Here is a 57,671-nt window from a genome sequence, read left to right as displayed (position 1 = left end):
GCCCAAAAATGGCACTTTATCTACCACTTTGCTTTGAGTATTGGAGAAAACCCCGCCGATCACGATGGTCTCCCCGTCCTTGACCAGCACCTTGGCATTGACCTCGTTTTTCTTGATCGGCGGCACATCGTTGAGCCTGTTCAGGTAGTCGGGCTCGTCCTTGGTGACCTTGACCTCCATGATCACCCAGCCGTCCGGGGTGATTTGCGGGGTCACTTCCAATGACAAGGAGGCCTCCTTGAACGACACCGAGGTCGCGCCGGTGGAGCTGGACTCCTGATAGGGAATCTCGGTGCCCTTGAGGATTCGCGCGGTTTCCTTGTCGGAGGTGACGACCTTGGGCTGCGAAACGATTTCACCATTGCCGGTTTTTTCCATGGCGGTCAGTTCCAGGTCCAGCAGCAGGTTGTCGGTGATAAACGCGACACCCAGGCCGGCGCTGCCGTTGACCGCCCCCAGGTCCACAAACGGCGAGCTGGGCGGGGTTTCAGGCGGCTCGGCCCCCTCCGCCAACGGCTTCCTGATCCCGCCAGCCCCCCAGTTACCCCGATTCAGTTGCCCGCCCCAGCGCACGCCAAGGCTTTTGTCGTAATCCACATTGGCCTCGACGATCCGCGCCTCGATCATCACCTGCCTTACCGGAATATCCAGTTGCGCCACAATCTTGCGCAGCTCCTCCAGCCGCTCCCGGGTCTGGTAGGCGATGATGTTGTTGGTGCGGTCATCCACCGCCACCGAGCCGCGCTCATCGGTTGCACCTTCCAGGCCCACGGCCGACTGGAAGAGCTTGGCCAGGTCCGACGCCTTGGCGTAATTGACTTGCAGCAACTCGCGGCGCAGCGGTGCCAACTCAGTCATTTGCTTGCGCGACTCCATCGCCAGCAACTCGCGGGCGGCCAACTCCTCGGCCGGCGCGACCAGCAGCACATTGGCCGTCACACGCTTGTCCAGCCCCTTGGTTTGCAGCACCAGGTCCAGGGCCTGGTCCCAGGGCACGTCCTTGAGGCGCAGGGTGATCGAACCCTGCACGTCGTCACTGGTCACCAGATTGAGGCCGGCAACGTCAGCAATCTGTTGCAGCACCGCGCGCAACTCGATGTTCTGGAAGTTGAGGGACAGCTTGTCCCCGGTAAATGCCACGCGTCCGGTACTCAGGGGCGCATTGCCAGGTGGCGGCAGGTGAATCAAGTCGATTCGATTGGGCACAGCCATGACCATCGGTGCCGTGAACGCTATCCATAGCGCCACACCGAAGGACGAAAAAGTCCTTTTCATTGTTTGTTTCCGTTATGAGTTCACGTTCAGGGCAAGGGTTTGCGAGCGTTCCAGCCACGCGCCCTGGCCATCCGGGAAAAGCTCGGCCAGTTCGACATGGGAGTCATGAATCGCCGTGATGCGCCCGTGGTCCGGGCCCAGGTAATCGCCGATTGCCAGCCGATGGACAGACGACGCTCCGCGCAGCAGGGCGAAGGTTTGAGCCCCCAGGGACAAGGTCCCGACCATTTCGAACTGCTCCACGGCGAAGCCTTCGAGGATTCCGCGAGGCCTGGCGAGATCAGGTCCGGCAGCCGGTCGCCCGGCGGGTCGAACCAGTTGGCGAGAGGGCGGCTGGAAAGGGTCGCGCAAGGCTGCAAAATCGTAGGCCACTTGCTGCAGCCCGGGCTCGGCGGCAGCCTGTGCCGGCGGGTGCAAATCAACCTCCAGGTCATCGCCCGCCTGGCGGTTGTGACGATAAGTCCTGGCTACCAGACTGAGATGCAACACCGAGGGATCGACAGGACTGAATGCCAAGTCATGCACCGTGACAATTCCCGGCAAGCTGGCCATGCCGTTGATGAACGCCGCCAGGTCGTGAAAAGTCCCGGTGACGCCAATCTGCATGGGCGATTCGATGTACAGGGCACGAGACTGGTCATCCCGAAGTTCGATGGCCTCCAGCACCAAGCCATTGGCGGCACTCAGGCGGCCAATATCTTCAAGCAGGCCGGGTACCTGGGGGTCGGCAGGCAGCCACCGTAACAGGTTGGCGAAATGGCCTCGCATTGTTTCGAGTTCGCGGGCCAGGGACTCCAGGCCGGCAGCCTGGCTGGTTTTCAGCGCGACCTGCTGTTCAAGCGCCACTTCCTGCGACTCAAGCTGGCGCAGTTGCTCCCGCGCCCCACTCAAGTAGAAGGTATTGCCCACCGCCCACAGCAGGCAAACCACCGCGCCAGCCAGCAACGCCTTGCCCGGCAAGGGCCAGTTGGCGGCGTTCTGGCAGAGCTGGGTTATATCGGATTCCGTCAGCCCTGGCAGGCCTGACGCCCCTCTCATTGGCGCACCTCATCCGAGTGTCCATGGCGAACCGTCAACTGGAAGCCATTGTCGTCGCCCTCCTGCGCGCCGCGAACCCGTTGAAGCCGGGGCGCTTCCAAGTCTTCGGCAGCTTCGAGGCCTCGCATGAACTGAGCAATGTCCCGGTTCGATCCGGCCGTGCCGCTGATGGAAACAGAACCGCCGTCGACGCTCACTTCGCGCAACTGCACCCCCTCCGGCACGGCGCGGGCCAACTGGTCCAGCAACTGAGCACCCGCCGCACGATCGTCCTGCAAACCCTGCACAACTTTCATCCGTTCCATCAACTGCTGGCGCTGCTCATGCAGTTCGTCGATGGCCTTGATCCGCGAGTCGAGCCCGGTGACACCCTGGCTCAACTGGTTATTGCGGGCCAACTGCCGATCGATTGCACGGTCGATCACCTGGTCTGCCAGCCAAACCGCAGCCAGCGCCACCGCTGCAGCCCCCGCCAAAAACACCAGAAAATATTTGCGCCGCCGCTCATTCCGTTCTGCGCGCCACGGCAACAGGTTGATTCGTGTCATCAGTCGAAACTCCTCAGGGCCAGCCCGCAGGCCACTCCCATTCCCTGGGCATCCACGGCCCATTGCGCGCCATCGACACGACGGCCCGGCGTGATGCTGTCCGAAGCCTGCCTGCCCGCGCGAGCCAATGCAAATGCTTCGACATCCACTATCCGCGTCGCCAGCCCCGCAAGGGCCAAAACCGCCTCACGGGCCTCCACCTGTTCCTTGAGGCAGGCAACCAGCAGCACATCGACGCTTTGCGGGTCATGGGCCGACGGGCCCTGCACCTGGAAGTCGATAGCCACATCCTCCAGCGGATAAGGAATGTACTGGTCTGCTTCCCCATGGATTCGACGCACCATTTCAGCATCCGTCAGCCCCGTGTCCATCTCCAGCACGCGGGTAATCACCGAGGGCCCTGCCACGGCCACGGCGGCATGCCTGAGTGATGTATGCGCCTGTACCAGCGCCCGGGAAAGTGCCTGCGCGACGGCATCGAAATCAACCACGCTGCTGTCGACCACCGCATGGGCCGGCAACTGCTGCATGGCGTAGCCCCGCACGCTGTAGCCAGTGCCTGAAGCCTCCAGCTCCACCAGCCTGACGCCGGTGTCATTGATGTCGATACCCAGGACGGCATCGGCTTTTCGCCTGAAAAATCCCTTTCTCATAAAACTCCCCAAAACTTTCCCTGTCTTACGGACTGATTGCTGCCAGGCTTCCTGCATTCGGTCGGCTTGTATGAGCGGCGCGAATGACGCCCGAAGCCGAAAAATGCTTTAATGCCCAGCGTTTTTTCCCGCGTTTATCTGCTGGCCGGGTCGATCCACCACTTGCCGTGCATGCCCCGACGCCTAACCCATTCTTTTCCTTGGAAATCCAAAAGCCTTGATTCGTCTGCTGAAGTTTTTCGGGTACTCCATTGTCGCGATCGTCTGCGGGCTGATGCTCGTGCTCAGCGGGGCCTATCTCTACCTTAGTCCGGGTTTGCCCTCCGTAGAGGCCCTGAGAAGTATCCAGTTGCAGATTCCTTTGCGGGTCTACAGCAGCGATGAAAAACTGATCGCGGAGTTCGGCGAAATGCGCCGCACACCGATCCGTTTCGCCGACATTCCACCCAATTTCATCAACGCCCTGCTGTCGGCTGAAGACGATAACTTCGCCAATCACTATGGCGTCGACCCAAGCAGCCTGGTGCGGGCGGCCACGCAATTGGTCAAAAGCGGACACATTCAATCCGGTGGCAGCACCATCACCATGCAGGTGGCGAAGAACTTCTTCCTGACCAGCGAACGCAGCTTTTCCCGCAAAGCCACGGAAATCCTCCTGGCGTTGCAGATCGAACGTCAGCTGACCAAGGACGAGATCCTTGAGCTGTACGTCAACAAGATCTATCTGGGCAACCGCGCCTACGGCATCGAGGCGGCTTCGCAGGTTTACTACGGCAAGTCGATTCGTGACGCCAGCCTGGCGCAGATGGCGATGATTGCCGGCCTGCCCAAGGCGCCTTCACGCTTTAACCCGCTGGCCAACCCGGCGCGCAGCAAAGAGCGCCGCGACTGGATCCTGGGCCGCATGTACAAGCTGGGCAAGATCGACCAGGCCGCGTACGAAAGTGCGGTGGCCGAGCCGCTGAACGCCAGCTATCACGTGCCGACCCCGGAAGTGAATGCCCCGTATATCGCCGAAATGGCCCGTGCCGAGATGGTCGGCCGCTATGGCAGCGAGGCGTACACCGAAGGTTTCCGCGTGACCACGACGATTCCGAGCAACCTGCAGGAAATCGCCAACAAGTCGGTACACGATGGCCTGGTCGCCTATGACCAGCGCCATGGCTACCGCGGCCCTGAATCACGCCTGCCGGGCAAGACCCTGAGCGCCTGGACCGTCGAGCTGGGCAAACAGCGCCCGATCAGCGGCCTTGAACCCGCCATCGTCACCCAGGTGAAGAAAGATGGCGTGCAGGTACTGACCCGCACCGGCGAAGAGCATGTGTCGTGGGACAGCATGAAATGGGCCCGCCCTTTCCTGAACACCAACAGCATGGGCCCGATGCCCAAGCAGCCGTCGGACGTGGCGCAGGTCGGCGACCTGATTCGTGTGCAGCGCCAGAAGGACGACAGCCTGAAATTCAGCCAGGTGCCCGTGGCACAGGGCGCGCTGGTGTCGCTTGACCCGCAGAACGGTGCAATCCGTGCCCTGGTCGGCGGCTTTGCCTTCGAGCAGAGCAACTACAACCGCGCCACCCAGGCCAAGCGCCAGCCGGGTTCCAGCTTCAAGCCGTTCATCTACAGCGCTGCACTGGATAACGGCTACACCGCCGCCAGCCTGGTCAACGATGCACCGATCGTGTTCGTCGACGAGTACCTGGACAAAGTCTGGCGCCCGAAGAACGACACCAACACCTTCCTCGGCCCGATCCGCGTCCGCGAGGCGCTGTACAAGTCGCGTAACCTGGTGTCGATCCGCCTGCTGCAGGCGATGGGCGTAGGCAAGACCATCGACTACATCACCCGCTTCGGCTTCAACAAGTCGGACCTGCCGCCCAACCTGTCCCTGGCACTGGGTACCGCCACGCTGACACCGATGGAAATCGCCACCGGCTGGAGCACCTTTGCCAACGGCGGCTACAAGATCACCCCGTACCTGATCGACAAGATCGAAAGCCGTAGCGGCGAAACCCTGTTCACCGCCAACCCGCCACGGGTACCGGGCGACGTGGTCAATGGCGTCGCGGCCACTGACGGCCAGGCAGCACCGGCCAACGGCGGCATCACCATCGAGCCGACGCCAGGCGAAGCCCCGGCAGCTGGTGCACCCGCCGCACCACAAGCGCCGGCGGTAGCCGAACGCGTTGTGGATGGCCGTACCACCTACATCCTCAACAGCATCCTGGAAGACGTGATCAAGAAAGGTACGGGGCGTCGTGCCCTGGCCCTGGGCCGTGCCGATATCGCCGGCAAGACCGGTACCACCAACGATTCCAAGGATGCCTGGTTCTCAGGCTACAACGCCGACTACGTGACCACCGTATGGACCGGTTACGACCAGCCGGAAAGCCTCGGTCGCCGGGAGTTCGGCGGCACTGTCGCGCTGCCGATCTGGATGAGCTACATGGGCGCCGCGCTGAAGGATATGCCGCTGCATACCCAGCCGGAACCGGAAGGCATCCTGAGCCTGCGGATCGACCCGGTCAGCGGCCGTGCAGCAGCGCCGAGCACGCCGAATGCGTACTTCGAGCTGTTCAAGAGCGAGGACACGCCGCCGTCGCTCAACGAGCTGGGCAATGGTGTTGCACCGGGCAGCCCGCTGCCGGCGGACGAGGCGGCGCCGATCGATTTGTTCTGACGCAAGTCCCCTGTGGGAGCCGGGCTTGCCCGCGATAGCGGAGGGTCAGTCACAGTTGTGTTAACTGTCCTGCCCTCATCGCGGGCAAGCCCGGCTCCCACATTTGGATCGTCGCAAGCCTTGAACTGATCAACAGGCAATAAAAAAGCCCCGACTCGCAAGAGCCGGGGCTTTTTGGTGGTGCGCTACAACGGCTTAGCCGTTGAACACATCATCCACGCTTTGCAGCGGGTAGTTCTTCGGATACGGCAGGGTGGCCACACCCGTCTCGATTGCGGCTTTGGCCACGGCATCGGAGATCAGGGTGATCAGGCGTTTGTCCATTGGTTTCGGGATGATGTACTCACGACCGAATTCCAGCTTGATGCCGCCGTAGGCGTCGCACACTTCCTGAGGAACCGGCAGCTTGGCCAGTTCGCGCAGGGCGTTGGCGGCCGCGACTTTCATCTCTTCGTTGATGCGCTTGGCGCGAACGTCCAGGGCACCACGGAAGATGAACGGGAAGCCCAGTACGTTGTTGACCTGGTTCGGGTAGTCCGAACGGCCGGTGGCCATGATCACGTCGTTACGGGTGGCATGGGCCAGTTCCGGGGAGATTTCCGGATCCGGGTTGGAGCACGCGAACACGATCGGGTTGGCGGCCATGGACTTGAGGCCTTCGGCGCTCAGCAGGTTCGGGCCGGACAGGCCAACGAACACGTCTGCACCGTCCAGGGCGTCAGCCAGGGTACGCTTGGAGGACGGATGCGCGAACATCGCCTTGTACTGGTTCAGGTCGGTACGCTCGGACTGCACAACGCCCTTGCTGTCGACCATGTAGATGTTTTCCAGCTTGGCGCCCATGCTCACCAGCAACTTCATGCAAGAGATGGCCGCAGCGCCGGCGCCCAGGCAAACGATCTTGGCTTCGCCAAGGGTTTTGCCGGCGATTTCCAGGGCATTGATCATGCCGGCCGCGGTAACGATCGCGGTGCCGTGCTGGTCATCGTGGAATACCGGGATGTCGCACTGTTCGATCAGGGCCTTTTCGATCTCGAAGCACTCAGGTGCCTTGATGTCTTCCAGGTTGATGCCACCGAAGGTGATGGAGATGCGCTTGACGGTGTCGATGAAAGCCTGCGGGCTTTCGGAGTCCACTTCGATATCGAATACGTCAATGCCGGCGAAGCGCTTGAACAGCACGCCTTTACCTTCCATGACTGGCTTGGAAGCCAATGGGCCGAGGTTACCCAGGCCGAGGATCGCGGTGCCATCAGAGATCACTGCAACCAGGTTGCCTTTGCCGGTGTACTTGTAGGCCAGTTCAGGATCGCGGGCGATTTCACGTACGGGCTCGGCAACGCCAGGGCTGTAGGCCAGCGACAGGTCGCGGGCGGTGGCAGTGGCTTTGGTGAGCTCTACACTCAGCTTTCCTGGACGAGGATGGGCATGATATTCGAGAGCGGCAGTTTTCAAATCAGACATATCGGCATTCCGCTTTTACTGTTGGTCGACGGACCGCCGAGGATACGCGTGTCGCAAAGTCCCCACAAGACTGGGCAGTCACAGGTGTCAAGGGCCCTGCCCTACGACTTTTGGCCAAGAGCCACGGGATACAAGGGCTCAACTGTTCACAATCGACCTGAAAAATGTCTACAATTTTTTCTTACGGCGCCTGCTCGAGCATGCCGGGATCGGTCAGTGGCAACAGCCAGCGTGCCTGGCCCTTTTCCAGGCCGCCGCGTCGGTAGCGGTCCAGCACCCAGCCGCGGGCTTCGATGGACTGGCCCTGCAAACCCTTCAACAGCACACTGTCGAACGTGGCCACCTGATTGGGCGCAATGCGTAATACCAGTGAGCCCTGCAACTCGATCCAGACTCCGCCGCGATTGCGTTCGATTTTGCTCACTCGGCCGCTGACCACCGCAAAGCCCGAGCGCCGGATCTTCGCCGCATCGACCACCGGTGACCGGCGCCACACCCCCAGCCGGGCCTGCCGGGCGCTGCGTTCGGCGGCTTGCTGGCAGGCCACCAGTTCCACGTTCGGCGCGACGGCCACCTGGAAGCCAAGGCCTTCGGCGAGCAACTGTGCCTCCAGATTTGCTCCATTGGCACCGTAGAGATGGGCCAGGGTGCGGCCGTAACGGTCCTTGCTCTCCCGTCCGGGCACCACGCCAACGCGCCCACCGCTCGCGTCCACAAGACTTTGCAGGCGCTCGCGAGCAGCCACGGCGAAGGGCTCATCAGTGCGCCCCTGCTTGCCGGTTTCCGGGGCATTGACGCCGATCATGCGTATGCTGCGGCCGTCCTTGAGGCGCACGGTGTCACCATCCACTACCCGCTGCACGTCGAAGGTCGCGACATCGCCGGGCGCCGGGCAGAACACCTCGGCCTGGGCGGGCGCCAGCCAAATCGCAGACACAAAAAAGGCGCCCACGAGGGACGCCTTTTTCATCAGCGAGGACAAGCCATACAGGCCATCCAAGCGAACCAGCCTTACTCGGCTTTAGGAGCAGCTTTAGCGCCGAAAGCACCGAAGCGGGTCTTGAAGCGGTCAACACGGCCGCCAACATCCAGAGTCTTCTGCTTACCGGTGTAGAACGGGTGGCACTCGTTGCACACGTCGATTGGCAGAGCTTTGCCGAAAGTCGAACGGGTTTCGAACTTGTTACCGCAGCTGCAGGTAACGTCGATGGCAACATAGTTTGGATGGATATCGGCTTTCATGGTGTATTCCTCAGGCTAGCGTGCCGCCAATCAACACTATTGTTGAATACCGCACGTAATTAGGCCGCGGATTCTACCAGACCTTTTTAAACGCGCAAGAAGCACTACGGCCCCTTTCATCAGAAAAGCACGGCATACACAAGGTCCTGTGGGAGCCGGGCTTGCCCGCGATGCAGGCGCCGCGGTGCCTCAGGTGCACCGTGTCGATACTATCGCGGGCAAGCCCGGCTCCCACATCCACCGCTGGTCTGCTAGGCTCCCGCCCTTCTTCGCCGCCCGTCATATGAGAACCCCCGCGTGCCCGACGCCATTTTGCGCCTCGCCCTGCCCTCGCCCCTGCGCCGCCTGTTCGATTATCGGGCCCCTGCCGGCGTATTGCGGTCGCAGTTGCAGCCCGGCATGCGCGTACGGGTACCGTTTGGCCGGCGGGAGATGATCGGCATCCTGGTGGAGGTCGCCGATCACAGCGAAGTGCCCGCCGAGAAGCTCAAGCCCGCCGTGGCCATCCTCGACAGCACGCCGCCGCTGCCGCCCGCACTGTTCAAACTGTGCCTGTGGACCTCGCAGTATTACCAGCACAGCCTCGGCGACACCTTGAGCTGGGCGCTGCCGGTGCTGTTGCGCCAGGGCGAACTGGCCGAGGCGCGTCAGGAGCGTTTCTGGTCGATGGTCCCGGGGGCGCGCATGGACGACCCGCGCATCGCCCGCGCCCCGCGCCAGCGTGAAGCCCTGGCAACCCTGGCCCAGCATCCCCACGGCGTCGCCCATCAGCTGTTAAGCAAGTTGATGCTGAGCAAGGACAGCCTGGATTTGCTACTCGCCAAAGGCCTGGTGCAAGTGGAAATCCGCAAGCACGCCCCCGGCGAGCGCCACGAACACTGGCTGGCCCAGCCGGAACTGCCGCTCAACCCCGAACAACGCGCCGCCTATGAAGCGATTCGCGCCGGTTTCGACAGTTTCCACGCGTTCCTGCTGGCGGGCGTCACCGGCAGCGGCAAGACCGAAGTCTATTTGCAACTGATCCGCGAAACCCTCGAAGCCGGCAAACAGGCACTGGTGCTGATCCCCGAGATCAACCTCGGCCCGCAAACCCTGGCGCGTTTCGAGCAGCGTTTCAACGCGCGCATCGCCCTGGTGCACTCGGCGGTCAACGACCGCGAGCGCCTGGAATCCTGGCTCGCCGCCCGGGACGGTGAGGCCGACATTATTATCGGCACCCGTTCGGCGCTGTTCACCCCGATGAAAAATCCCGGGCTGATCATCATCGACGAAGAACACGACGGCTCCTATAAACAGCAGGAAGGCCTGCGCTACCACGCCCGCGACCTGGCGCTGGTGCGCGCCCGCCAGGAAAACATCCCGATTGTGCTGGGCTCGGCCACGCCTTCCCTGGAAAGCCTGCACAACGCCTACACCGGGCGCTACGGCCTGCTGCGCCTGAACGAGCGGGCCGGCGGCGCCAAGCAGCCACGCTTCCTGCGCCTGGACGTGAAAAGTCGCCCGCTGGACAGCGGCATTTCCGGGCCGATGCAACAAGCCATCGGGCAAACCCTCGCGGCGGGCCAGCAAGTGCTGGTGTTCCTCAACCGCCGGGGTTTTGCGCCGACGCTGCTGTGCCACGACTGCGGCTGGATGTCCGAGTGCAATCGCTGCGATGCGCGAATGACCGTGCACCAGCGCTCCGGCGAGTTGCGCTGCCATCACTGCGGCCATGTGGAACGGGTGCCGCGGCACTGCCCGCAGTGCGGCAAAGTCGACTTGCGACCGGTGGGTGCGGGCACCGAGCGCGCCGAAGAACGACTGGGCATCCTGTTCCCGGATTACCCGGTGCTGCGGGTCGACCGCGACAGCACCTCGCGCAAGGACGCGATGAATCAGTTGTTCGCAACGATCCAGAAGGGCCAGCCGTGCATTCTGGTGGGCACGCAGATGCTTGCCAAAGGGCATCACTTCCCACGGGTGACCCTGGTGTCGATCCTGGATGCCGACGGCGGGCTGTTCTCCGGGGATTTTCGCGCCAGCGAGCGCATGGCGCAGTTGATCGTGCAGGTCGCAGGCCGGGCCGGGCGGGCCGAAGAGCCGGGCAAGGTGATCATCCAGACGCACCTGGCCGACCACCCGCTGCTGATTCAACTGACAGAACAAGGCTACTTTGCCTTCGCCGAACAGGCCTTGAGCGAGCGACGCTCGGCAGGTCTGCCACCGTTTGCGCATCTGGCGCTGCTGCGGGCCGAAGCGCACAAGCCGGGGCAGGCCGAAGGTTTCCTGGATGAAGCGTGCAGCGAGGCTGAACGTTTGCTGGGGGAACTGGGTCTGACCGGCATCGAGCTATTGGGCCCGGTGCCAGCACCGATGGAACGCCGCGCCGGGCGTTACCGCGCCCAGCTACTCTTGCAAGCCAGCGCCCGCGCGCCGCTGCATCGTTTATTAAGCAGCTGGTTACTTGCGCTGGAGCAAATGCCCAGTGGTCGCCAGGTGAGATGGTCGCTGGACGTAGACCCGGTAGATTTGTACTAACCCCCTGTGGCGAGGGAGCTTGCTCCCGCTGGGCTGCGTAGCAGCCCCAAAAAAGCCGGGAGCGCTACGCACTCCAGCGGGAGCAAGCTCCCTCGCCAGAGCAAGCTCCCTCGCCACAGGTTAATCGTCCGTCAAGGTCCCGCGAAGGTTGGCAAGCCCGCCCTCGCCACGGATAATGCCCAGTTTTTCCACCTGCGCATCGCGCGCCACCGCTTGCGGTCGAAAGAGAACACCATGAAAGACACCATTCGCCAGCTGATCCAACAAGCCCTCACCCAACTCGTCAACGAAGGTGTGTTGCCTGAAGGCCTGACGCCGGCGATCCAGGTGGAAAATACCCGCGACAAGACCCACGGTGATTTCGCCAGCAACATCGCGATGATGCTGGCCAAGCCGGCCGGCCTGAAGCCGCGCGACCTGGCGGAAAAAATCATCGCCGCGCTGCCGGCCGACCCGCAGGTGACCAAGGCTGAAATCGCCGGCCCAGGCTTCATCAACTTCTTCCAGAACACCCAGGCCCTGGCTTCGCGCCTGGACGCGGCCCTGGCCGACGCGAAAATCGGCGTGCGCAAGGCCGGCCCGGCACAGCGCGTGGCCATCGACCTGTCGGCACCGAACCTGGCCAAGGAAATGCACGTGGGCCACCTGCGCTCCACCATCATCGGTGACGGCGTGGCGCGGGTCCTGGAGTTCCTCGGCGATGACGTGATCCGCCAGAACCACGTGGGCGATTGGGGTACCCAGTTCGGCATGTTGATGGCCTATCTGCAGGAAAACCCGATCACCAGCAACGAGCTGTCGGACCTGGAGAACTTCTACCGCGCCGCCAAGAAGCGTTTCGACGAATCCGAAGAATTCGCCGACCGCGCCCGTGGCCTGGTGGTCAAGCTGCAAGCCGGCGATGCCGAATGCCTGGAACTGTGGGGCCGCTTCCGCGAGATCTCGCTGTCCCACTGCCAGGAAATCTACGAGCTGCTCAACGTCAAATTGACCATGGCCGACGTGATGGGCGAAAGCGCCTACAACGACGACCTGATCAACGTGGTCAACGACCTCAAGGCCAAGGGCCTGCTGGTTGAAAGCAACGGCGCGCAGTGCGTGTTCCTCGAAGAATTCAAGACCGCCGATGGCGACCCGCTGCCGGTGATCATCGTCAAGGCCGATGGCGGCTACCTCTACGCCACCACCGACCTGGCCGCCGTGCGCTACCGCAGCGGCGTGCTGAAAGCCGACCGTGCCCTGTATTTCGTTGACCAGCGCCAGGCCCTGCACTTCCAGCAAGTGTTTGAAGTGGCGCGCCGCGCCGGTTTCGTGACCCACCCGATGCAGATGGAACACATGGGCTTCGGCACCATGAACGGCGCCGATGGCCGCCCGTTCAAGACCCGTGACGGCGGCACCGTGAAGCTGATCGACCTGCTGAACGAAGCCCAGGACCGCGCCTACAACCTGGTGAAGGAAAAGAACCCGGAGCTGGCCGAAGCCGACCTGCGCAACATCGCCCGCGTGGTGGGGATTGGCGCGGTGAAATACGCCGACCTGTCCAAGCACCGCACCAGCGACTACAGCTTCAACTTCGAACTGATGCTCAACTTCGAAGGCAACACTGCGCCGTACCTGCTGTATGCCTACACGCGGGTGGCCGGTGTGTTCCGCAAGCTGGGCAAGGACTTCAGCGAAGTCGAAGGCCAGATCAACCTTGAGGCGCCACACGAGCAGGAACTGGCCGCCAAGCTCGCGCAATTCGGCGAAGTGCTGAACAGCGTCGGCGAAAAAGGCACACCGCACATCCTCTGCACCTATTTGTACGAAGTCGCCGGTTTGTTCTCCAGCTTCTACGAGAACTGCCCGATCCTGACCGCAGACGACGAAGCCCAAAAGCAGAGCCGCCTGCGCCTCGCCGCACTGGCAGGACGGACCCTCAAGCAAGGCCTGGAATTGTTGGGCCTGGAAACTCTGGAGCGTATGTAAGTTGGCTGCCAAGAAAAAACCTGCACCCAAGCGCGGCGCCAGCCGCTACCAGGCACCGGCGAAGAAACCTATTCCGGGCTGGTTGTGGATGGCCATCGGCCTGACGGTCGGCGCGTTTGTGGTATTCCTGATGAAGCTCGACCCGGGCAAGGGCGATGACGTCAAACGGGTCAAGCAAGAACAGCAGAAGGCCACGAAAATGGCCGAGGCGAACAAGACACCGCCTAGCCCGACTGCGCCGGTGAAGCCGAAATACGACTTCTACACGCTGCTGCCGGAATCGGAAGTGATCGTGCCGCCGGACGCCGTGCCGGAGAAAACCCTGCCGACGCCGCAGCCGGTGCCGACTACGCCGGTTACCCCGGCGGAAGCAGCGAAGATCGACACGGCCCGGGCCCAGGCTGCGCTGGCCGGGATTACCCCGCCGCCACCGCCGCCGGTTGCCACCACCAAGGCCGCGCCGGTGACCAAGTTCTTCCTGCAGGCGGGCTCGTTCCCGAAACAGGCGGATGCGGACCGTGTGCGCGCGCAGATTATTTTGCTGGGACAGGCGGTGACGGTGGAGTCCGGGACGGTTAAGGATGCGACCTGGTATCGCGTGCTGGTGGGGCCGTTCAGCAACCGTGAACAGCTGACCGTGGCGCAGAAGCAACTGGCCGGCGCCGGGTTTAGCAACCTGTTGTTACAACAACGCCAGAGCCGCTGATTCCGGAAACAGCATCGGGTTAATGTGGGAGCGGGCTTGCTCGCGAATGCGGTAGATCAGTCAATATTTTAGGTGACTGACACACCGCATTCGCGAGCAAGCCCGCTCCCACATTTGATTTTCATCGGCCTCAGGACCGAGTCCGACACATAAACACCACTCGTCCGCCCTCCCGTCCTACAGTTGAAATCCCCCCCGCCACCCCCATATGAGTTCCATCAGGGCATTTTCGCCCCGCAGCGTGGAGACTCTCCCCTTGACCACCATCGTTTCAGTTCGCCGCCACGGCAAAGTCGTCATGGGCGGCGACGGCCAGGTTTCACTTGGCAATACCGTGATGAAAGGCAACGCGAAAAAAGTCCGTCGCCTGTACCACGGCCAGGTCCTCGCCGGTTTTGCCGGCGCCACCGCTGACGCCTTTACCCTGTTCGAGCGCTTTGAAGGCCAACTTGAGAAGCACCAGGGCCACCTGGTCCGTGCCGCCGTCGAGCTCGCCAAAGAATGGCGCACCGACCGCTCCCTCAGCCGCCTGGAAGCCATGCTGGCCGTCGCCAACAAAGACGCCTCGCTGATCATCACCGGCAACGGCGACGTGGTTGAACCCGAAGAAGGCCTGATCGCCATGGGCTCCGGTGGCGGCTACGCACAAGCGGCGGCCAGCGCCCTGCTGAAGAAAACCGACCTGTCGGCCCGGGAAATCGTCGAGACTGCCCTGGGTATCGCTGGCGACATCTGTGTCTTCACCAACCACAACCTGACCATTGAGGAGCAGGACCTCGCCGAATAAGCCGCAGGCTTATTCCCGCTTGAGGACCGCCAATTACTATGTCCATGACTCCCCGCGAAATCGTCCATGAACTCAATCGCCATATCATCGGCCAGGACGATGCCAAGCGCGCCGTTGCCATCGCCCTGCGTAACCGCTGGCGCCGGATGCAACTGCCCGAAGAATTGCGCGTTGAAGTAACCCCCAAGAACATCCTGATGATCGGCCCGACCGGTGTCGGTAAAACCGAGATCGCCCGGCGCCTGGCCAAGTTGGCCAATGCTCCGTTCATCAAGGTCGAAGCCACCAAGTTCACCGAAGTGGGCTATGTGGGCCGTGACGTCGAGTCGATCATTCGTGACCTGGCCGACGCTGCCCTGAAGCTGCTGCGCGAACAGGAAATGACCAAGGTCAGCCATCGCGCCGAAGACGCCGCTGAAGAACGCATCCTCGACGCCTTGCTGCCACCGGCACGCATGGGCTTCAACGAAGACGCCGCGCCAAGCTCGGATTCCAATACCCGCCAGCTGTTCCGCAAGCGCCTGCGTGAAGGTCAGCTGGACGACAAGGAAATCGAGATCGAAGTCGCCGAAGTGTCCGGTGTCGACATCTCCGCACCGCCTGGCATGGAAGAAATGACCAGCCAGTTGCAGAACCTGTTCGCCAACATGGGCAAGGGCAAGAAGAAAAGCCGCAAGCTCAAGGTGAAGGAAGCGCTGAAACTGGTGCGCGACGAAGAAGCCGGGCGCCTGGTCAATGAGGAAGAACTCAAGGCCAAGGCCCTGGAAGCGGTCGAGCAGCACGGCATCGTGTTCATCGACGAGATCGACAAGGTGGCCAAGCGCGGCAATTCCGGCGGCGTCGACGTGTCCCGCGAAGGCGTGCAGCGCGACCTGCTGCCGCTGATCGAAGGCTGCACCGTCAACACCAAGCTGGGCATGGTCAAGACCGACCACATCCTGTTTATCGCATCCGGTGCGTTCCACCTGAGCAAGCCGAGCGACCTGGTGCCGGAGCTGCAAGGCCGCCTGCCGATTCGCGTTGAGCTGAAAGCCCTGACGCCAGGCGACTTCGAACGCATCCTCAGCGAGCCGCATGCGTCGCTGACCGAGCAATACCGCGAATTGCTTAAAACCGAAGGCTTGGGCATTGAGTTCCTGCCGGACGGTATCAAGCGTCTGGCGGAGATTGCCTGGCAGGTCAACGAGAAGACCGAGAACATCGGTGCCCGTCGCTTGCACACCCTGCTTGAGCGCCTGCTGGAGGAAGTGTCCTTCAGTGCCGGCGACATGGCGGGCGCGCAGAATGGCGAAGCAATCAAGATCGACGCCGACTACGTCAACAGCCACCTGGGCGAATTGGCGCAGAACGAAGATCTGTCTCGTTATATCCTGTAAGCCTCACGCAGGAACCGCTCTGCTTTAATGTGGGAGCGGGCTTGCTCGCGAATGCGGTGGGTCAGTTTATGCAACGGTGACTGACCCACCGCATTCGCGAGCAAGCCCGCTCCCACAGTTTAAAGCCGGTTCCTTCAGGATCATCTCTGAGCGGTTCCCCAAATGACCAAACTGCCTACCGCCATCAACCTGCACAAAGCCTCCAGGACCCTGGGCCTCACCTACGGTCCCGACGAGGTGTATCAACTGCCCGCCGAATTCCTTCGCGTGCACTCCCCCTCCGCCGAGGTCCAGGGCCACGGCAAACCGATCCTGCAATTCGGCAAGCTCAATGTCGGCTTGACCAAGATCGAACCCGCCGGCCAATACGCACTGAAATTGACCTTCGACGATGGCCATGACAGCGGATTGTTCACCTGGGACTACCTCTATCAACTTGCCGTGCGTCAGGACGCGCTGTGGGCTGACTATCTTGCCGAGCTGAAAGCCGCCGGAAAAACCCGCGACCCGAGCCAGTCGGTCGTACGGCTGATGCTCTAGCCCAGGCCTCTTGCTCATTAGTGGGCATTTTCTAATTCCATCTGCTTGAATGCCCCTCTGTCGTGGCCAACGATTGGCCCGCTTGCGAAAAAAATTAAACTCGGGTAACCAATGGAACTGGCAAGTTCCCTGCATTTGACGATGCGGTATTAACGGTCACCCGAGCAGTAGTACCAGGCTGTGCTGTGTGGCAAGTAGTGGTACACAGCGGTACCCGGTACTCGTCTGTCGGACAATGGAGCGTCGTAGATGAGTAACAAGAACAACGATGACTTGAAACGCCAGGCCTCGGAAAACACCCTGGGGCTGAACCCGATCATCGCGTTACGGAAAAAGGATTTACTGGCATCCGCTCGGATGGTGCTGACCCAGGCCATCAAACAACCGTTGCACAGCGTCAAGCATGTCGCCCATTTCGGCGTCGAATTGAAGAACGTGGTGTTCGGCAAATCACAGCTGACACCCGAGGCCGACGACCGTCGTTTCAACGACCCGGCGTGGACCCAGAACCCGCTCTACAAACGTTACCTGCAAACCTACCTGGCGTGGCGCAAGGAGCTGCACGACTGGATCGGTGACAGCAACCTGTCGGAACACGACATCAGCCGCGGCCACTTCGTCATCAACCTGATGACCGAGGCCATGGCGCCCACCAACAGCGCAGCCAACCCGGCGGCGGTCAAACGCTTCTTTGAAACCGGCGGCAAGAGCCTGCTGGATGGCCTGTCCCACCTGGCCAAGGACATGGTGCACAATGGCGGCATGCCGAGCCAGGTCAACATGGGCGCCTTTGAAGTGGGCAAGAGCCTGGGCACCACCGAAGGCGCCGTGGTGTTTCGCAACGATGTGCTGGAGCTGATCCAATACCGGCCGATCACCGAGCAGGTGCACGAACGTCCGCTGCTGGTGGTGCCGCCGCAGATCAACAAGTTCTATGTATTCGACCTGAGCCCGGACAAGAGCCTGGCGCGCTTCTGCCTGCGCAATAACCAGCAGACGTTTATCGTCAGTTGGCGCAACCCGACCAAGGCCCAGCGCGAGTGGGGCCTGTCGACCTACATCGAGGCGCTGAAAGAAGCGGTCGATGTGGTGAGCGCGATCACCGGCAGCAAAGACATCAACATGCTCGGCGCCTGCTCCGGCGGCATCACCTGCACCGCCCTGCTGGGCCACTACGCGGCGCTGGGCGAGAAGAAGGTCAACGCCCTGACCCTGCTGGTGAGCGTGCTGGACACGACCCTGGACACCCAGGTGGCGTTGTTCGTCGACGAACAGACCCTGGAAGCAGCCAAGCGCCATTCCTACCAGGCCGGTGTGCTGGAAGGCCGCGACATGGCCAAGGTGTTTGCCTGGATGCGCCCCAATGACCTGATCTGGAACTACTGGGTCAACAACTACCTGCTGGGCAACGAGCCACCGGTGTTCGACATCCTGTTCTGGAACAACGACACCACCCGCTTGCCGGCCGCGTTCCATGGCGACCTGATCGAACTGTTCAAGAACAATCCCTTGGTGCGGGCCAATGCCCTGGAAGTGTGCGGCACGCCGATCGACCTGAAGCAGGTCACTGCCGATATTTATTCTTTGGCCGGCACCAACGACCACATCACACCGTGGCAGTCCTGCTACAAGTCGGCGCAGCTGTTTGGCGGCAAGGTGGAGTTTGTGCTGTCCAGCAGCGGGCATATCCAGAGCATTCTGAACCCGCCGGGCAATCCCAAATCGCGTTACCAGACCAGCGATACGATGCCGGGCAAGGCCCTGGACTGGCAGGAGAACGCCACCAAGCACACCGATTCGTGGTGGTTGCATTGGCAGGCGTGGCAGGCGGAGCGGTCGGGCAAATTGAAGAAGGCGCCTGCGAACCTGGGCAACAAGACTTATGCAGCGGCGGAAGCGGCGCCGGGCACTTATGTACATGAACGATAAAGCACACACACTTTTGTGACTGGAACGGTATCAACTGTGGGAGCGGGCTTGCTCGCGAAGGGGGTGTGTCAGTTGATGCATCTAGAGACGGATTCACCGCCTTCGCGAGCAAGCCCGCTCCCACACTGACCGAGTTCCGACAGGGAATAGCGCGCCACTTTGCAGGGTAAGCCCATGCCGCAACCGTTCATCTTCCGTACCATCGACCTGGATGGCCAAGCCATCCGCACGGCGGTACGCCCGGGCAAGCCTCACTTGACGCCGCTGCTGATTTTCAATGGCATCGGCGCCAACCTTGAGCTGGTGTTTCCGTTCGTCCAGGCCCTGGACCCGGACCTGGAAGTGATTGCCTTTGATGTGCCAGGCGTCGGCGGATCGTCGACCCCCAGCCGCCCTTATCGCTTTCCCGGCCTGGCCAAACTCACCGCGCGCATGCTCGACTACCTGGACTATGGCCAGGTCAACGCGGTGGGCGTTTCCTGGGGCGGCGCGCTGGCGCAGCAGTTCGCCTATGACTATCCGGAACGCTGCAAGAAGCTGATTCTGGCCGCCACCGCCGCCGGTGCCTTCATGGTGCCGGGCAAGCCGAAGGTCTTGTGGCTGATGGCCAGCCCCCGGCGTTATATCCAACCGTCCCACGTGGTGCGCATTGCACCGATGATCTACGGCGGCTCCTTCCGTCGGGATTCGAAACTGGCCGCCGAACACGCGAGCAAAGTGCGTTCGGCGGGCAAGCTGGGTTACTACTGGCAACTGTTCGCCGGGCTTGGCTGGACCAGCATCCACTGGCTGCACAAGATCAAGCAGCCGACCCTGGTGCTGGCCGGCGACGACGACCCACTGATCCCGCTGATCAACATGCGCATGCTGGCCTGGCGCATTCCCAACGCCCAACTGCACATCATCGACGACGGCCATCTGTTCCTGATTACCCGGGCCGAGGCCGTGGCGCCGATCATCATGAAGTTTCTCCAGGAAGAACGCCTGAGGGCGGTGATTCACCCGCAACCCGCACTTTAGACGGCGGCGGTCAGGACGACCGCGCCGCGCAACTTGGCCAGAACCGACTATGGTTCTGAATTGGCGTGCTTGTTGATGGCTTGACGAAGGAGTGTTGGCGCATGCGAGAAAGACCCGTATCGAACCCGGTGCCCACACCCGCCGCGTTCATCAATATTGAAAGTGCGATCACCGGCCTGCGCGGCCGGGATTTGCTCTCGACCCTGCGCAGCGTCGCCGCACACGGCTTGCGCAATCCGGTGCACACCGCCCGCCACGCCTTGAAGTTGGGCGGGCAATTGGGCCGCGTGCTGCTCGGGGAAACGGTGCACGAGCCGAACCCGAAGGACAGCCGCTTCGCCGACCCGACCTGGCAGCTCAACCCGTTTTATCGGCGCAGCCTGCAAGCCTACCTGAGCTGGCAAAAACAGACCCGCCACTGGATCGACGACAGCAACCTCAGCGCCGACGACCGGGCGCGGGCGCACTTTGCCTTTGCCCTGCTCAACGATGCGGTGTCGCCATCCAACACCCTGCTCAACCCGCTGGCGATCAAGGAGCTGCTCAACTCCGGCGGCAACAGCGTGGTGCGTGGCGTCAGCAACCTGTTCGACGACCTGCTGCACAACAACGGCTTGCCGCGCCAGGTCACCAAGCAGGCCTTTGAAGTCGGCAAGACGGTGGCCACCACACCCGGTTCGGTGGTGTTTCGCAATGAACTGCTGGAGCTGATCCAGTACAAGCCCATGAGCGAAAAACAGTACGCCAAGCCGCTGCTGGTGGTGCCGCCGCAAATCAACAAGTACTACATTTTCGACCTGAGCCCGAACAACAGCTTCGTCCAGTTCGCCCTGAAAAATGGCCTGCAAGTGTTTATGGTCAGCTGGCGCAACCCGGATGTACGCCACCGGGAATGGGGCTTGTCCACCTACGTTGCGGCTTTGGAAGAAGCGCTGAACGTAACCCGCGCAATCACCGGCGCCCGTGAGGTCAACCTGATGGGCGCCTGCGCCGGTGGCCTGACCATCGCCGCGCTGCAAGGCCATCTGCAGGCCAAGCGCCAGCTGCGCCGAATCTCCAGCGCCAGCTACCTGGTGAGCCTGCTGGACAGCCAGATCGACAGCCCCGCCACCCTGTTCGCCGACGAACAGACGCTGGAAGCCGCCAAGCGCCGCTCTTACCAGCAAGGCGTACTCGACGGCCGGGACATGGCCAAGGTATTCGCCTGGATGCGTCCCAACGACCTGATCTGGAACTACTGGATCAACAATTACCTGCTGGGCAAGGAACCGCCGGCCTTCGACATCCTGTACTGGAACAACGACAACACCCGCCTGCCCGCCGCGCTGCATGGCGACTTGCTGGACTTCTTCAAGCACAACCCGCTGAGCCACCCCGGCGGCCTGGAGGTATGCGGCACGCCTGTCGACTTGCAGAAGGTGACGGTGGACAGTTTCAGCGTAGGCGGCATCAACGACCACATCACGCCGTGGGACGCGGTGTACCGCGCCACCCAGCTGCTGGGCGGCGACAAGCGCTTCATTCTGTCCAACAGCGGGCATGTCCAGAGCATCCTCAACCCGCCGGGCAACCCCAAGGCCAACTACGTCGAGAACCTCAAGCTGAGCAGCGACCCGCGCGCCTGGTACTACGACGCCAATCATGTCGAGGGCAGCTGGTGGCCCAACTGGCTGGCGTGGATCCAGCAGCGCTCCGGTGTGCAGCGCGAAACACTGACCGCCCTGGGCAACCAGAATTACCCACCGATGGAAGCGGCGCCGGGCACCTATGTGCGAGTCCGCTGAGCCCCACGACGACTTTAAGAAGACTGGATGAAGACCCGCGACCGTATCCTTGAATGTGCCTTGCAGTTGTTCAACCACAAGGGCGAGCCGAACGTGTCGACCATGGAGGTGGCCAATGAAATGGGGATCAGCCCCGGCAATCTCTATTACCACTTCCATGGCAAGGAACCGTTGGTGCTCGGGCTGTTCGAGCGCTTTCAAAACGAATTGGCGCCGTTGCTCGATCCGCCGGAAGACGCACAACTGGCGGCCGAGGATTACTGGCTGTTCCTGCACCTGATCGTGGAGCGCATGGCGCACTATCGGTTTCTGTTCCAGGACCTGTCGAACCTGGCGGGCCGCTTGCCGAAACTGGCCAAGGGCATCCGCAACCTGCTGACGGCGCTCAAGCGCACGCTGGCCTCGTTGCTGGCCCGCCTCAAGACGGATGGGCAACTGGTCAGTGAAACCCAGGCGCTGGGGCAGTTGGTGGAACAGATCACCATGACCTTGCTGTTTTCCCTGGACTACCAGCGGATTCTCGACCGAGAAGGTGAGGTGCGGGTGGTGGTGTACCAGATCATGATGCTGGTGGCCCCGCATCTGCTGATGCCGGCGAGGCTGGCGACAGAGAGGTTGGCGCTGCGTTACCTGGACGACGCGGACTAAAATGTGGGAGCGGGCTTGCTCGCGAAAGCGGAGTGTCAGTCAATACATGTGTGACTGATCCACCGCTTTCGCGAGCAAGCCCGCTCCCACATTGGATTTGTGTTGTCCTGTAGATTCCATAAAAAACGCCCGACCTTCGCAGGCCGGGCGTTTTTATGTGTCCCGTAAAAATCAGGACTGACTGGTAGGCGTCGGGCTTGCCGGCGTTGCAGTCGGGGTAGCAGCAGGCGTCGGTGGCGTGACCGAGTTGGTCGCCGGCGCTGCAGTTGCAGGCTTGGCCGCTACCGCTGGCTTCGGCGCTGCTGGCTTTTTGGCTACGGCCGGCTTCTTCGCCGCAGCCGGTTTTGCAGCTGGCTTGGCCGCTGCAGGTTTTGCAGCCGCAGGCTTGGCGGCGGGTTTGGCAGCAACCGGCTTGGCTGCAGGTTTCGCAGCGGCTGGCTTGGCAGCAGGCTTCGCTGCAGCAGGTTTGGCGGCAGCGGTTTTCGCCGCTGGCTTGGCTGCTGCTTTTGCTGCCGGCTTGGCTGCAGGTTTCGCCGCAGGTTTTGCAGCTGCTTTAGCGGCCACTGGTTTAGCGGCAGGCTTGGCGGCCGGTTTAGCCGCTGCGGTTTTCGCCGCAGGCTTGGCAGCCGATTTTGCAGCAGCTTTGGCCGGCGCCTTGGCGGCGGGCTTGGCTGCCGGTTTGGCGGCGGCCTTGACCAGCGGTTTAGCGGCGGTTTTAGCAGCAGGCTTGGCCGCTGCAGTTTTTGCGGCAGGCTTGGCAGCCGGTTTAGCCGCTGCAGTTTTAGCCGCAACTGGCGCAGCTTTAAGGCCAGTGAGTTTTTCGATTTGCCTGGTCAAGGTATCGACCTTGCTGTGCAGCGCTTTCACTTCAGTACGGCTAGGTACGCCGAGTCGCGAAATGGCACTGTTCAGTCGCTTGTCAAAAGCCCCTTCCAGTTCGCCCCACTTGTCGCTGATACGTGATTTGGCAGAACCGGCGGAAGCCTTTGCCGCATCGACTTGTTTACCCACTGTGCTCTTGGTCAACTTCTCGGCCTTCTCGCCGTCCTTAACCAAAGTCTCGAAGTATTTACCGCCGTCACTGCTCACCTTCGAGTACACGCCTAAACCGGCCAGCCAGATCTTGCGGGAGTATTTTTCAACTTCCCCGATCCACGAGCTGCCTTCTTTATCAGTAGTCTTTTTACCAGCCATCCCGTTGTCTCCTTAGTGTTTACGCGCGACACGTTCGAGCAATGCCGTCAGCTCATCGAGCTTAGCAGAGAGTGTCTCCACGTCATGTTTAGACGGAATGCCGATCCGATTCAAGGCACTTCCAACACGACTATCAAAAGCGCTTTCAACTTTATCCAGTTGCACTTCGACTCGACCTTTGACACCGAAGACTTCGCTCTTGACTTGATCAATCTGACTGTTGGCTGCATCAAGTTGTTCAATCACAACTTTTTTGCCTTTAGTTTCAACATGTTGACCAGTCTTAACCAGCTCTTTGAAGTACTCGGCGCCCTCGCTTCCGACCTTGGCGTAAGCCCCCAAACCGGCCAGCCAGATCTTGCGGGCATAGGATTTAACGTCAGTCAGGGCGTTAGTTCCGGTAGCAATTTTTTTCTTCAAAATAACTTTGGCCATGGTGCACCTCACGCATAAAGGGGGGAGGAACTGCCCACAGAAGTTGGGGGCTTGGGCACAAAGTAGGCAGAAAAATTAGAATCGGCACCCTAAGAAGGTCGCAAATCAGGCCAGGGCTTTATCCAGTGCCTTCTCGATTTCGGACTTGATGGTGCCACTCATGGCCGACATCAACAGACCCAGCTCGACTTCAATCCGCAGGGAATCTTCCGCCACTTTCACGGTGCCTTTAACGCCCGAACGTTTGAGGTTCAGTGTGTCGCCGGCCCACGAAGACTCCAGGCCATATTGCTCCTTGAGTTTGCTCGCCAACTTGTCGGCTTTTTCTCGGGCAGCGTCTTTGCCCAGTGTGTGGGCACGTTCAACCTGTATACGGGCCATTTGAATGACTCCTCGTTATAGAGACTTGTCGACCCGCCATGCGGCAAAAGGTCTCGGTGACCACCTATCTTACCTTCAGCCTTGCCAAGACAAAGCATGCCTTGGGGATTAGAATGCCCCCATTCTCTTTTGGTGACAGCGATATGACTGATCAGCGCAAAGGCAGCGATGCCGAACCCACCACTCACTTCGGCTTCAAGAACGTCCCGGAAAGCCAGAAAGCGGAAAAAGTCGCCGAGGTGTTTCACTCGGTCGCCGCCAAGTACGACTTGATGAACGACGTGCTCTCCGGCGGCATGCACCGCCTGTGGAAGCGCTTCACCATTGAGTTGTCGGGTGTACGCACCGGCAACCGTGTGCTGGATATCGCAGGCGGCACGGGCGACCTGGCCGCCAAGTTCTCCAAGCTGGTGGGCCCCACCGGGCAGGTGGTACTGGCCGACATCAACGGCTCGATGCTCAAGGTCGGTCGTGATCGCCTGCTGGACAAAGGTGTGGCGGGCAATATCGAGTTCGTCCAGGCCGACGCTGAAAAGCTGCCGTTCCCGGACAACCACTTCGACTGCGTGACCATCGCCTTCGGCCTGCGTAACGTGACCCACAAGGAAGACGCACTGCGCTCGATGCTGCGCGTACTCAAGCCCGGCGGTCGCCTGCTGGTGCTGGAGTTCTCCAAGCCGACCAACGCACTGATGTCCAAGGTCTACGACACCTACTCGTTCGCCTTCATGCCGTTGATGGGCAAGCTGATCACCAATGACGCCGAAAGCTACCGCTACCTGGCCGAATCGATCCGCATGCACCCGAACCAGGAAACCCTGAAGTCGATGATGGTAGAGGCCGGTTTCGACCGCGTGACCTACCACAACATGACCTCGGGCATCGTCGCCCTGCACCGCGGCATCAAGCCCTGATGCTGTTCGCAGGCCTTCTCGCCAGCGTCGAACACGGCCTCAACCGTGTACTGCGCCTGGACAGCACCGCCCTGGCACGGCTGGCGCACCTGAACGGCAGGATCATCGCCGTCGACTGCACCAGCCCCGCCTTGCAGCTGTTTATCCTGCCCAGCGATGAAGGCCTGTTGCTGGCGTCCCACTGGGCCGCCGACGCCGACTGCACCCTGCGTGCTTCCGGCTCAAGCCTGCTGCGCCTGGCCCTGAGCCGGGACAAGACGGCGATCCTCCACGGCCCGGACGTGGAACTTGAAGGCGACAGCGCGGTGCTGATGGACCTGGCCGCCGTGCTGCAAGACCTGGAACTGGACTGGGAATACGAGCTGTCACGTTGGCTCGGCCCGGTGGCCACCCAACTGATCAGCGGTCATCTGCGCAGCCGCACGCGCTGGTACCAGCAGGGTTTCGCCAGCCTGAACCAGAACCTCGCCGAATACCTGAGCGAAGAATCGCGCACCCTGGTCGGACAACGGGAAGCGGAAGCGCGCTTTCGCGAACTCGACCAGGCCAAACTCGACCTGGAACGACTTGAGGCGCGCTTCGAGCGCCTGAGCCGCTCCCTTGATTCAAGCGATAACGCATGAAGCTGCTCGCCGTCCGCCGTTTGTTTCGTATCCAGCGCGTCGTAATCCGCTACCGCCTCGATGACCTGCTGTTCGCCCTGCCGCTGCCGTGGTTTCTGCTGGCGGTGCGCTATGTGCTGCCGTGGCGCTGGTTCCCGCGCAAGACCCTCGAGCTGAGCCGTGGCGCGCGCCTGCGCCTGGCGTTGCAGGACCTGGGGCCGATCTTCATCAAGTTCGGGCAGATCCTCTCCACCCGCCGCGACCTGTTGCCCGAAGACATCGCCGACGAACTGATGCTGTTGCAGGACCGCGTGCCGCCGTTCGACTCGCAACTGGCAGTCACGCTGATTGAAGAGCAACTGGGCAAGAAGATCAGCGAAGTCTTCAGCCGCTTCGACATCGCGCCATTGGCCTCGGCCTCGGTGGCCCAGGTGCATGCCGCGCAACTGAAAAGCGGCGAAGAAGTGGTGGTGAAGGTGATCCGCCCGGGCCTCAAGCCGATCATCGGCCAGGACCTGGCGTGGCTGTTCATCCTTGCCCGCGCCGCCGAGCGCTTTTCTGCCGATGCACGCCTGCTGCACCCGGTAGACGTGGTGCTGGACTACGAAAAAACCATCTACGACGAACTCGACCTGCTGCGCGAAGCGGCCAACGCCAGCCAGCTCAAGCGAAACTTCGAAGGCTCGCAGCTGCTGTACGTGCCGCAAGTCTATTGGGACTGGTGCCGCCCGAAAGTGCTGGTCATGGAGCGCATCTACGGCGTGCAGGTCACCGACCTCGCGACCCTGGCCGACCAGCGCACCGACATGAAGATGCTTGCCGAGCGCGGCGTGGAGATTTTTTTCACCCAGGTGTTCCGCGACAGCTTCTTCCACGCCGACATGCACCCCGGCAACATTTTCGTCAGCACCGTGAACCCGTGGAGCCCGCAGTACATTGCGATCGACTGCGGCATCGTCGGCAGCCTGACCCCGGAAGACCAGGATTACCTGGCGCGCAACCTGTTCGCTTTCTTCAAGCGTGACTACCGCCGCGTGGCGCAGTTGCACATCGATTCGGGCTGGGTGCCGGCCGAAACCAAGCTCAACGAATTCGAAGCGGCGATCCGCACTGTGTGCGAGCCGATCTTTGAAAAACCGTTAAAGGATATTTCCTTCGGTCAAGTGCTGATGCGTCTGTTCCAGACGGCGCGGCGCTTCAATATGGAAGTGCAGCCGCAGTTGGTACTGTTGCAAAAGACCCTGCTGAACATCGAAGGCCTGGGCCGTCAGCTGTACCCGGACCTCGACCTGTGGAACACCGCCCAGCCGTTCCTCGAGCGCTGGATGCGGGACCGTATCAGCCCGAAAACCCTGCTGGGCAACCTGCAAAGCCAGGTCGAGCAACTGCCGCACCTGGCCAACATGACCCGCGACCTGCTGGAGCGCATGTCCCAGCCCCACGCCAAGGACCCCGCACCGCCGTGGCACAAGCGCAAGGACGACTGGTTCCTGCGCCTGCTGGGCGCCGCGCACCTGGTGGGCGGTACGATACTGGCCGCCGGCGGGCCGCTGAATGAACTGGGCCACTGGCCGGCCGGCATCATGGTCGCGGTGGGCGTGTATCTGATCGTGCGTCGATAGCCAATCCGGTTATACACTGTCGCAAATTGCCGGAGCCGAAAATGAAAGACTGGCTGGACGAGATCAAGTGGGACAGTGACGGCCTGGTGCCGGCCATTGCCCAGGACTACAAGACCGGGCGCGTGCTGATGATGGCCTGGATGAACCGCGAGGCCCTGAGCCTGACCGCCGCCGAGAACCGCGCCATCTACTGGTCACGTTCCCGTGGCAAACTGTGGCGCAAGGGCGAAGAGTCCGGGCACGTGCAAACCCTGCATGAGATGCGCATCGACTGCGATGCCGATGTGGTGATCCTCAAGGTCGAGCAGATCGGCGATATCGCCTGTCACACCGGCCGTCACAGCTGCTTCTACCGCGTGTTCCAGGACGGCGAGTGGAAGACCGTCGAGCCCGTGCTCAAAGACCCGCACGCTATCTATTCGGCAGGACACTGAACATGAGCGATACCCTCAACCGTGTGGCCCAGGTGCTGGAAGACCGCAAAGGCGCGGACGCCGACAGCTCCTACGTCGCCAGCCTGTACCACAAGGGTCTGAACAAGATCCTGGAAAAACTCGGCGAAGAATCCGTCGAGACGATTATTGCGGCCAAGGACGCGCAAATCAGCGGCGACTGCAGCGACGTGATCTACGAAACTGCCGACTTGTGGTTCCACAGTCTGGTCATGCTCGCCCAACTGGGGCAGCATCCACAGGCAGTGCTTGATGAACTGGACCGTCGCTTCGGCTTGTCCGGGCATGCCGAAAAGGCCTCGCGCCCGTCCGTCTGACCAACTTTTACAGAGGAATTGCAGCATGGGCATTTTTGACTGGAAACACTGGATCGTCATTCTTGTGGTCGTTGTGCTGGTGTTCGGCACCAAGAAACTGAAAAACCTCGGCACCGACGTCGGTGAATCGATCAAGGGCTTTCGCAAGGCCATGAACGACGACGAAAAGCCTGCCGACCCGGCCGTCAATCCGGTGCCACCGGCGCAGCCTGTACATCCGCAGGCCACTCAGCCGATCACTGAACGTCGCACCTTCGACGTGCAGGCCGAGCACGTCAAAGAGCAGAACCAAAAAGACTCGTGAGTACTGAATAATGTTTGGTATCAGCTTCTCTGAACTGCTGCTCGTCGGCCTCGTGGCCCTGCTGGTACTGGGGCCGGAACGCCTGCCCGGTGCCGCGCGCACGGCCGGCCTGTGGATCGGGCGCCTGAAACGCAGTTTCAACGCCATCAAACAGGAAGTTGAACGGGAAATCGGCGCCGACGAGATTCGCCGGCAACTGCACAACGAACACATTCTGTCGTTGGAGCAGGAGGCACGGAAGATTCTCTCGCCGGTGCAGGAAACGCCCAAGCCGGTCGAGCCTGTGGCCGAGCATTCGATTGCTCCGCCCGCCGCACCCGCGCCTGCACCGGTCGCTGAACCCGTGCACGCCGTCGAGCCTGCGCCCACTGCGCCCGTGACCCCGACCGAACCCGCGCCGACACCTGCCGTGTCGCCCGCGCCCCACGACCCTACATTGCCGCCGCGAGCCCCATGAGCGCTGATAAACCGGAAACCGACCAGCACATGCCACTGGTCTCGCACCTCACCGAGTTGCGCACCCGCCTGCTGCGCTGTGTCGCGGCGATCTTCATCATCTTTGCCGGGCTGTTTGCCTTCACCCAGCAGATCTACACCTTCGTCTCAACGCCGCTGCGCGACTACTTGCCGGCTGGCGCGACGATGATCGCCACCGACGTGTCGTCACCGTTCCTCACGCCGTTGAAGCTGACGATGATGGTTTCGCTGTTCCTGGCGATCCCGGTGATCCTGCATCAGATCTGGGGCTTTATCGCGCCGGGCCTGTACAAGCATGAAAAACGCATCGCCGTGCCGCTGCTGGTGTCGAGCATCCTGCTGTTCTACACCGGGATGGCTTTTGCCTACTTCCTGGTGTTCCCGCTGATCTTCAAGTTCTTCGCCGCCGCTACGCCGGCCGGTGTGGAAATGATGACCGACATCACCAGCTACCTCGACTTCGTGATGACGCTGTTCTTCGCCTTCGGCGTGGCGTTCGAAATCCCGGTGGCCGTGGTGCTGCTGGTATGGATCGGCGTGGTCGACGTCAAATACCTGAAGAAAATCCGCCCGTACGTGATCATCGGCTGCTTCGTGGTCGGCATGATCCTGACCCCGCCGGACATCTTCTCCCAGACCCTGCTGGCCGTACCCATGTGGATGCTGTTCGAGATTGGCATCCTGTTTGGCAGCCTGGTGAGCAAGCGTGGCGATCACCCCGATGACCAACCCGCCGACGACGACCAGCCGCCAGCGACCCAGCCGTGAACCTGCTGCTGCTTGAGGAGGCCGACTTTATCGCGGCCGACCGGGTGGTGCTGCGTGATCGGCGCCTGGTGCATATGCAGGAAGTCCACCGTGCCGCCGTAGGCGACAGCCTGCGGGTCGGACGGATTGGCGGCTTGATGGGCAACGCGCAGTTGCTGCGCCTGGAAGCCCGGGAAGCCGAGTTGGAAGTGACCTTCGACCAGCCGCCGCCGGCCAAACTGCCCCTGACCCTGCTGCTGGCCCTGCCCCGCCCGAAAATGCTCCGCCGGGTGCTGCAAACCGTGGCGTCCATGGGCGTGCCGCGGGTGGTGCTGGTGAACAGCTATCGCGTGGAAAAGAGCTTCTGGCAGACGCCGTTCCTGGAGCCGGAAGCGATTCGCGAGCAATTGATCCTCGGCCTGGAACAGGCCCGGGACACGGTGCTGCCCGAGATCGTGATCGAAAAGCGCTTCAAGCCATTCGTCGAAGACCGCCTGCCCGCCATGGCGCAAGGCACCCTCGGCCTGATTGGTCACCCTGGCGACTATCCGCCCTGCCCTCGCGGGCTGGATGAGCCGGTCACCCTGGCGATCGGGCCGGAAGGCGGCTGGATTCCCTACGAGGTGGACCTGCTGGCCAAGGCCGGATTGCAGCCGGTGCAACTCGGCGCGCGCATCCTGAGAGTCGAAACCGCCGTCACCGCGCTGCTCTCAAGACTCTTCTAAACCCCAAAGTGGCGAGGGAGCCTGCTGTGGCGAGGGAGCTTGCTCCCGCTGGAGTGCGCAGCGCTCCCATTTTTTTGGGGCCGCTACGCAGCCCAGCGGGAGCAAGCTCCCTCGCCACAGCAAGCTCCCTCGCCACAAATACATTCGTCCTACAGAAAGATCCCAGCCAGCCGATACGCTCTGAATAAGTCCAAGCCTTGTTCCAGGGGAGTTCGCAGCATGTATCGTTGGTTAGCCGAGAAACTGGGGAATGTCAGCGTCAACCGCAAGCTGAGCATAGGCTTCGGCCTGGTATTGGTCTTGACCCTATTGATCACCTTCACCGGCTGGACCGGCCTCAGCGGCGTGATCAGCCGTGGCGACAAGCTGGGCTACATCTCCAGCCTCAACGGGCTGACCAAGGACCTGCGCCTGGCGCGACTGGACTTCGAAATGCGCCGTGGCGAACAAGGCACCAGCGCGGTCAACGACCTGATCACCCAGCTGGACAGTGGCCTGAAAACCGCCGCAGACCTGATCGAGCAACCCGACGACAAGCTCGTGGTAGAGCAGCAACAGGATGCCTTGGGCCAATACAAAAAAGCCTTCGGCGCCATGGTGCAGGCCGGCCTCAAGCGTGAAGGCGCCCGCAGCAAACTGGGCGATACCGCCGACAACGCCGTGGCAAAAATCAACGAAGTGGAAAAATCCCTGCTGCAAGGCGACAGCGTCACCCTGTTCAACAGCGTGGTCGACCTGAGCAAACTGATCCAGCAAGCGCGCTTCCAGGTGCGCGGCTACACCTACAGCGGCAAGGTCGAAGCCGAACAACCGGCCCTGGATGCCATCGACAACGCCCTGAAGAAAATCACCGACCTCAACGACCCGTTGCCCGAGCAATACCGGGCCAACCTGCAAGAGGCCAGCGTCTCGCTGCAGGCCTACCGCGCCGCCGTGAGCCAGTACCGCGACTCCCAGGTGGCCAGTGCCGCCGCGATGAAAATCATGGGCGAGCAGGGCGATATCCTGCTCGACCGCAGTAACAAACTCACCACTTCGCAAACCGTGGTGCGTGATACCGATGCCGCCCACGCCAAGAACCTGCTGTTACTGGCCACCGCCCTCGCGCTGGCGTTTGGTGTACTCGCCGCCTGGGCCATTACCCGGCAGATCGTGATTCCACTGAACCAGACCCTCAAAGTCGCCGAACGCGTGGCGTCCGGCGACCTGAGCCACAACCTGATCTCCCGGCGCCAGGATGAACTGGGGCAGCTGCAACGGTCGATGCAAAGCATGACCGTGGGCCTGCGGGAACTGATTGGCGGTATCAGCGACGGCGTCACCCAGATCGCCAGTGCCGCCGAGCAGCTATCGGCCGTTACCGAGCAGACCAGCGCCGGGGTCAACAGCCAGAAGGTCGAGACCGACCAGGTGGCCACCGCCATGAACGAAATGGCCGCCACCGTGCAGGAAGTCGCCCGTAACGCTGAAGAAGCCTCGGAAGCCGCCGTAGCCGCCGACCAACAGGCCCGTGAAGGCGACAAGGTGGTCGGTGAGGCCATCGCCCAGATTGAGCGCCTGGCCAGCGAGGTGGGCAACTCCACCGAAGCCATGGGCCATCTCAAGCGTGAGAGCGACAAGATCGGCAGTGTGCTGGACGTCATCAAGTCGGTGGCCCAGCAAACCAACCTGCTGGCCCTTAACGCAGCGATTGAAGCGGCGCGCGCCGGTGAGGCCGGACGCGGTTTTGCGGTGGTTGCCGATGAAGTGCGCAGCCTTGCCCAGCGGACGCAGAAGTCCACCGAGGAGATCGAAGAGTTGATCGTCGGCCTGCAAAGCGGCACCCAGCAGGTGGCAACCATCATGGACAACAGTCGCGGCCTGACCGACAGCAGCGTCGAGCTGACCCGGCGGGCCGGCAATGCCCTGGAGAACATCACCCGTACCGTCTCGGCGATCCAGGCGATGAACCAGCAGATCGCCACCGCCGCCGAGCAGCAAAGCGCCGTGGCCGAAGAGATCAACCGCAGCGTGCTCAACGTGCGGGACGTTTCCGAACAAACCTCGGCGGCCAGCGAAGAAACTGCGGCTTCCAGTGCCGAACTGGCGCGCCTGGGGGTTTACCTGCAAAGCCTGGTAGGTCGCTTCAGGGTCTGACCCGCTTGCGGCGTCCATCAGGGCCGCCGCGCCGACAATATGTGAAATTTCCTACGCGTTTTTCAGGTCGTGGATCACACACCTGGCGCCGAATAAAAGTAGCGTTTCAACTCCCCTGACCATTGTTGGCCGGACGCTTGAGACGCTCCTTTTGATTCGTTGGAGGTTCACCATGTTTCGTCCACTGACCCGCCTGCTCGGAAACATCAGCATCAGCCTCAAACTTGCCCTGGGCTTTGGCCTGGTGCTCAGCCTCAGCCTGATCATCGCCTCTACCGGCTGGCAAGCCTTGAGCGCATCCCTCGAGCGCTCCCAAAAACTCACGCTGCTCTCGCAATTGGCAGTCGTCGGCGAAGAGTTGCGCGCTGATCGCATCGTCTATCGCACCCTGAACGACCCAGCCAGCCTGTCCAAAATAGAGCTGCACATGGACAAGATCGACCAGTTTCTGGTGGATCTTTCCCCACGATTTACCGACCCGGTCAACCAACAACAACTGCAGGAAAGCCGACGCTTCGTCACCAGTTTCAAGACCGCCTTAAGCGGCCTGGAGGGGCTGATCAAGCAACGTGAAAACGCCCGTGAACAGCTCAAGCGCAGCTCAGTCCAGAGCAGTGACAGCCTCTCTGAACTGTCGAGCAACCTGCCCAATCAAGACGATGAAAACGCCCTCGATGCCGTGGAACAATTGCGCCAGGCCCTGGAACAAGCCGAAGACCGCGCCCAGAGCCCCGCCTGGGCCGCTGCGTCATTGGACGCCTACGCCAAGGGCGTGGGTGATGCGCTACTGGCCCTGGATGGCGCCCAGGCGGCGGTAGGCGCGCTGCCGGTTGACGCCAGCGCCCTGAAAAAAGTCCTGCTCGATTTTCGGACTCACCTGACACGCCTCAAGGACGCCCAACTCAGCGCCGAAACCACCCAGAACCAGCTTGAACAGTGGCTGGATCAATTGCTCACGGAAAGCGACCTGCTGAGCCAGGACCAGACCGCCAAGCGTGACAACGAAGCCAGCCTCGCCCGCACCCTGCTGCTCAACGTTACTGCAGCGGCGCTGTTGCTCGGTGTCGTGGCCGCCTGGTTGATCGCCGTCCAGATCGTCGCACCACTGCGCCAGGCCCTGTCCGTGGCCAACCGGATTGCCGAAGGTGACCTGAGCCACGACATCCAGGCCTCGCGCCAGGATGAACTGGGGCAGTTGCAGCGCAGCATCGGGCAAATGACCCTCAACCTGCGGGGCTTGATCAGCGGCATCGGCGACAGCGCCCAGCAGATCGCCAGCGCCGCCGAGCAACTCTCGGCGGTCACCGAGCAAACCCGCGACGGGGTCGACGGCCAGAAGCAGGAAACCGAACAGGTGGCCACCGCCATGAACGAGATGCTCGCCACCTCCCAGGAAGTTGCGCGCCATGCCGAGCAAGCGTCGCTGGCTGCTGCCGAGGCCGACCGGCAGGCGGGCCAGGGCGATCAGGTGGTGGCTGAGGCCATTACCCACATCGAGCACCTGGCTCAGGAGATGGCGCGTTCAAGCCAGGCCATGCAAGGCCTGCAACAGGAAAGCCGGAAGATCGGCAGCGTGCTGGAAGTGATCAAATCGGTGTCGGAGCAGACCAACTTGCTGGCCCTCAACGCCGCCATCGAAGCGGCCCGCGCCGGCGAGGCTGGCAGAGGCTTTGCCGTGGTCGCCGATGAAGTGCGCAGCCTGGCACAACGCACCCAGCAGTCGGCCGAGGAAATCGAGGAGTTGATCAGCGGCCTGCACCGGGGCACGCAGCAGGTGGCCGACATCATGGACAACAGTCGCAGCCTCACCGACAACAGCGTGCAACTGACCCGTCGCGCAGGAGAGGCGCTGGCTGGCATCACCCGTACCGTGTCGGTGATCCAGGAGATGAACCCGCAGATTGCCGCTGCCGCAGAGGAACAGACGGCGGTCGCCGAGGAGATCAACCGCAGCGTGTTGAAGGTCAAGGATGTATCGGAACAGACCTGGGCCGCGAGTCAGGACACTGCGGCGGCCAGTGTCGAACTAGCGCGCCTGGGGGCGGATTTGCAGGTGTGGGTGGGCAAGTTCAAGGTCTGAAAAAACCCAACCTGTGGCGAGGGAGCTTGCTCCCGCTGGAGTGCGCAGCGCTCCTATCTTTTTTGGGAGCCGCTACGCAGCCCAGCGGGAGCAAGCTCCCTCGCCACAAGAAGCATTCCCACGCATTTATAGAACCTGGCGCAGGAAGGCTTGGGCGCGAGGGTCCTTCGGCGCATCGAAGAATTGCGCCGGGGCGGCGTCCTCCAACAGTTTGCCGTGATCGAAGAACAGCACGCGATCAGCCACTTCCCGGGCAAAGCCCATTTCATGGGTGACGCAGACCATGGTCATGCCTTCCAGGGCCAGGGTCTTCATCACGTCCAGCACTTCGCCGACCATTTCCGGGTCCAGGGCCGAGGTGGGCTCGTCAAACAGCATCACCTTGGGCTCCATCGCCAGCGCGCGGGCAATCGCGACGCGCTGCTGCTGGCCACCGGAAAGCCGCGACGGGAACTCGTGGGCTTTCTGGGCAATGCCGACTTTCTCCAGGAGCGCCAGGGCCTTGGCCTCGCGCTCTTTCTTGCCGCGCTTGCGCACGACTTTTTGCGCCAGGCAGAGGTTTTCCAGCACGGTCATGTGGGGGAACAGGTTGAAGTGCTGGAACACCATGCCGACTTCACGGCGGTAGGCGTTCACGTCGGTTTTCGGGTCTGCCAGTTGCAGGCCGTCGATGCTTACCGAGCCGGAATCGAATTCCTCCAGGCCGTTAAGGCAGCGCAGGAACGTCGACTTGCCGGAACCGGACGGGCCGATCACCACCAGCACTTCACCCCTGGCCACCTGCGTGGTCACGTTATCCACCGCGCGCACGACGTGGCCACGGGTGTCGAAGACTTTTACCAGATCGCGGACTTCAATCACTTTGCGCGAGCCTCCGCTCAAGCCGGCTGGCGATTTTCGACAGCGGCAGGTTGATCAGCAGGTACAGGCCTGCGACGCAGAACAGGATTTCGAACGGCGAGAACGAGGTGGTGATGACCTCGCGGCCGCTTTTGAGCAGCTCGGTAATCGCGATCACCGACACCAGGGACGTGTCCTTCACCAGGCTGATAAATTGCCCGGCCAGGGGCGGCAGCACGCGCTTGAAGGCTTGCGGCAACACCACGTGGCGCATCGACTGGCCAGCACTGAGCCCCAGGGAACGTGCCGCCTCATTCTGCCCACGGGCAATCGACTGCACGCCGGCGCGGATGATTTCCGCCACATACGCGCCGGTAAACAGTGACAGCGCGGCGATCCCGGCGAATTCCCGGGACAGGTTGAGCACCGTGCCGATAAAGAAATAGAAAATGAAGATCTGCACCAACAACGGCGTACCGCGTACCAGTTCGACGTAGATCGTCGACAGATCGCGTAAAGTCGGGTTGTTCGACAGGCGACACAATCCGGTCGCCAGGCCGATCAACAGTCCCAGCACCCCGGACACCACCGATAGCCACAACGTAGTCCACAAGCCCCACAGCAGAGGGCCCGCAGCCCAATGCCGGGTGACGCCGACCACATCGCCCTCGGCCACGTCATCGCCCTTGGCCACTTGCAGGCTGTTCTCGGCCACGGTCAGGTGCTGTTCGTTGCCCTCGTCATTACGCAGGGTGACGTCAGCCACATCGCCCTTGCGTACCAACTCGCTGACGGTGGAAATGTCCGACGCACGCTGGGATTCTTCGGCCTGGTAGACGAAGTACTGCGGCACGCGGTTCCAGCGCCATTCGTAGGACATCAGCGAGGTGGCGTAATACAGCGCGCCGGCCAGGCCGACCAGCACCAGCACCGTCAGCAGGTGCCAGGGCCATTGGGCTTTTTTCTGTTTCATTACGGGTTCCGGGATATGTCGAGATCGTTCCCACGCTCTGCGTGGGAATGCCTCACTGGACGCTCAGCGTCCGCTTTGTGACGCAGAGCGTCACGGGCTGCATTCCCACGCGAAGCGTGGGAACGATCAATGCAGGTCAGCTTTTATTCCATGTCCTTGAGCCACTCGGAACTCTTGAACCACTTGTCATGGATGCGATCGTAGGTGCCGTCGTTTCGGATCTGGTGCAGGAAGTTGTTGATGAAGTTGATGCTGTCGTAGTCGCCCTTCTTCAGGCCGAACGCCAGGGGTTCAAAGGTGAACGGCTGATCAAGGAACACCAGTTTGCCGGCGCCGACCTTGTTCACGGCCACCACGTTGTACGGGGCGTCATAGACGAAGGCGTCAGCCTTGCCGTTGACCACGTCCAGAACAGCTTCCTGCTCGTTGTCATAGCCGTGGTACTTGGCTTTGGAGATCAGCTTCTTGGCCACCATCTCGCCGGTGGTGCCGAGCTTGGAGGTCAGGCGGTATTTCTCGTCATTCAGGTCTTTGTAGGACTTGATGGTGCCCTCCAGCTCCTTGCGGATCAGCAGGGTCTGGCCGACCACGATGAACGGTTCGCTGAAGTTCAGGCGCAGGTTGCGTTCCTGGGTCAGGGTCATGCCGCTGCCGATCATGTCGAACTTGTCGGTCAACAGGGCCGGGATGATGCCGTCGTAACCGGTGGAAATCGGCTCGAACTTCACGCCCATCGACTTGGCCATGGCCTTGAGGATGTCGACTTCAAAGCCGATGATTTCACCGCGTTTGTTGGTCATCTGGAACGGCATGTAGGTCGGGTCCATGCCGACCTTCAGCGTACCGCGCTTGACCGCATCATCGATGGCGCCGGCATGTGCCGCGTTGACCGCCACCAGTGCGGTGACACCCAGCAGCAGCATCGAAAGATACTTTTTCATCATCAAGTCCCCTGAACTCATTTTCTTGTGAGGTCGGCGCGCAAAAGGGCTGCACCATTTCGGGGTGCGATCCTAACTCACTCACCGCCGGGTACAAAGGTTTCGCCGGGATTTGTTGCCAAGGTATGACAGAAAAGCCCCATAACCGTGCAGAGAAAGGCATGGCTAGACACCTCGACCCACGGCCCAGCCAATTGCTTGATGTGTAAGCAGTTATGACTACCAGTCCACTTCCGCCATCCAGCCCGAGTCCTTGAACCACTTGTCATGCAGCCGATCGTAGGTGCCGTCCTGGGCCACCTGGTTGAGGAAATGATTGATCCAGTTGAGGCTGTCGTAATCGCCCTTTTTCAAGCCGAACGCCAGGGGCTCGTAGGTGAAGGGTTGCTCCAGCGCCAACAGCGCACTGTTCTGGGGCTTGGTAATGGCGATCAGGTTATACGGCGCATCATGGATAAACGCATCGGCCTTGCCCTCCACCACCTGGCGCACGCCTTCTTCAGGTGTTGGAAAACTGCGCAGCCGTGCAGTGCCGAGAAACCTTTTCGCCGCCGCCTCGCCTGTGGTGCCTTCGGCGGCCACGATCCGGTAACCGGCCTCGTTCAAGTCCTCGATGCTCTGGACCTTGTCGGCCAACCGAGGGTTCAGCAGCACGGTCTGGCCGACGATGATGAACGAGTCGCTGAAATTGAGGGTCAGGTTGCGCTCCTGCGTGACAGTCATGCCGCTGCCGATCAGGTCGAACCGGCTGGCCAGCAGGCCGGGAATCAGGTCGATATACGGTACCGAAACCAGCTCCAGCTTGACCCCCAGCGCCTTGCTCATCTCCCGAAGCAGGTCAATTTCAAACCCGACGATCCGGCCTTTCTTGTCGGTCATCTCAAAGGGCACGTAGGCCGGATTGGTGCCGACTTTCAACACCCCCCGCCGAACGGCCTCATCTATGGCTCCGGCATGCGCCAGGTAACCGTGGGAAAATGTGACGATGCCGAGCAGCAGCATCGACAAATACCTTTTGATCATGAAAAAAGCCCCTGTTCCATTAAACACTCCCACACCCGGCCACGCGCAAGTTCGCGTAAGCCGCAGGCTTCGAGTCAGATTTGGGGGGCGATGCTAACCCACTCGCAGGCACGGCAATATGCCTCGGAGAAGGGTCTTTTGTTTCGAAATAACAAGGAGTTAGCGCGATGCAGCAGAAGGGAAAAACAACGTAGGACGGTTATCGCAAACGCCCCCGAGGTGGCACCTCGGGGGCGTCGGAATCAGGCCGGTTGAGCCTGGGACGACAGCGGCTTCAATGGCAGCAATGGCGCATGCGGATCGGCCTTGACCGATTCACGCCAGGCGCTCAGCCACTCGGCGTGGCCTTCGCTCCAGACCTGCTCGTGCAAGCGTGCCAGGGCGACCGGGTCGCTGAGCAAGGCCAGGCGTTCACCGTTGTTGAGGCCGGCCGGGCCGACTTTCAACGCGTGGCGAACCCGGTCAACACGCAGCCACTCAATCGGCTCCGCCTGCCCGTGACGGGAAGTTGCCAAGGCGCACGCCAGGGCGTTCTGCTGCGGATCGACCACCGCCCGCACAAAACCGTCATTGAGCGCATGCCAACGGTTTTCGTGGGTGTACTTGTCGGTCGACAACAGCGCCTGGGGCGGATTGTATTCCTCGGGGATCAGGAACAGGCTCTCGTCGCGAGACTTGAGGCCCAGTTTGACCCGGCTGGAAATCACCGACACCGGAATCGACAGCATCAGCGAACCGACGATCGGCACCAGCCACCACAGGAAGCTTGGGTTCAACCACACCACCAGCAGCGCCCAGAAGAAGCCGAGCAGGGTCTGCGGACCGTGGCGCTTGACTGCCTCGCTCCATGGTGTGGAGTCGTCGTCACGCTGTGGCGAGTTCCAGGTCGCCGCCCAGCCGAGGAACGCGGCCAGTACGAAACGGGTGTGGAAAATCATCCGCACCGGCGCCAGCAACATGGAGAACAGCATCTCCAGCAGCATCGACAGGGTCACCTTGAACTTGCCGCCGAACTCTTTCGCGCCCTTGGCCCAGATCAGGATGATGCTCAGCAATTTAGGCAGGAACAGCAGCACGATGGTGGTGGAGAACAGCGCCACCGCCTTGTCCGGATGCCATTGTGGCCACAACGGATACAACTGGCGCGGCGCCATGAAGTACTGCGGCTCCATCAGTGTGTTGACCGCCAGCAAGGCCGTGGACAGCACCAGGAAGAAGAACCACAACGGCGCCGACAGGTACGACATCACGCCGGTGAGGAACACCGCACGGTGCACCGGGTGCATGCCTTTTACCAAAAACAGGCGGAAGTTCATCAGGTTGCCGTGGCACCAGCGACGGTCACGCTTGAGTTCGTCCAGCAGGTTCGGCGGCAGCTCTTCGTAGCTGCCCGGCAAGTCGTAGGCAATCCACACGCCCCAGCCGGCACGGCGCATCAGCGCCGCTTCAACGAAGTCGTGGGAAAGAATCGCACCGGCAAACGCACCTTTACCCGGCAACGGCGCCAGGGCGCAGTGCTCGATAAACGGCTTCATGCGGATGATCGCGTTGTGACCCCAGTAGTGGGATTCACCCAGCTGCCAGAAGTGCAGGCCGGCGGTAAACAGCGGGCCGTACACCCGGGTGGCGAACTGCTGCATGCGCGCATACAGGGTATCCATGCCCGACGCACGTGGCGCGGTCTGGATAATCCCGGCATCCGGCGTGGCTTCCATCAGGCGCACCAGGCTGGTCAGGCATTCGCCGCTCATCACGCTGTCGGCGTCGAGCACCACCATGTACTTGTAGTCACCGCCCCAGCGACGGCAGAAGTCGTCGAGGTTGCCGCTCTTGCGTTTGACGCGACGGCGACGGCGGCGATAGAAGATCTTGCCGAAGCCACCGGCTTCGCGGCACACGTCGAGCCAGGCTTGCTGCTCGGCGATGCAGATGTCGGCCTCGTTGCTGTCGCTGAGGACGAAGAAGTCGAAACGGTCCAGGTCACCGGTGGCAGCCACCGATTCGAACGTCGCGCGCAGGCCGGCAAATACCCGGGGCACGTCTTCGTTGCAGATCGGCATGACCAGGGCGGTGCGGGCGTCTTTCGGAATCGGCTCGTCACCGGCACTTTTACCGGAGATACGGTATTTATCGTGACCGGTCAGCAGTTCCAGGAAGCCCATCAGCGCGGTCCAGAAACCGGCAGAGACCCAGCAGAACAGAATCCCGAACAGCACCAGGATGCTGGTTTGCAGGGCGTAAGGCAGAACCTGGGTAGCGGTTTGCAGCAAGGTCTGGTTGCGGATCTCGTCAAAGTCGACGAAGGACCAGCCCTGGTACGGCATGATGCCTTTCATGTACCAGCCGGCAACGATCGTCTGGCCGAGCATCAGCACCAGCAGGATATAGCGACGAATTGAACCGACGGTGCGCCAGCGGGCAGCCGGCAGCACGCGCTCATCCTTCGGCGGTGCCGGTGGATTGGTGCGGCCGGTCAGGCGGCGCCAGCCACGCACCAGGATATTGGTGCGCCACGGCTCAGGCACGACCTTGGTCCGACGGATCGGCGGCGTGGCCTTGAGGCAAACCCGGCCGCTGGCGTCGAGCACCAGCATTTCGGCGTCTTGCAGCTCTTCGGCAGTGTTGAGGGTCAGCCGGGCGCCTACCGATGCCTGGGCAGCGTCGGCAGGTGCGTCGAACGTGGACGATGACAGGCGCTTGTGCAATTCACTGAAGGACTCGCAGCCCGCCAGTTCGGCGCGCTGCTCATCGGTCATCGGTAGATGCGCCAGGTACTCGGCAAGCGTCTCTGGCTGGACTTGAGAATTACTCATCGGCAGGCAACTGATAGCTCCAGGTTTCGGTCAGGACTTGCTCTGTCTTGGCCTGATCCTGGGTAGGGAGTGGTGTGGCTGGGGCAGCCGCTTCCGGCTGCTTGGCGTCCTTGTCCTTGGCGTCTTTCTTGGCCGCTTTCTCGTGCTGTTTAGCCAGTACTTTGTCGGCTTTCAACACTTGGGTCGAAACCTTCTCCGGTTCCGGCTGCACGATGTCCTGAACCAGAGCAGCGCGCATTTCAGTCGGTTTGCCTGCGTCCTTGATCTTCATGCGCAGGGTCAAGCGCCAGCCTTGGGTGTGCGGGTTGTAGCGCACGCTGTTTTCAACGATTTCGGCGTTGTCGCCCACGCTGACCTGGCTGCGAACCGGTGCGTCAGCTGGCAGTTTCTTCAGGGACGGGCCCTCGAAGTCCACCAGGTAAGCCACGCTGCCGTCTGGCTGACGGATCAGGTTGGATTGCTTGACGTCGCCGGTGGAACGCAGGGTCTGCTTGACCCAGGCGCTTTCTGGCGAATGGAACTCGGCGTCTTGCAATGTCCAGTGCAGGCGGTAGGCAACGTCCAGCGGCTTGCCTGGCTCCGGCAGTGTTTCCGGGCTCCAGAACGCAACGATGTTGTCGTTGGTTTCATCGGCGGTCGGAATCTCTACCAGGTCGACGGAGCCCTTGCCCCAATCGCCTTCAGGCTCGATCCAGGCGCTTGGGCGCTTGTCGTAGTTGTCGTCGAGGTCTTCGTAGTGGCTGAAGTTGCGGCCGCGTTGCAGCAGGCCGAAACCACGCGGGTTTTCCACGGTGAAGTTGCTGACCGACAGGTGTTTGGGGTTGTTCAGTGGGCGCCAGATCCACTCGCCGTTGCCGGCATGGATCGACAGGCCGCTGGAATCGTGCAGCTCGCGACGGTAGTTGAGGACCTTGGACGGCTGGTTGGCGCCGAACAGAAACATGCTGGTCAGCGGGGCGATGCCCAGCTTGGTGACCTTGTCACGCAGGTACATCTGGGATTTGACGTCGACGATGGTGTCGGTACCCGGGCGCAGGATCAGGCGATAAGCGCCGGTGGCCCGCGGCGAATCCAGCAGGGCGTAGATCACCAGCTGTTTCTCACCCGGTTTTGGACGCTCGATCCAGAACTCGGTGAAACGCGGGAATTCTTCGCCGGACGGCAACGCAGTGTCGATCGCCATGCCGCGGGCAGACAGGCCGTAAACCTGGTCCTTGCCCACGACGCGGAAATAGCTGGCGCCGAGCATGGTCATGATTTCGTCTTGCTTGTCGCCCTTGTTGATCGGGTACAGCACACGGAAACCGGCATAACCCAGCTGTTCGGTGGATTTGGGATCAAACTTGACGTCGCCGAAATCGAAGCGGGACGGGTCGTACTTGATTTCCTGAACGCTGTCGGCGGTGACTTCGTTGATTTTCACCGGTGTATCGAAATGCATACCCTGGTGGTAGAAGGACAGCTTGAACGGGGTGTTCTGATCGGCCCACTCGGCTTTTTCGTTGCGGAAACGAATTTTCTGGTAATCAGCGAATTTCATTTCGCGGAATTCGTTCGGCAAATTGCTGCGCGGAGCTTCGTATTTCTGCCCGGCCAGCTCTTTTGCCTTGGCCGACACATCATCCAGACTGAATGCCCACAGTTGACCCGCGCCGAACAGGCAAAACAGGGCAGAGCCCGTCACCAGTACGTTTCGTAACCGTTTGGCAGACAATTTTGGTGCATTACAGGGACTAACAATCACGAGCAACCCTCGCCGAAAACAGATCAAAAAACCAACGGCCAGCTATCTATATGCCAGGTTGGCGAGCATTGTTCCGACTCCCATGGGGCTAAATGATTCCCCAATGGCTATCGGACAAGTCTCTACCTAAGTCAAAAATGGACCAATTAACGCTGATCCCCGTAGCGCGCGATTATCTAGTAGCCCGCGTGACAACGCATCAGGGTCAGCGAAGTATTTGTAGCGAAAACCCGGTTTTTTGGGCATCACAAGTCGTTTTCAGTACATTCACGTCTGTAACAGGAAGGTGACCGGCCCATCATTGACCAAATGCACCTGCATATCAGCGCCAAAACGCCCTGCCGCTACCGTGCCATGCAATTGTTGCGCTTGTAACAGCAGATAGTCGAAAAGCGCCTCGCCCAACGCCGGCGGTGCCGCCGTAGAGAAGCTCGGCCTCAGCCCACTCTTGGTGTCTGCCGCCAGGGTGAACTGCGACACCAGCAGCAAACCGCCGCCAATGTCTTTCAAGGACAGGTTCATCTTGCCCTCGTCGTCGCTGAACACCCGATAGTTAAGCAGCTTATGCAGCAGCTTGTCGGCGCTGGCTTGCGTGTCCGAAGGCTCGACAGCCACCAGCACCAGCAAACCCTGGTCTATCGCCCCGACCACCTGCCCTTCTACCTCGACCCGGGCGCCGCGCACCCGTTGCAAAAGCCCCTTCATGCTTCTTCAGGCGGCAAATCAAGCAGGCGCCGTGCCATTTCACTCGCCGCACGCACCAGCGCATCGGTGATTCCGGGTTCGGAAGCCGCATGGCCGGCCTCGCGGATGATCTGCAGCTCACTGTTGGGCCAGGCCTGATGCAGCTCCCAGGCATTGTCCAGCGGGCAGATCATATCGTAGCGGCCATGCACGATTACGCCAGGCAGGTGGGCGATCTTGTGCATGTCGCGGATCAACTGGTCAGGTTCAAGGAACGAGTTATTGGTGAAGTAATGGCATTCGATACGGGCAATCGACAGGGCGCGCTGGGGTTCGGAGAAACGCTCGATCAATTGCGGGTTCGGGCACAGGCCCAACATGCGCCCTTCCCACGTGGACCAGGCCTTGGCGGCGTGCATCTGGGCGATCTGGTCGTTGCCGGTCAGGCGCTTGTGGTAGGCGCTGAGCAGGTCGTGCCGCTCCTCCGCCGGGATAGGCGCCAGGTAGTCCTGCCAGTAATCGGGGAACAGGCGGCTGGCGCCAGCCTGGTAGAACCACTGAATGTCCTGGGGGCGGGCCAGGAAAATGCCCCGCACGATCAGGCCGTGCACACGCTCCGGGTGGGTTTGCGCGTAGGCCAGGGCCAGGGTCGAGCCCCAGGAACCGCCGAACAGCACCCATTTTTCGATGCCCAGGTGTTCGCGAATCCGCTCAAGGTCGGCCACCAGGTCCCAGGTGGTGTTGTTTTCCAGGCTGGCCCGTGGGGTGGAGCGCCCGCAGCCACGCTGATCAAAAGTAACAATTCGGTACAGATTAGGATCGAAATAGCAGCGGCTATTGGCATCACACCCGGCGCCGGGGCCGCCATGGATGAACACAACGGGCAAGCCTTCCGGGGAACCGCTTTCGTCGACGTACAGGACGTGGGTTTCATCGACGGCCAGATCGTGCCGGGCGTAGGGTTTGATCTGCGGGTACAAAGTCTGCATTGCGCGCTCCGTAAGGGGTCGAGTTCATCCCTGGGGGGACGTCTATTATTTTGCCGTCTGGCATCATAAACCCGAATTGTGCAATGAGCATGTCCTCGTGGACCTAGACCTGTGTCAGCAGAACACCACGCAGGTAGTCCAGCAGATAAACGTACAGCCGGTCGACCTCCAACACCTGGCCCCGGGCCCGCAGGCAGCCGTGAACCAGGCCTTTGCCGGGATACAGCGTGGCCGCCACCCCGGCGCCTTGCAGGCGTTCGGCGTAGAGCATGCCGTCGTCCCGCAACGGGTCGAACTGGGCGACAGCGATCAAAGCCTGCGGCAACCCGCTGAAATCCACGGCCAGCAATGGCATGGCGTAGGGCGACGGCTTGCCCGGCCCACGCAGGTAAAGGGCGAGATAGCACTCGGTGTCGGCGGTACTGAGCAGCGGCGCGTCGACGCAATCGCGGCGGGACGGCAGGTCGGCGGGGCCGCCCAGGCCGGGGTAGATCAGGACTTGCGCCAGGGGCTGCGGCTGATGGTCATCCCGCAGGCCCAGGCACAGGGCCGCCGCCAGGTTACCGCCGGCGCTGTCACCGGCCACCACCAGACGCTGAAGGTTGATCGGCTGGGGCGCTTCGCCCACCTGGATCGCCTGCCAGACCGCACGGCAATCCTCAAAGGCGGCCGGAAACGGGTGTTCGGGTGCCAGGCGGTAATCGATGGCGATCACCAGCACTTGCAGTGAGTCGGCCAGTTCAGCACACATGAAGTCATGGGAATCCAGGCCGCCGACCACCCAGCCGCCACCGTGCATATAAAGGATGCATGGCCAGCCGCTATCAGGGGTTGGCGTCGCCGGTTGATAAATGCGTACGCCCACGCCACCCAGGGAAACGTCTGACACCTGTAACCCTTCGGGCCGCGCCGGGGTGAACGCCTGGCACATGCGGTCGTAGCCTCGGCGCAATCCGGCCAGCGATGTGTCGTCGCTGGTGAAGGATTCGGTTTTTTCGACGAAGGCGCACATCTGCGCGGAAATCGGGTAATGGGACATCAGAAATTGCCCTGCTGCTGAAAACTTGAAGCACACCACAAGACAAATGTGGGAGCTGGCTTGCCTGCGATAGCGGTGTATCAACCAACGCCATCGGCGACTGATACACCGCTATCGCGGGCAAGCCCGGCTCCCACAGGGGTGCTCTATTGTTCGATCTATCGTGTTCGCATCAGGGCTTGAGGCTGGCCTGCACCGCCGCCACGCCGTCCTTGCCATCCAGGGTCGTCACGCCCGCCAGCCAGCGCTGCAAGTCCTCGGGATTGTCGCGCAACCATTGTTTGGCCACCTCCTGCGGCGTCTTGCGGTCCATGATCGGCACCATCAACTGGCTTTCCTGGGCCGCGGTGTAGGTCAGGTTTTCCAGCAGGCGTGTCACGTTGGGGCAACGTTCGGCGTAATCCGGCGCCGTCACCGTGGACACCGTGGCCATGCCTTCGTTGGCACCGAACACATCTTCACTGCCGGTCAGGTACGCCATTTTCATGTTGATGTTCATCGGGTGCGGGGTCCAGCCGACAAACACCACGAACTCCTTGCGATTCACTGCCCGCTGCACCGCCGCCAGCATGCCCGCCTCGCCGGACGCCACCAGCTTGAAGCCGCCGAGGCCAAAGCGATTGCTGTCGATCATTTTCTGGATATCGGTATTGGCACCGCTGCCCGGCTCGATGCCATAGATCTTGCCGCCCAGCTTGTCCTTGAAGCGGGCAATGTCGGCAAAGGTTTTCAAGCCGGCGTCGGCAACGTACTGCGGCACCGCCAGCGTCGCCTGGGCGTCGGACAGGCTCGGCTTGTCGAACACCTTGACCTGCTTGGCCGCGAGGAATGGCGCGATGTTGTTGTCCATCGCCGGTTTCCAGTAGCCGAGGAAGATATCCAGGCGCTTGTCGCGGATGCCGGCAAAGATGATCTGCTGCACGGCGCTGGTTTGCTTGCTGTCATAGCCCAGGCCATTGAGCAGCACGTCGGCCATGCCGCTGGTGGCGATCACGTCAGTCCAGCTGACCACGCCCATGCGCACGACCTTGCACGAGGCCGGGTCGGCAGCCATCGCGTTGGCGCTCAAGAGTGCGGCGCCGGTGAGAATCAACAGACAACGGTTGAACAGTCTTTTCATCGATGCGGTCTCACTCGGCAGTTTTTATTGTGGGAGTGGCGTCTGACGCGCCGTGCCCAACACCTTACCCAGCGAGACCTCGATCAAAGCGAACTGTGGCGACAGGGATTTGCACACAGACGACTTGGGAGGTGTGTTGCTGTTGAGGGCCTCTTCGCGAGCAAGCCCGCTCCCACATTCGACCGTGTTCCTCCTGAAGAAACACGGTCGAATGTGGGAGCGGGCTTGCTCGCGAAGGCTATCTCAGCAGCGACGCCACTCAGGAGTAATGCCGCTTGCCCCACGCCAGGAACCCTTCCAGCAGTTCCTTCAACACCACCCGCGTCGGCTCGGCCAGGTCGGCGCGATAACGGAAGGGCTCAAACTCTTCCATGTAGGTGCACTGCCCCAACTCCAGCTGCACGGCGTGGATGTTCTCGGCCGGGTTGCCGTAGTGACGGGTGATGTGCCCGCCCTTGAAGCGCCCGTTGAGCACATGGCTGTACTGCGGGTGGCCGGCACAGATGGCTTCCAGTTCGCTGGCCAGCTGCGGATCGCAGGCCGCGCCGTTGAAGGTGCCGAGGTTGAAGTCCGGCAGCTTGCCTTCGAACAGGTGCGGGATCACCGAGCGGATCGAGTGCGCATCAAACAGCAGCGCATAACCGAACTCGGCCTTGAGCCGGGCCAGTTCGTTTTGCAGAGTGCGGTGATACGGCGTCCACACCTGCTCCAGGTACGTGGCGCGCTCGGCCTTGGACGGTTCCAGGCCTTCGCGGAACAGCGGCACACCGTCAAACAGTGTCGCCGGGTACAGGCCGGTGGTCGCGCCAACGTACAGCGGCTTGTCGTCTGAAGGCCGGTTCAGGTCGATGACAAAGCGCGAATACTCCGCCGCCAGGGTGCTGGCGCCCAGCGCTTCGGCGAAGTCATACAGCGTGGGAATGTGCCAGTCGGTGTCCGGCAGGCTTTGCGCCTCGGGGATCAGCCCGGCTTGCACCGCCGGCGTCAGGCGCAGGCCCGCGTGGGGCATGCTGATCAGCAGCGGCACACGGCCTTGTTTGAAGTTCAGAACCTTATCCACAGCGGTACTCCTTAAACGGTGACTTCGACGCCGTGGCGCACGACGCGTTTATCCAGCTCGCCACCCAGCCAGTAGGCCAGGTCGGCGGGACGATCAATCTGCCAGGCGACAAAATCCGCGACCTTGCCCACTTCCAGCGAGCCATGGCTGTTGCCCAGGCCCAGGGCGGTGGCCGCGTGTTGCGTGGCGCCGGCCAGGGCTTCTTCCGGGGTCATGCGGAACAGGGTGCAGGCCATGTTCAGCATCAGGCGCACCGACAACGCCGGCGAGGTGCCCGGGTTGAGGTCGCTGGCGATCGCGATCTTCACGCCGTGCTTGCGCAGGGCATCCATCGGCGGCAACTGGGTTTCCCGCAGGAAGTAGAACGCGCCCGGCAGCAGCACCGCGACGGTGCCGGAAGCGGCCATGGCGATGGCGTCTTCCTCGGTCATGAATTCCAGGTGGTCCGCCGACAGCGCCTGGTAACGCGCCGCCAGGCTGGAGCCATGCAGGGACGACAACTGTTCGGCGTGCAGTTTTACCGGCAAGCCAAGTTTCCGGGCGGCGATGAACACGCGCTCCACCTGCTCCGGCGAGAACGCCAGGTACTCACAGAAGGCGTCGACCGCGTCCACCAGGCCTTCCGCTGCCAGCGCCGGGAGCATTTCGGTGCAGATGTGTTCGATGTAGGCATCGGCCCGGTCCACATACTCCGGCGGCAACGCATGCGCCGCCAGGCAGGTGCTGCGCACACTGACCGGCAACTCGGCGCCGAGGCGACGGATCACCCGCAGGATCTTGCGCTCGCTGGCCAGGTCCAGGCCGTAGCCGGACTTGATCTCGACGGTGGTTACACCGTCGCGCAGCAAACTGCGCAGGCGCTTGTGGCCGCTGGCAAACAGTTCATCTTCGCTCGCCGCACGCGTGGCGCGCACGGTGCTGGCAATACCGCCACCGGCCGCTGCGATCTCGGCGTAGCTCACGCCTTGCAGCCGCTGCTCGAACTCGCCGCTGCGATTGCCGCCGAACACCGTGTGGGTGTGGCAGTCGATCAGCCCGGGCGTGACCCACGCCCCTTGCAGGTCATGGGTGGTTGCGTAGTTCGCATCCGGCAGATCGGCGCGCGGGCCGATCCACTCGATGAGCGTGCCCGAGGTAACAATGGCGGCGTCCTCGATGATCGAGTAGTTGCCCTGGGCCATGGTTGCAACGTGGCAGTGTTGCCAAAGCGTTTTCATCAACGCCTCCATTAGGTTATCGATGAGACAAAGCCGGGTCGTAGTGGACCTTGGCCGTTTGCCCGGCGGCGGGCTTGACCCACAGCAGATAGGCGACGATCAGCAAGACGATCCACACGGCGCCGACCATAAGAGCGGCCTGGGTGTCCGGGAAGTAACCCAGCACGCCGAAGATGAACAGCATGAACACGATGGCGGCCGCTGGCGCGTAGGGCCAGAACGGCACCGGGAATTTCAGCTCGGCAATCTGTTCCCTGGTCATCGAGCGACGCATGGCCACCTGGGTGACCAGGATCATCAGCCATACCCACACCGTGGCGAAGGTCGCAATCGAAGCGATGACCAGGAACACGTTTTCCGGGATCAGGTAATTGAGCACCACACCGCCGAGCAACGCGGCGCCCATCACCACTACGGTCATCCACGGCACGCCCTGGCTCGACAGTTGGGCAAAGCCCTTGGGCGCCTGCCCTTGCTGGGCCAGGCCATACATCATGCGACCGGCGCCGAAGATGTCGCTGTTGATGGCCGAGACAGCAGCCGAGATCACCACAATGTTAAGGATGGTCGCCGCCGAGCCTATCCCCAGGTTGCTGAAGATCTGCACGAACGGGCTGCCCTGGCTGCCGATCTGCGGCCACGGGTAGATCGCCATCAGCACAAACAACGTCAGCACGTAGAACAGCAGGATACGCAACGGCACGGCGTTGATTGCCTTGGGGATCACCCGCTGCGGGTCCTTGGCTTCGCCGGCGGTGATGCCGATGATTTCGATGCCGCCAAACGCAAACATCACCACCGCGAAGGACGCGATCAAGCCACCCACGCCGTTCGGCATGAAGCCACCGTGGGCCCACAGGTTGCTGAGGCCGGTAGCGGGTGCTTCGCCCGCCGAGTGAATGCCGAACAGCATGATGCCGAAGCCGCCGAGGATCATTGCGACAATGGCACCGACCTTGAGCAGCGACAGCCAGAACTCCATTTCGCCAAAGACTTTGACGTTGCACAGGTTCAGGCCGCCGATCAGCAACACGATGCCCAGCACCCAGACCCAACGCGCGACTTCGGGAAACCAGAAGCCCATGTAGATGCCGAAGGCGGTGACGTCGGCGAGGCAGACGATGATCATTTCAAAGGCGTAGGTCCAGCCGAGGATAAAGCCGGCCATCGGGCCCAGGTAGGTACTGGCGTACTGGCCGAAGGAGCCGGACACCGGGTTGTGCACGGCCATTTCACCGAGGGCGCGCATGACCATGAACACCGCGGCGCCACCGATCAGGTAGGCCAGGAGCACGGCCGGGCCGGCCATCTGGATGGCGGAGGCAGAGCCGTAGAACAGCCCGGTACCGATCGCGGAACCGAGGGCCATGAAGCGAATATGTCGGGCGGAGAGCCCGCGTTTTAACGTCTTTTCTTGCTGGTGCATTTCTCGTCCTTAATTATTTTTATCCTGAGAAAATTCGAATCTGTAGAAGATCAAATGTGGGAGCTGTCGAGCCCCAGCGAGGCTGCGATAGCGGTGGGTCAGGCTACGAAAGTGCTGCCTGTTCCGGCGCCATCGAAGCCTCGCCGGGGCTCGACAGCTCCCACACTGGATCGGTGTCGCTCTTACAAGCTTGGCAGCAATTTCGCCGGCACCAGCTCGTTCAGGCAACGCGTTGCCAGCAGCTCACTGGCGGCATTGATGTCCGGCGCAAAGAAGCGGTCCTTCTCATAAAACGCGACTTTGCTGCGCAGGATCCCGCGCGCCTTTTCCAGCGCCGGCGAGGTTTTCAAGCCATTGCGCAGGTCCAGGCCCTGGCAAGCCGCCAACCATTCCACCGCCAGCACACCGCGGGTGTTCTCGGCCATTTCCCACAGGCGCTTGCCCGCCGCCGGGGCCATCGACACGTGGTCTTCCTGGTTGGCTGACGTCGGCAGGCTGTCGACGCTATGGGGATGCGCCAGTGCCTTGTTCTCGCTGGCCAATGCCGCCGCCGTCACCTGGGCGATCATGAAGCCGGAGTTCACACCGCCATTGCCCACCAGGAATGGCGGCAGTTGCGACATGTGCTTGTCCATCATCAACGAGATGCGACGCTCGCTCAGGGAGCCGATTTCCGCGATGGCCAGCGCCATGTTGTCCGCCGCCATGGCCACCGGTTCGGCGTGGAAGTTGCCACCGGAAATCACGTCACCTTCAGCCGCAAACACCAGCGGGTTATCCGACACGGCGTTGGCTTCCACCACCAGTACTTCAGCCGCCTGGCGGAACTGGGTCAGGCAGGCGCCCATGACTTGTGGCTGGCAACGCAGGGAGTACGGGTCCTGGACCTTGTCGCAGTTCTCGTGGGATTGCGACACTTCGCTGCTTTCACCCAGCAGGGCGCGATACGCGGCCGCAGAGTCGATCTGGCCGCGTTGGCCCCGGGCAGCGTGAATGCGTGCGTCGAACGGCGAGCGCGAACCCAGCACGGCTTCCACCGTCAGGGCGCCACAGGCCAGGGCACCGGCGAACAGATCTTCGCCCTCGAACAGCCCACGCAATGCATAAGCGGTGGAAACCTGGGTGCCGTTGAGCAGCGCCAGGCCTTCCTTGGCCGCCAGGGTCAGCGGCGTCAGGCCGGCAACTTTCAGCGCTTCGGTAGCTTCCAGCCATTCGCCTTTGTAGCGAGCCTTGCCTTCGCCCAGCAGCACCAGCGACATGTGGGCCAATGGCGCCAGGTCACCGGAGGCGCCCACCGAACCTTTCAGTGGAATGTGCGGGTAGACCTCGGCATTGATCAGGGCGATCAGCGCGTCGATGACCTGCCGGCGAATCCCGGAAAAACCCCGGCTCAGGCTGTTGACCTTGAGCACCATGACCAGCCGTACCAGCGCATCGCTGATGGGCTCACCGACGCCGGCGGCGTGAGACAGCACCAGGGAACGCTGGAGGTTTTCCAGGTCTTCGCTGGCAATGCGGGTCGAGGCCAGCAGGCCGAAACCGGTGTTGATGCCGTAGGCGGTGCGGTTCTCGGCGAGAATCTGCTCCACACAGGCGACACTGGCTTCGATCTGGGCCGAGGCGCTGTCATCCAGACTGAGGGTTACCGGCTGCTGGTAGATGGCCCGCAGTTGGGCAAGGCTCAGTTGGCCTGGAATCAGGTTTAGCGCAGTCACATTCATGCTCCTTTTGAGAGTGTTGTTAACTACCAGTCGCTCCGGATGCTTCCGTTATCCGCCGCTGTGCTCTTTTAGAGGATCAGTCGGCTTGGCACGCTGGTTATTGTTGGGAAAAGGTCAGTGCAAATTCGGTAGCGTGCGTTGCAGTAAATCGGCGTCCTTGAGCAACGCGGCGGTGGCTGCGATGTCTGGCGCCAGCCAGCGGTCCTGGTCGTAGGCCGGGACGTGTTCGCGCAGCAAACGCCAGGCGGCATCGGTGCCGGCGCCGAAGCGTTGGTCCTGGAGGAACTCGAACGCCTGGGCCGCCAGCAAGTACTCGATGGCGAGGATCTGGGTGACGTTTTCCAGCACTGAATACAGCTTCAGCGCGGCGTTGGTGCCCATGCTCAGGTGGTCTTCCTGCAGGCCCGAGGTGACGAAGTTGTCGAGCACCGCCGGTTGCGCCAACTGGCGGTTTTGCCCGCACAGCGAGGCGGCGACGTACTGCACGATCATCATCCCGGAGTTGACCCCGGGGTTGCTTACCAGGAACGCCGGCAAACCACTGACGTGCGGGTTGATCAGACGGTCCAGGCGACGCTCGGCGATGGAGCCGATTTCGGCCATGGCGATGGCCAGCATGTCTGCCGCCAGGGCCACGGACTGCCCGTGGGGATTGGCCTGGGACACCACGCGGTAGTTGTCTGGCGTGCCGAGCACCAGCGGGTTATCGGTGGCGCCGTTGAGTTCGGTTTCGATCTGCCGGGTGGCGTGTTCCAGCTGGTCGCGGGCGGCGCCGTGCACCTGGGGAATCGAACGGATGCTCAGGGCGTCCTGGGTGCGAATGCCTTTGCTGCTGGCGATCACTTCGCTGCCGTCCAGCAACGCGCGCAGGTTGATGCCCACTTGCTGCATGCCCGGGTGCGGCTTGAGCGCGATGATTTCTTCGTCGAAGGCGTCGATCTGGCCGCGCTGGCTTTCGAAGCTCATGGCACCGATCACATCGGCCCATTGCAGCAGGCGGTGCGCATCGGCCAGGGCCAGGCTGCTGAGGCCGGTCATGCACGGCGTGCCGTTGACCAGGCACAGCCCGTCCTTGGCACCGAGCACTACCGGCTGCAAACCTTCTTCAGCCAGCGCCTGGTGTGCGGGAACGATACGACCCCGATAGCTGACGTCGCCGACGCCGAGCAAGGCGACGCCAATGTGCGCCATGTGGGTCAGGTAACCCACGGAACCCTGGGACGGCACTTGCGGCGTGATGCCATGGTTGAGCAGCCCCAGCAGCGAATGCACCACCTGCGGATGCAAGCCGGATTTGCCGTGGCTGTAGTTAATGATCGCCGCGCAAATGATCGCGCGGGTTTGCTCCACACTCAGCGGCGCACCGACGCCGCAGGCATGGCTGAGCAAGGTATTGCGCGACAGCCGGCTCAGTTGTTCGTCCTTGAGCGACACGTTGCACAAGGCGCCCAGGCCGGTGTTGATGCCGTAGGCGCGCTCGCCGCTGGTGACGATGCGCTGGACGATGGCCTGTGCATTGTCGATACGAGCCCAGGCCTGGCCCGAGAGTTCGAGGATCGCACCGTGGCGAGCCACGGCGACCACGTCCTGCCAACGCATCGGGGCGTCGGCGATGATGATTTTTTCAGCCTGGGACATCGTTGACCTCTTCATGAAATTCGCAATTGTTGTGCAGCTTCACTGGCCTCATCGCAAGCGAGCCAGCTTCCACAGGGGAAACGCATTCCAAATGTGGGAGCCGGCTTGCCTGCGATAGCCTCAGCCAACCCACCACAAATATCGGATCAAACCACCGCCACCCGCCGCTGGACAAACCGGTTCACGTACTCATCCGCCGGTGAATGCAAAATCTCGCGGGGCGTGCCGACCTGGATCAGCTTGCCGTCCTTGAGGATCGCAATGCGGTTGCCGATGCGCACCGCCTCATCGAGGTCGTGGGTAATGAACACGATCGTCTTGTGCAGGGTCTTTTGCAGCTCCAATAACTGGTCTTGCATCTCGGCACGGATCAGCGGGTCGAGCGCACTGAACGCCTCGTCCATCAGGATGATGTCGGTGTCGGCCGCCAGCGCCCGGGCCAGGCCTACACGCTGACGCATGCCGCCGGAAAGTTGATGCGGGTATTTGTTTTCATAGCCCTTGAGGCCCACGGTTTCGATCCAGTGCAGCGCACGCTCGGCGCACACTTGCCTGGTTTCGCCACGCACTTTCAGGCCGTAGGCAACGTTGTCCAGCACACTCTTGTGAGGCAGCAGGCCAAAGCTCTGGAACACCATGCTGATCTTGTGCCGGCGGAATTGGCGCAAGGCTTCCATGTCCAGTTGCAGGATGTCTTCACCGTCCACCAGGATCGCACCGCTGGTAGGGTCGATCAGCCGGTTGAAGTGACGCACCAGGGTCGACTTGCCGGAACCCGACAGCCCCATGATCACGAAGATTTCACCGGTGTCGACGCTCAGGGACAGGTCGTTCACACCCACCACGCAACCAGTCTCGGCCAGCACCTCGTCCTTGCTCTTGCCCTGGCCAATCAACGCCAGTGCATCCTTGGAGCGGTTGCCGAAAATCTTGAATACGTTTTTGACTTCAATTTTGCTGACAGTAGTCATTTGCTCGCCTCATGCCGTGGACGACCATAGGCTTGCGTAATGCGGTCGATGACCACGGCAAGAATCACGATCGCCAGACCGGCTTCAAGGCCGCGTCCAACGTTGAGGGTCTGGATGCCCACCAGTACATCTTCACCCAGGCCACGGGCGCCGATCATCGAGGCGATCACCACCATCGACAGGGCCATCATGGTGGTCTGGTTGATCCCGGCCATGATGCTCGGCAGGGCCAGCGGCAGTTGCACGCCGAACAGTTGCTGCCAGCGGTTGGCACCGAAGGCGTTGATCGCTTCCATGACTTCACCGTCCACCTGGCGAATGCCCAGGTCGGTGAGACGAATCAGCGGCGGTGCGGCGTAGATTACCGTGGCGAAAATCGCCGGGACCTTGCCCAGGCCGAACAGCATCAACACCGGGATCAGGTACACGAAGCTGGGCATGGTCTGCATGATGTCCAGCAGCGGCATCAGCACCGAACGCAGGCGGTTGCTGCGGGCCGACAGAATCCCCAGGGGAATGCCGATCAACACCGAGATCACCGTGGCCACCATCATCAGCGCCAGGGTTTGCATCAGCTTGTCCCACAGACCGACCGCGCCCACCAGAAACAGCAGGCCGACGATCACGACGGTGGTGAACCACTTGCGAGTGGCATGCCAGGCAATACCGCCGACAATCAGCAACATCAACCACCAGGGCGCTGCGCGCAGCAAACCTTCCAGGTTAACGATGGCCCACAGCAACGTATCGGAGATGTGCCGGAACACATCGCCGTAGTTGGTCACCAGCGCATCGACCCAACTGTTGACCCAGTCGGCGATGGAAAACGTAAAACTCTCAGGAAACATAGTGTGCTCTCGATCCAGTGGATTGTGGCCGGGCGCCCGGTTGCCTGTGGCGGCAACCGGAAACACTCAACCTACAAGGCCGCGTCGATTTTCTTGGCTGCGTTGTCGCTCACCATGCGTGCCAGAGTTCAGGATGTCCCTTGAGGAAAGTTTTCGCCAGTTTTGCTGTTTCAATTCGCTGTTTGTCATGCGTACCGGGTTCTGGTTAAGCAGGTTGAGCAGCGGCGCCCTGCACATCGGGCAGCACGAGGCGCTCAGGAATCGGGCTGTGCCATTTTTTCGCAGCCCAGTAGTACAACGCCGCCGGCACCACCAGGCCGATGATCCACGAGATATCGGTGTCGCCCAGGCTCGCGACCAGTGGGCCGGTGTAGAAATGCGTCGAGATGAACGGCATCTGAATCAGCACGCCGAACACGTAGATGCTGATGCCCATCAGGTTCCAGCGACCGTAGCGACCGTTGGGGTTGGACAGGGCCGGGATGTCATAGCGCTCTTTGGTGATGCAGTAGAAGTCCACCAGGTTGATCGCACTCCAGGGCGTGAAAAACGCCAGCAGGAACAGGATGAACGCGGAGAAATCCTTGAGGAACGAGTCCTTGCCCAGCAACGCCAGCGCGGCGGCAATCGACACCATCACGAAGATGTACAACAGCCGCGTGCCACTGCCGATATGCCGGCTGCCACGGAAACCACTGATGATTGTCGCGATCGACATAAAGCTGCCGTAGGCGTTGAGGGTGGTGACGGTGACCTTGCCGAAGGCGATGCTGAAATACAGCAGCGCCGCGACGATCCCGGTGCCGCCCAGGCCGACGATAAACGACACTTCGTGGTGAGCGAATTGCGAGCCTGCCAGGGCTGCCGCAAACACACCGAACACCATCGAAGCCTGCGCGCCGATCACCGAACCGAGGCCCACGGCCCAGAAGGTTTTCGAGGCCTGCGTGCTGCGCGGCAAGTAGCGCGAGTAGTCCGCCACATACGGGCCGAACGCAATCTGCCAGGACGCCGAGAGGGAAATCGCCAGCAGGAAACTGCTGAGGGAAAAATGCTTGTTGCCCAGCAACGCACCGATGTCGTTACCGGCCAGCAGCCTGTAGAACAGGTACACGAAGGCAACCACCCCCAGCACGCTGGCGATGCGACCGATGCCGTGGATCACCCGGTAGCCGAAGATCGTAAACACCATGATCAGCCCCGCGAACAATACGATGCCGACCCAGTCTTCAACGTGAAGCAACTGCGCCACCGCCTGCCCCGCCAGCAATGAGCCGCTGGCAGAAAAACCGATGTACATCAGGCACACCAGCACCAGGGGAATCACCGCGCCATACACGCCGAACTGCACGCGGCTGGAGATCATCTGCGGCAAGCCCAGTTGCGGGCCTTGCGCCGCATGCAGGGCCATGACGCCACCGCCCAGCAGTTGACCGATCAACAGACCGATCAACGACCAGAACACATCACCGCCCAGCACCACGGCCAGGGCCCCGGTGACAATCGCAGTGATTTGCAGGTTGGCACCCAACCACAGGGTGAACTGACTCAATAGACGGCCGTGTCTTTCCGCTTCCGGGATGTAGTCGATCGAACGCCTTTCGATCAACGGGGTGGTGCTTGCACGAGCGTCTTTTACTGCCATTTATGTTCAACCTCTGATGGATTGTTCTGTATGCGGATTGCTCTCCTGTGGGAGCTGGCTTGCCTGCGATGGCATCACCTCGGTCTTACTGAAAAAACCGAGTCGTCTGCATCGCGGGCAAGCCCGGCTCCCACAGGACCGAGCCAGTCTTTACTTGACCATCGGCAGGTTCAAACCCTGCTCTTTGGCGCAATCGATAGCGATCTGGTAGCCCGCATCCGCATGACGCATCACGCCGGTCGCCGGGTCGTTGTGCAGCACGCGCGCGATACGCTCGGCGGCTTCGTCGGTACCGTCGCAGACAATCACCATGCCCGAGTGCTGGGAGAAGCCCATGCCGACGCCGCCGCCGTGGTGCAACGAAACCCAGGTCGCGCCGCTGGCGGTGTTGAGCAGGGCGTTGAGCAGTGGCCAGTCG

Annotated in this window: 49 protein-coding genes and 4 pseudogenes (1 of these 53 running past the window's edge); 23 read left to right on the top strand and 30 right to left on the bottom strand. The window is 61.7% G+C overall.

Annotated features, from left to right (window positions below; all coding sequences use genetic code 11):
• The 4 genes from HX811_RS22920 to pilM all read right to left on the bottom strand — a co-directional run.
• Positions 1 to 1,218 carry the 5' portion of a type IV pilus secretin PilQ gene (locus HX811_RS22920; protein WP_177047685.1) on the bottom strand. The gene continues 120 nt to the left of window position 1, outside the view, so the window shows 1,218 of its 1,338 coding nt (coding positions 1-1,218); it begins with the start codon at positions 1,216 to 1,218; its stop codon lies beyond the left edge, outside the window.
• A 69-nt stretch (positions 1,219 to 1,287) separates the two neighbouring features.
• On the bottom strand, positions 1,288 to 2,313 hold the full coding sequence (locus tag HX811_RS22915) for a pilus assembly protein PilP (RefSeq protein ID WP_177047530.1): 1,026 nt from the start codon (positions 2,311 to 2,313) through the stop codon (positions 1,288 to 1,290).
• The gene (locus tag HX811_RS22910) at positions 2,310 to 2,861 is read right to left on the bottom strand and encodes a PilN domain-containing protein (RefSeq protein WP_003209339.1); all 552 of its coding nucleotides are present in this window, start codon (positions 2,859 to 2,861) and stop codon (positions 2,310 to 2,312) included. Before HX811_RS22910 ends, HX811_RS22915 begins: the two co-directional genes overlap by 4 nt.
• Positions 2,861 to 3,514, bottom strand: a complete 654-nt coding sequence (gene pilM / locus HX811_RS22905) for a type IV pilus biogenesis protein PilM (RefSeq protein WP_023659347.1) — start codon at positions 3,512 to 3,514, stop codon at positions 2,861 to 2,863. Before pilM ends, HX811_RS22910 begins: the two co-directional genes overlap by 1 nt.
• A gap of 220 nt (positions 3,515 to 3,734) precedes the next feature.
• Between pilM and HX811_RS22900 the strand changes: the two genes are divergently transcribed.
• The gene (locus HX811_RS22900) at positions 3,735 to 6,191 is read left to right on the top strand and encodes a penicillin-binding protein 1A (RefSeq protein WP_371132457.1); all 2,457 of its coding nucleotides are present in this window, start codon (positions 3,735 to 3,737) and stop codon (positions 6,189 to 6,191) included.
• Positions 6,192 to 6,386: 195 nt separating this feature from the next.
• Here HX811_RS22900 and HX811_RS22895 read toward each other — a convergent pair whose 3' ends face one another.
• The 3 genes from HX811_RS22895 to rpmE all read right to left on the bottom strand — a co-directional run bounded on the left by HX811_RS22895 (position 6,387) and on the right by rpmE (position 8,897).
• On the bottom strand, positions 6,387 to 7,655 hold the full coding sequence (locus tag HX811_RS22895) for a malic enzyme-like NAD(P)-binding protein (RefSeq protein WP_102367939.1): 1,269 nt from the start codon (positions 7,653 to 7,655) through the stop codon (positions 6,387 to 6,389).
• A 181-nt stretch (positions 7,656 to 7,836) separates the two neighbouring features.
• Positions 7,837 to 8,625, bottom strand: a complete 789-nt coding sequence (locus HX811_RS22890; protein ID WP_177047682.1) for a thermonuclease family protein — start codon at positions 8,623 to 8,625, stop codon at positions 7,837 to 7,839.
• Positions 8,626 to 8,666: 41 nt separating this feature from the next.
• The gene (gene rpmE / locus HX811_RS22885; RefSeq protein WP_003209330.1) at positions 8,667 to 8,897 is read right to left on the bottom strand and encodes a 50S ribosomal protein L31; all 231 of its coding nucleotides are present in this window, start codon (positions 8,895 to 8,897) and stop codon (positions 8,667 to 8,669) included.
• Between the two features lie 297 nt (positions 8,898 to 9,194).
• Here rpmE and HX811_RS22880 point away from each other — a divergent pair, with 297 nt between their 5' ends.
• The 10 genes from HX811_RS22880 (at position 9,195) to HX811_RS22835 (ending at position 22,175) form a co-directional block, all read left to right on the top strand.
• Complete coding sequence (locus tag HX811_RS22880) at positions 9,195 to 11,414, top strand: primosomal protein N' (protein ID WP_008439257.1); 2,220 nt, start codon at positions 9,195 to 9,197, stop codon at positions 11,412 to 11,414.
• A gap of 234 nt (positions 11,415 to 11,648) precedes the next feature.
• Positions 11,649 to 13,385: an arginine--tRNA ligase gene (gene argS / locus HX811_RS22875; RefSeq protein WP_003209327.1), complete on the top strand. Its 1,737-nt coding sequence runs from the start codon at positions 11,649 to 11,651 to the stop codon at positions 13,383 to 13,385.
• A 1-nt stretch (position 13,386) separates the two neighbouring features.
• Positions 13,387 to 14,091, top strand: a complete 705-nt coding sequence (locus tag HX811_RS22870) for an SPOR domain-containing protein (RefSeq protein ID WP_003209324.1) — start codon at positions 13,387 to 13,389, stop codon at positions 14,089 to 14,091.
• A gap of 256 nt (positions 14,092 to 14,347) precedes the next feature.
• Positions 14,348 to 14,878 carry an ATP-dependent protease subunit HslV gene (hslV, locus tag HX811_RS22865; protein ID WP_003209323.1) on the top strand — a complete coding sequence of 177 codons (531 nt, stop codon included), beginning with the start codon at positions 14,348 to 14,350 and terminating at the stop codon, positions 14,876 to 14,878.
• Positions 14,879 to 14,916: 38 nt separating this feature from the next.
• Entirely contained in the window at positions 14,917 to 16,254 is a 1,338-nt protein-coding gene (hslU, locus tag HX811_RS22860; RefSeq protein WP_008439258.1) for an ATP-dependent protease ATPase subunit HslU, read from the top strand.
• Between the two features lie 162 nt (positions 16,255 to 16,416).
• Positions 16,417 to 16,794: a gamma-butyrobetaine hydroxylase-like domain-containing protein gene (locus HX811_RS22855; RefSeq protein ID WP_003209319.1), complete on the top strand. Its 378-nt coding sequence runs from the start codon at positions 16,417 to 16,419 to the stop codon at positions 16,792 to 16,794.
• Between the two features lie 249 nt (positions 16,795 to 17,043).
• Positions 17,044 to 18,723, top strand: coding sequence for a class II poly(R)-hydroxyalkanoic acid synthase (gene phaC / locus HX811_RS22850; protein WP_003209318.1), 1,680 nt, complete (start codon positions 17,044 to 17,046; stop codon positions 18,721 to 18,723).
• A gap of 174 nt (positions 18,724 to 18,897) precedes the next feature.
• Positions 18,898 to 19,743, top strand: coding sequence for a poly(3-hydroxyalkanoate) depolymerase (phaZ, locus tag HX811_RS22845; RefSeq protein ID WP_003209316.1), 846 nt, complete (start codon positions 18,898 to 18,900; stop codon positions 19,741 to 19,743).
• A 101-nt stretch (positions 19,744 to 19,844) separates the two neighbouring features.
• Positions 19,845 to 21,527, top strand: a complete 1,683-nt coding sequence (gene phaC / locus HX811_RS22840; RefSeq protein WP_177047526.1) for a class II poly(R)-hydroxyalkanoic acid synthase — start codon at positions 19,845 to 19,847, stop codon at positions 21,525 to 21,527.
• Positions 21,528 to 21,554: 27 nt separating this feature from the next.
• Positions 21,555 to 22,175, top strand: coding sequence for a TetR/AcrR family transcriptional regulator (locus HX811_RS22835; RefSeq protein ID WP_003209312.1), 621 nt, complete (start codon positions 21,555 to 21,557; stop codon positions 22,173 to 22,175).
• Between the two features lie 171 nt (positions 22,176 to 22,346).
• Here HX811_RS22835 and HX811_RS22830 read toward each other — a convergent pair whose 3' ends face one another.
• From HX811_RS22830 to HX811_RS22820, 3 genes are all read right to left on the bottom strand, one after another.
• The gene (locus tag HX811_RS22830) at positions 22,347 to 23,369 is read right to left on the bottom strand and encodes a phasin family protein (RefSeq protein ID WP_177047525.1); all 1,023 of its coding nucleotides are present in this window, start codon (positions 23,367 to 23,369) and stop codon (positions 22,347 to 22,349) included.
• A gap of 12 nt (positions 23,370 to 23,381) precedes the next feature.
• Positions 23,382 to 23,804: a phasin family protein gene (locus HX811_RS22825; protein ID WP_134325603.1), complete on the bottom strand. Its 423-nt coding sequence runs from the start codon at positions 23,802 to 23,804 to the stop codon at positions 23,382 to 23,384.
• A gap of 105 nt (positions 23,805 to 23,909) precedes the next feature.
• Entirely contained in the window at positions 23,910 to 24,185 is a 276-nt protein-coding gene (locus HX811_RS22820; protein ID WP_008439272.1) for a polyhydroxyalkanoic acid system family protein, read from the bottom strand.
• A gap of 143 nt (positions 24,186 to 24,328) precedes the next feature.
• On the opposite strand from HX811_RS22820, the gene ubiE reads away from it, so the two are divergent.
• The 12 genes and pseudogenes from ubiE (at position 24,329) to HX811_RS22765 (ending at position 34,561) form a co-directional block, all read left to right on the top strand.
• Entirely contained in the window at positions 24,329 to 25,099 is a 771-nt protein-coding gene (gene ubiE, locus HX811_RS22815; RefSeq protein ID WP_003209306.1) for a bifunctional demethylmenaquinone methyltransferase/2-methoxy-6-polyprenyl-1,4-benzoquinol methylase UbiE, read from the top strand.
• A complete protein-coding gene (locus tag HX811_RS22810) occupies positions 25,099 to 25,722 on the top strand; it encodes an SCP2 domain-containing protein (protein WP_003209304.1) in 624 nt (207 codons plus the stop codon). Before ubiE ends, HX811_RS22810 begins: the two co-directional genes overlap by 1 nt.
• A complete protein-coding gene (gene ubiB, locus HX811_RS22805; RefSeq protein ID WP_003209302.1) occupies positions 25,719 to 27,323 on the top strand; it encodes a ubiquinone biosynthesis regulatory protein kinase UbiB in 1,605 nt (534 codons plus the stop codon). Before HX811_RS22810 ends, ubiB begins: the two co-directional genes overlap by 4 nt.
• A 41-nt stretch (positions 27,324 to 27,364) precedes the next feature.
• Positions 27,365 to 27,757 (top strand): phosphoribosyl-AMP cyclohydrolase, encoded by a 393-nt coding sequence (gene hisI / locus HX811_RS22800; RefSeq protein ID WP_177047523.1) that lies wholly within the window; start codon positions 27,365 to 27,367, stop codon positions 27,755 to 27,757.
• Positions 27,758 to 27,759: 2 nt separating this feature from the next.
• Positions 27,760 to 28,092, top strand: coding sequence for a phosphoribosyl-ATP diphosphatase (locus HX811_RS22795; RefSeq protein WP_008439273.1), 333 nt, complete (start codon positions 27,760 to 27,762; stop codon positions 28,090 to 28,092).
• Between the two features lie 25 nt (positions 28,093 to 28,117).
• The gene (locus HX811_RS22790; RefSeq protein WP_003209298.1) at positions 28,118 to 28,396 is read left to right on the top strand and encodes a twin-arginine translocase TatA/TatE family subunit; all 279 of its coding nucleotides are present in this window, start codon (positions 28,118 to 28,120) and stop codon (positions 28,394 to 28,396) included.
• Between the two features lie 10 nt (positions 28,397 to 28,406).
• Positions 28,407 to 28,853, top strand: coding sequence for a Sec-independent protein translocase protein TatB (gene tatB, locus HX811_RS22785; RefSeq protein ID WP_003209296.1), 447 nt, complete (start codon positions 28,407 to 28,409; stop codon positions 28,851 to 28,853).
• Positions 28,850 to 29,641 carry a twin-arginine translocase subunit TatC gene (tatC, locus tag HX811_RS22780; RefSeq protein WP_026078063.1) on the top strand — a complete coding sequence of 264 codons (792 nt, stop codon included), beginning with the start codon at positions 28,850 to 28,852 and terminating at the stop codon, positions 29,639 to 29,641. Before tatB ends, tatC begins: the two co-directional genes overlap by 4 nt.
• Positions 29,638 to 30,345 carry a 16S rRNA (uracil(1498)-N(3))-methyltransferase gene (locus HX811_RS22775; RefSeq protein WP_177047520.1) on the top strand — a complete coding sequence of 236 codons (708 nt, stop codon included), beginning with the start codon at positions 29,638 to 29,640 and terminating at the stop codon, positions 30,343 to 30,345. Before tatC ends, HX811_RS22775 begins: the two co-directional genes overlap by 4 nt.
• A 219-nt stretch (positions 30,346 to 30,564) precedes the next feature.
• A pseudogene (locus HX811_RS32300) lies at positions 30,565 to 31,623 on the top strand (methyl-accepting chemotaxis protein); the annotation flags it as partial.
• On the top strand, positions 31,609 to 32,481 hold the full coding sequence (locus HX811_RS32295) for a methyl-accepting chemotaxis protein (protein ID WP_371132456.1): 873 nt from the start codon (positions 31,609 to 31,611) through the stop codon (positions 32,479 to 32,481). The pseudogene HX811_RS32300 and the gene HX811_RS32295, both read left to right, overlap by 15 nt.
• 172 nt (positions 32,482 to 32,653) lie before the next feature.
• Positions 32,654 to 34,561, top strand: coding sequence for a methyl-accepting chemotaxis protein (locus HX811_RS22765; protein ID WP_177047516.1), 1,908 nt, complete (start codon positions 32,654 to 32,656; stop codon positions 34,559 to 34,561).
• A gap of 126 nt (positions 34,562 to 34,687) precedes the next feature.
• On the opposite strand, the gene HX811_RS22760 is transcribed toward HX811_RS22765, so the two are convergent.
• The 20 genes and pseudogenes from HX811_RS22760 to HX811_RS22665 form a co-directional block, all read right to left on the bottom strand.
• The gene (locus HX811_RS22760; RefSeq protein ID WP_087692909.1) at positions 34,688 to 35,422 is read right to left on the bottom strand and encodes an amino acid ABC transporter ATP-binding protein; all 735 of its coding nucleotides are present in this window, start codon (positions 35,420 to 35,422) and stop codon (positions 34,688 to 34,690) included.
• A complete protein-coding gene (locus tag HX811_RS22755) occupies positions 35,415 to 36,374 on the bottom strand; it encodes an amino acid ABC transporter permease (protein WP_003209286.1) in 960 nt (319 codons plus the stop codon). The genes HX811_RS22760 and HX811_RS22755 overlap by 8 nt, the downstream gene beginning before the upstream one ends.
• Before the next feature lie 143 nt (positions 36,375 to 36,517).
• On the bottom strand, positions 36,518 to 37,315 hold the full coding sequence (locus HX811_RS22750; protein ID WP_003209284.1) for a transporter substrate-binding domain-containing protein: 798 nt from the start codon (positions 37,313 to 37,315) through the stop codon (positions 36,518 to 36,520).
• Positions 37,316 to 37,534: 219 nt separating this feature from the next.
• The gene (locus tag HX811_RS22745; protein ID WP_043226395.1) at positions 37,535 to 38,338 is read right to left on the bottom strand and encodes a transporter substrate-binding domain-containing protein; all 804 of its coding nucleotides are present in this window, start codon (positions 38,336 to 38,338) and stop codon (positions 37,535 to 37,537) included.
• 237 nt (positions 38,339 to 38,575) lie between these two features.
• Positions 38,576 to 41,151, bottom strand: a pseudogene (gene mdoH / locus HX811_RS22740) (glucans biosynthesis glucosyltransferase MdoH); the annotation flags it as partial.
• Positions 41,144 to 42,895, bottom strand: coding sequence for a glucan biosynthesis protein G (locus tag HX811_RS22735; protein ID WP_008439280.1), 1,752 nt, complete (start codon positions 42,893 to 42,895; stop codon positions 41,144 to 41,146). The gene HX811_RS22735 and the pseudogene mdoH, both read right to left, overlap by 8 nt.
• A gap of 267 nt (positions 42,896 to 43,162) precedes the next feature.
• Complete coding sequence (gene dtd / locus HX811_RS22730; protein ID WP_087692908.1) at positions 43,163 to 43,600, bottom strand: D-aminoacyl-tRNA deacylase; 438 nt, start codon at positions 43,598 to 43,600, stop codon at positions 43,163 to 43,165.
• On the bottom strand, positions 43,597 to 44,568 hold the full coding sequence (gene pip / locus HX811_RS22725; protein WP_008439282.1) for a prolyl aminopeptidase: 972 nt from the start codon (positions 44,566 to 44,568) through the stop codon (positions 43,597 to 43,599). Before pip ends, dtd begins: the two co-directional genes overlap by 4 nt.
• A 103-nt stretch (positions 44,569 to 44,671) precedes the next feature.
• Positions 44,672 to 45,607: an alpha/beta hydrolase gene (locus HX811_RS22720; RefSeq protein ID WP_003209274.1), complete on the bottom strand. Its 936-nt coding sequence runs from the start codon at positions 45,605 to 45,607 to the stop codon at positions 44,672 to 44,674.
• Positions 45,608 to 45,779: 172 nt separating this feature from the next.
• A complete protein-coding gene (locus tag HX811_RS22715; RefSeq protein ID WP_010169147.1) occupies positions 45,780 to 46,727 on the bottom strand; it encodes a choline ABC transporter substrate-binding protein in 948 nt (315 codons plus the stop codon).
• A 259-nt stretch (positions 46,728 to 46,986) separates the two neighbouring features.
• Positions 46,987 to 47,787 (bottom strand): N-formylglutamate deformylase, encoded by an 801-nt coding sequence (gene hutG / locus HX811_RS22710; protein ID WP_087692905.1) that lies wholly within the window; start codon positions 47,785 to 47,787, stop codon positions 46,987 to 46,989.
• A gap of 11 nt (positions 47,788 to 47,798) precedes the next feature.
• Complete coding sequence (gene hutI, locus HX811_RS22705) at positions 47,799 to 49,004, bottom strand: imidazolonepropionase (RefSeq protein ID WP_134325596.1); 1,206 nt, start codon at positions 49,002 to 49,004, stop codon at positions 47,799 to 47,801.
• Positions 49,005 to 49,020: 16 nt separating this feature from the next.
• Positions 49,021 to 50,430, bottom strand: a complete 1,410-nt coding sequence (locus HX811_RS22700) for an amino acid permease (protein ID WP_003209267.1) — start codon at positions 50,428 to 50,430, stop codon at positions 49,021 to 49,023.
• Between the two features lie 182 nt (positions 50,431 to 50,612).
• Complete coding sequence (gene hutH / locus HX811_RS22695; protein WP_085984627.1) at positions 50,613 to 52,151, bottom strand: histidine ammonia-lyase; 1,539 nt, start codon at positions 52,149 to 52,151, stop codon at positions 50,613 to 50,615.
• Between the two features lie 114 nt (positions 52,152 to 52,265).
• Positions 52,266 to 53,789: a histidine ammonia-lyase gene (gene hutH / locus HX811_RS22690; protein WP_177047514.1), complete on the bottom strand. Its 1,524-nt coding sequence runs from the start codon at positions 53,787 to 53,789 to the stop codon at positions 52,266 to 52,268.
• Between the two features lie 146 nt (positions 53,790 to 53,935).
• On the bottom strand, positions 53,936 to 54,760 hold the full coding sequence (locus HX811_RS22685; RefSeq protein WP_003209262.1) for a glycine betaine/L-proline ABC transporter ATP-binding protein: 825 nt from the start codon (positions 54,758 to 54,760) through the stop codon (positions 53,936 to 53,938).
• Positions 54,757 to 55,608 carry a proline/glycine betaine ABC transporter permease gene (locus HX811_RS22680; RefSeq protein ID WP_003209260.1) on the bottom strand — a complete coding sequence of 284 codons (852 nt, stop codon included), beginning with the start codon at positions 55,606 to 55,608 and terminating at the stop codon, positions 54,757 to 54,759. The genes HX811_RS22685 and HX811_RS22680 overlap by 4 nt, the downstream gene beginning before the upstream one ends.
• A 71-nt stretch (positions 55,609 to 55,679) precedes the next feature.
• A pseudogene (locus HX811_RS22675) lies at positions 55,680 to 55,827 on the bottom strand (histidine ABC transporter substrate-binding protein); the annotation flags it as partial.
• Positions 55,814 to 57,253, bottom strand: coding sequence for a cytosine permease (locus HX811_RS22670; protein WP_087692903.1), 1,440 nt, complete (start codon positions 57,251 to 57,253; stop codon positions 55,814 to 55,816). The pseudogene HX811_RS22675 and the gene HX811_RS22670, both read right to left, overlap by 14 nt.
• 150 nt (positions 57,254 to 57,403) lie before the next feature.
• A pseudogene (locus HX811_RS22665) lies at positions 57,404 to 57,671 on the bottom strand (urocanate hydratase); the annotation flags it as partial.

Source organism: Pseudomonas sp. F8002, assembly GCF_013385495.1.
GTDB lineage: Bacteria > Pseudomonadota > Gammaproteobacteria > Pseudomonadales > Pseudomonadaceae > Aquipseudomonas.
This window is presented reverse-complemented; position numbering and strand designations above follow the sequence as displayed.

Bases quoted from the DNA above. Each gene is read 5' to 3' on its own strand.
- HX811_RS22830 (WP_177047525.1), bottom strand. From the start codon at position 23,369: ATGGCTGGTAAAAAGACTACTGATAAAGAAGGCAGCTCGTGGATCGGG.
- tatB (WP_003209296.1), top strand. From the start codon at position 28,407: ATGTTTGGTATCAGCTTCTCTGAACTGCTGCTCGTCGGCCTCGTGGCC.
- phaC (WP_003209318.1), top strand. From the start codon at position 17,044: ATGAGTAACAAGAACAACGATGACTTGAAACGCCAGGCCTCGGAAAAC.
- HX811_RS22755 (WP_003209286.1), bottom strand. From the start codon at position 36,374: ATGAAACAGAAAAAAGCCCAATGGCCCTGGCACCTGCTGACGGTGCTG.
- HX811_RS22835 (WP_003209312.1), top strand. From the start codon at position 21,555: ATGAAGACCCGCGACCGTATCCTTGAATGTGCCTTGCAGTTGTTCAAC.
- argS (WP_003209327.1), top strand. From the start codon at position 11,649: ATGAAAGACACCATTCGCCAGCTGATCCAACAAGCCCTCACCCAACTC.
- HX811_RS22715 (WP_010169147.1), bottom strand. From the start codon at position 46,727: ATGAAAAGACTGTTCAACCGTTGTCTGTTGATTCTCACCGGCGCCGCA.
- phaZ (WP_003209316.1), top strand. From the start codon at position 18,898: ATGCCGCAACCGTTCATCTTCCGTACCATCGACCTGGATGGCCAAGCC.
- HX811_RS32295 (WP_371132456.1), top strand. From the start codon at position 31,609: ATGCAAAGCATGACCGTGGGCCTGCGGGAACTGATTGGCGGTATCAGC.
- phaC (WP_177047526.1), top strand. From the start codon at position 19,845: ATGCGAGAAAGACCCGTATCGAACCCGGTGCCCACACCCGCCGCGTTC.
- HX811_RS22685 (WP_003209262.1), bottom strand. From the start codon at position 54,760: ATGACTACTGTCAGCAAAATTGAAGTCAAAAACGTATTCAAGATTTTC.
- ubiE (WP_003209306.1), top strand. From the start codon at position 24,329: ATGACTGATCAGCGCAAAGGCAGCGATGCCGAACCCACCACTCACTTC.
- hutI (WP_134325596.1), bottom strand. From the start codon at position 49,004: ATGAAAACGCTTTGGCAACACTGCCACGTTGCAACCATGGCCCAGGGC.
- pip (WP_008439282.1), bottom strand. From the start codon at position 44,568: ATGCAGACTTTGTACCCGCAGATCAAACCCTACGCCCGGCACGATCTG.
- HX811_RS22765 (WP_177047516.1), top strand. From the start codon at position 32,654: ATGTTTCGTCCACTGACCCGCCTGCTCGGAAACATCAGCATCAGCCTC.
- HX811_RS22915 (WP_177047530.1), bottom strand. From the start codon at position 2,313: ATGAGAGGGGCGTCAGGCCTGCCAGGGCTGACGGAATCCGATATAACC.
- HX811_RS22825 (WP_134325603.1), bottom strand. From the start codon at position 23,804: ATGGCCAAAGTTATTTTGAAGAAAAAAATTGCTACCGGAACTAACGCC.
- dtd (WP_087692908.1), bottom strand. From the start codon at position 43,600: ATGAAGGGGCTTTTGCAACGGGTGCGCGGCGCCCGGGTCGAGGTAGAA.
- pilM (WP_023659347.1), bottom strand. From the start codon at position 3,514: ATGAGAAAGGGATTTTTCAGGCGAAAAGCCGATGCCGTCCTGGGTATC.
- HX811_RS22700 (WP_003209267.1), bottom strand. From the start codon at position 50,430: ATGCACCAGCAAGAAAAGACGTTAAAACGCGGGCTCTCCGCCCGACAT.
- rpmE (WP_003209330.1), bottom strand. From the start codon at position 8,897: ATGAAAGCCGATATCCATCCAAACTATGTTGCCATCGACGTTACCTGC.
- hslU (WP_008439258.1), top strand. From the start codon at position 14,917: ATGTCCATGACTCCCCGCGAAATCGTCCATGAACTCAATCGCCATATC.
- HX811_RS22855 (WP_003209319.1), top strand. From the start codon at position 16,417: ATGACCAAACTGCCTACCGCCATCAACCTGCACAAAGCCTCCAGGACC.
- hisI (WP_177047523.1), top strand. From the start codon at position 27,365: ATGAAAGACTGGCTGGACGAGATCAAGTGGGACAGTGACGGCCTGGTG.
- tatC (WP_026078063.1), top strand. From the start codon at position 28,850: ATGAGCGCTGATAAACCGGAAACCGACCAGCACATGCCACTGGTCTCG.
- HX811_RS22790 (WP_003209298.1), top strand. From the start codon at position 28,118: ATGGGCATTTTTGACTGGAAACACTGGATCGTCATTCTTGTGGTCGTT.
- HX811_RS22750 (WP_003209284.1), bottom strand. From the start codon at position 37,315: ATGAAAAAGTATCTTTCGATGCTGCTGCTGGGTGTCACCGCACTGGTG.
- ubiB (WP_003209302.1), top strand. From the start codon at position 25,719: ATGAAGCTGCTCGCCGTCCGCCGTTTGTTTCGTATCCAGCGCGTCGTA.
- HX811_RS22720 (WP_003209274.1), bottom strand. From the start codon at position 45,607: ATGTCCCATTACCCGATTTCCGCGCAGATGTGCGCCTTCGTCGAAAAA.
- HX811_RS22810 (WP_003209304.1), top strand. From the start codon at position 25,099: ATGCTGTTCGCAGGCCTTCTCGCCAGCGTCGAACACGGCCTCAACCGT.
- hutH (WP_085984627.1), bottom strand. From the start codon at position 52,151: ATGAATGTGACTGCGCTAAACCTGATTCCAGGCCAACTGAGCCTTGCC.
- HX811_RS22680 (WP_003209260.1), bottom strand. From the start codon at position 55,608: ATGTTTCCTGAGAGTTTTACGTTTTCCATCGCCGACTGGGTCAACAGT.
- HX811_RS22820 (WP_008439272.1), bottom strand. From the start codon at position 24,185: ATGGCCCGTATACAGGTTGAACGTGCCCACACACTGGGCAAAGACGCT.
- HX811_RS22670 (WP_087692903.1), bottom strand. From the start codon at position 57,253: ATGGCAGTAAAAGACGCTCGTGCAAGCACCACCCCGTTGATCGAAAGG.
- hutH (WP_177047514.1), bottom strand. From the start codon at position 53,789: ATGTCCCAGGCTGAAAAAATCATCATCGCCGACGCCCCGATGCGTTGG.
- HX811_RS22910 (WP_003209339.1), bottom strand. From the start codon at position 2,861: ATGACACGAATCAACCTGTTGCCGTGGCGCGCAGAACGGAATGAGCGG.
- HX811_RS22895 (WP_102367939.1), bottom strand. From the start codon at position 7,655: ATGTCTGATTTGAAAACTGCCGCTCTCGAATATCATGCCCATCCTCGT.
- HX811_RS22890 (WP_177047682.1), bottom strand. From the start codon at position 8,625: ATGAAAAAGGCGTCCCTCGTGGGCGCCTTTTTTGTGTCTGCGATTTGG.
- HX811_RS22795 (WP_008439273.1), top strand. From the start codon at position 27,760: ATGAGCGATACCCTCAACCGTGTGGCCCAGGTGCTGGAAGACCGCAAA.
- HX811_RS22745 (WP_043226395.1), bottom strand. From the start codon at position 38,338: ATGATCAAAAGGTATTTGTCGATGCTGCTGCTCGGCATCGTCACATTT.